Annotated in this window: 58 protein-coding genes and 3 pseudogenes (1 of these 61 only partly in view); 28 read left to right on the top strand and 33 right to left on the bottom strand. The window is 73.3% G+C overall.

Annotated features, from left to right (window positions below; all coding sequences use genetic code 11):
- Both ACFXDE_RS03835 and ACFXDE_RS03830 read right to left on the bottom strand, forming a co-directional pair.
- A protein-coding gene (locus ACFXDE_RS03835; RefSeq protein ID WP_380490561.1) for an NB-ARC domain-containing protein crosses the window boundary here: on the bottom strand, positions 1–568 show its 5' end (the start). Its footprint begins 788 nt before the window's first position; 568 of the gene's 1356 nt are visible here — the first part of the coding sequence; it begins with the start codon at positions 566–568; its stop codon lies beyond the left edge, outside the window.
- 178 nt (positions 569–746) lie between these two features.
- The gene (locus tag ACFXDE_RS03830; protein WP_380490559.1) at positions 747–1346 is read right to left on the bottom strand and encodes a TetR/AcrR family transcriptional regulator; all 600 of its coding nucleotides are present in this window, start codon (positions 1344–1346) and stop codon (positions 747–749) included.
- Positions 1347–1480: 134 nt separating this feature from the next.
- Between ACFXDE_RS03830 and ACFXDE_RS03825 the strand changes: the two genes are divergently transcribed.
- On the top strand, positions 1481–1627 hold the full coding sequence (locus ACFXDE_RS03825) for a hypothetical protein (protein WP_380490557.1): 147 nt from the start codon (positions 1481–1483) through the stop codon (positions 1625–1627).
- On the opposite strand, the pseudogene ACFXDE_RS03820 reads toward ACFXDE_RS03825, so the two are convergent.
- A pseudogene (locus ACFXDE_RS03820) lies at positions 1614–2231 on the bottom strand (phosphotransferase); the annotation flags it as partial. The gene ACFXDE_RS03825 and the pseudogene ACFXDE_RS03820 overlap by 14 nt on opposite strands.
- A 74-nt stretch (positions 2232–2305) precedes the next feature.
- On the bottom strand, positions 2306–2596 hold the full coding sequence (locus ACFXDE_RS03815) for a hypothetical protein (protein WP_380490554.1): 291 nt from the start codon (positions 2594–2596) through the stop codon (positions 2306–2308).
- 58 nt (positions 2597–2654) lie between these two features.
- Here ACFXDE_RS03815 and ACFXDE_RS03810 point away from each other — a divergent pair, with 58 nt between their 5' ends.
- The gene (locus tag ACFXDE_RS03810; RefSeq protein ID WP_380490553.1) at positions 2655–2996 is read left to right on the top strand and encodes a hypothetical protein; all 342 of its coding nucleotides are present in this window, start codon (positions 2655–2657) and stop codon (positions 2994–2996) included.
- Between the two features lie 19 nt (positions 2997–3015).
- Here the strand turns inward: ACFXDE_RS03810 and ACFXDE_RS03805 are convergent, their stop codons facing one another.
- Positions 3016–4413: a HEAT repeat domain-containing protein gene (locus ACFXDE_RS03805; RefSeq protein WP_380490551.1), complete on the bottom strand. Its 1398-nt coding sequence runs from the start codon at positions 4411–4413 to the stop codon at positions 3016–3018.
- A gap of 163 nt (positions 4414–4576) precedes the next feature.
- Between ACFXDE_RS03805 and ACFXDE_RS03800 the strand changes: the two genes are divergently transcribed.
- The 4 genes from ACFXDE_RS03800 to ACFXDE_RS03785 all read left to right on the top strand — a co-directional run bounded on the left by ACFXDE_RS03800 (position 4577) and on the right by ACFXDE_RS03785 (position 7495).
- Positions 4577–5467 (top strand): SDR family NAD(P)-dependent oxidoreductase, encoded by an 891-nt coding sequence (locus ACFXDE_RS03800; protein WP_380490548.1) that lies wholly within the window; start codon positions 4577–4579, stop codon positions 5465–5467.
- Positions 5468–5511: 44 nt separating this feature from the next.
- Positions 5512–6132 (top strand): TetR/AcrR family transcriptional regulator, encoded by a 621-nt coding sequence (locus ACFXDE_RS03795; RefSeq protein WP_380490545.1) that lies wholly within the window; start codon positions 5512–5514, stop codon positions 6130–6132.
- A 135-nt stretch (positions 6133–6267) separates the two neighbouring features.
- Positions 6268–6735, top strand: a complete 468-nt coding sequence (locus tag ACFXDE_RS03790; RefSeq protein WP_380490543.1) for a GreA/GreB family elongation factor — start codon at positions 6268–6270, stop codon at positions 6733–6735.
- Between the two features lie 34 nt (positions 6736–6769).
- Positions 6770–7495: a class I SAM-dependent methyltransferase gene (locus tag ACFXDE_RS03785; RefSeq protein ID WP_380490540.1), complete on the top strand. Its 726-nt coding sequence runs from the start codon at positions 6770–6772 to the stop codon at positions 7493–7495.
- 36 nt (positions 7496–7531) lie between these two features.
- Here the strand turns inward: ACFXDE_RS03785 and ACFXDE_RS03780 are convergent, their stop codons facing one another.
- Positions 7532–8407, bottom strand: coding sequence for an SGNH/GDSL hydrolase family protein (locus ACFXDE_RS03780; protein ID WP_380435350.1), 876 nt, complete (start codon positions 8405–8407; stop codon positions 7532–7534).
- Between the two features lie 247 nt (positions 8408–8654).
- Positions 8655–9500 (bottom strand): polysaccharide deacetylase family protein, encoded by an 846-nt coding sequence (locus ACFXDE_RS03775; protein WP_380490537.1) that lies wholly within the window; start codon positions 9498–9500, stop codon positions 8655–8657.
- Positions 9501–9716: 216 nt separating this feature from the next.
- Between ACFXDE_RS03775 and ACFXDE_RS03770 the strand changes: the two genes are divergently transcribed.
- A complete protein-coding gene (locus tag ACFXDE_RS03770) occupies positions 9717–10103 on the top strand; it encodes a hypothetical protein (protein WP_380490535.1) in 387 nt (128 codons plus the stop codon).
- Positions 10104–10453: 350 nt separating this feature from the next.
- Positions 10454–10606, top strand: a complete 153-nt coding sequence (locus ACFXDE_RS03765; RefSeq protein WP_380490860.1) for a PCC domain-containing protein — start codon at positions 10454–10456, stop codon at positions 10604–10606.
- Positions 10607–10615: 9 nt separating this feature from the next.
- Here the strand turns inward: ACFXDE_RS03765 and ACFXDE_RS03760 are convergent, their stop codons facing one another.
- From ACFXDE_RS03760 to ACFXDE_RS03730, 7 genes are all read right to left on the bottom strand, one after another.
- Positions 10616–11818 carry a phosphodiester glycosidase family protein gene (locus ACFXDE_RS03760; RefSeq protein WP_380490533.1) on the bottom strand — a complete coding sequence of 401 codons (1203 nt, stop codon included), beginning with the start codon at positions 11816–11818 and terminating at the stop codon, positions 10616–10618.
- Positions 11819–11891: 73 nt separating this feature from the next.
- The gene (locus tag ACFXDE_RS03755) at positions 11892–12617 is read right to left on the bottom strand and encodes a hypothetical protein (protein ID WP_380490531.1); all 726 of its coding nucleotides are present in this window, start codon (positions 12615–12617) and stop codon (positions 11892–11894) included.
- A gap of 49 nt (positions 12618–12666) precedes the next feature.
- A complete protein-coding gene (locus ACFXDE_RS03750; protein ID WP_380490529.1) occupies positions 12667–13764 on the bottom strand; it encodes a hypothetical protein in 1098 nt (365 codons plus the stop codon).
- Positions 13765–13897: 133 nt separating this feature from the next.
- The gene (locus ACFXDE_RS03745; protein WP_380490527.1) at positions 13898–14350 is read right to left on the bottom strand and encodes a hypothetical protein; all 453 of its coding nucleotides are present in this window, start codon (positions 14348–14350) and stop codon (positions 13898–13900) included.
- A 126-nt stretch (positions 14351–14476) separates the two neighbouring features.
- The gene (locus ACFXDE_RS03740) at positions 14477–15862 is read right to left on the bottom strand and encodes an ATP-binding protein (RefSeq protein ID WP_380490525.1); all 1386 of its coding nucleotides are present in this window, start codon (positions 15860–15862) and stop codon (positions 14477–14479) included.
- Entirely contained in the window at positions 15862–16560 is a 699-nt protein-coding gene (locus tag ACFXDE_RS03735) for a response regulator transcription factor (protein WP_380435342.1), read from the bottom strand. The genes ACFXDE_RS03740 and ACFXDE_RS03735 overlap by 1 nt, the downstream gene beginning before the upstream one ends.
- Positions 16561–16687: 127 nt before the next feature.
- Entirely contained in the window at positions 16688–17395 is a 708-nt protein-coding gene (locus ACFXDE_RS03730; RefSeq protein WP_380490858.1) for a ribonuclease H, read from the bottom strand.
- Between the two features lie 122 nt (positions 17396–17517).
- Between ACFXDE_RS03730 and ACFXDE_RS03725 the strand changes: the two genes are divergently transcribed.
- Positions 17518–18420: a hypothetical protein gene (locus tag ACFXDE_RS03725; protein WP_380490523.1), complete on the top strand. Its 903-nt coding sequence runs from the start codon at positions 17518–17520 to the stop codon at positions 18418–18420.
- Positions 18421–18472: 52 nt separating this feature from the next.
- Positions 18473–18829, top strand: coding sequence for a hypothetical protein (locus ACFXDE_RS03720; RefSeq protein ID WP_380435340.1), 357 nt, complete (start codon positions 18473–18475; stop codon positions 18827–18829).
- Positions 18830–18843: 14 nt separating this feature from the next.
- Here ACFXDE_RS03720 and ACFXDE_RS03715 read toward each other — a convergent pair whose 3' ends face one another.
- Positions 18844–19959, bottom strand: coding sequence for an FAD-dependent oxidoreductase (locus tag ACFXDE_RS03715; protein WP_380490521.1), 1116 nt, complete (start codon positions 19957–19959; stop codon positions 18844–18846).
- A gap of 61 nt (positions 19960–20020) precedes the next feature.
- Between ACFXDE_RS03715 and ACFXDE_RS03710 the strand changes: the two genes are divergently transcribed.
- The gene (locus ACFXDE_RS03710) at positions 20021–20473 is read left to right on the top strand and encodes a MarR family winged helix-turn-helix transcriptional regulator (protein ID WP_380490519.1); all 453 of its coding nucleotides are present in this window, start codon (positions 20021–20023) and stop codon (positions 20471–20473) included.
- 163 nt (positions 20474–20636) lie between these two features.
- Positions 20637–21308 (top strand): VC0807 family protein, encoded by a 672-nt coding sequence (locus ACFXDE_RS03705; protein WP_380490517.1) that lies wholly within the window; start codon positions 20637–20639, stop codon positions 21306–21308.
- A gap of 161 nt (positions 21309–21469) precedes the next feature.
- Here ACFXDE_RS03705 and ACFXDE_RS03700 read toward each other — a convergent pair whose 3' ends face one another.
- On the bottom strand, positions 21470–24712 hold the full coding sequence (locus ACFXDE_RS03700) for a cytochrome P450 (RefSeq protein ID WP_380490515.1): 3243 nt from the start codon (positions 24710–24712) through the stop codon (positions 21470–21472).
- A 190-nt stretch (positions 24713–24902) separates the two neighbouring features.
- Between ACFXDE_RS03700 and ACFXDE_RS03695 the strand changes: the two genes are divergently transcribed.
- Positions 24903–25556: a helix-turn-helix transcriptional regulator gene (locus tag ACFXDE_RS03695; protein ID WP_380490513.1), complete on the top strand. Its 654-nt coding sequence runs from the start codon at positions 24903–24905 to the stop codon at positions 25554–25556.
- 81 nt (positions 25557–25637) lie between these two features.
- Here ACFXDE_RS03695 and ACFXDE_RS03690 read toward each other — a convergent pair whose 3' ends face one another.
- Positions 25638–26543, bottom strand: coding sequence for an alpha/beta hydrolase (locus ACFXDE_RS03690; protein WP_380490511.1), 906 nt, complete (start codon positions 26541–26543; stop codon positions 25638–25640).
- A gap of 118 nt (positions 26544–26661) precedes the next feature.
- On the opposite strand from ACFXDE_RS03690, the gene ACFXDE_RS03685 reads away from it, so the two are divergent.
- Positions 26662–27696, top strand: a complete 1035-nt coding sequence (locus tag ACFXDE_RS03685) for a PucR family transcriptional regulator (protein ID WP_380490509.1) — start codon at positions 26662–26664, stop codon at positions 27694–27696.
- A 41-nt stretch (positions 27697–27737) separates the two neighbouring features.
- On the opposite strand, the gene ACFXDE_RS03680 is transcribed toward ACFXDE_RS03685, so the two are convergent.
- Positions 27738–28691 (bottom strand): helix-turn-helix domain-containing protein, encoded by a 954-nt coding sequence (locus ACFXDE_RS03680; RefSeq protein ID WP_380490508.1) that lies wholly within the window; start codon positions 28689–28691, stop codon positions 27738–27740.
- A 103-nt stretch (positions 28692–28794) separates the two neighbouring features.
- Between ACFXDE_RS03680 and ACFXDE_RS03675 the strand changes: the two genes are divergently transcribed.
- Both ACFXDE_RS03675 and ACFXDE_RS03670 read left to right on the top strand, forming a co-directional pair.
- The gene (locus ACFXDE_RS03675) at positions 28795–29823 is read left to right on the top strand and encodes a saccharopine dehydrogenase family protein (protein WP_380490506.1); all 1029 of its coding nucleotides are present in this window, start codon (positions 28795–28797) and stop codon (positions 29821–29823) included.
- Positions 29824–29884: 61 nt separating this feature from the next.
- Positions 29885–30466, top strand: coding sequence for a TetR/AcrR family transcriptional regulator (locus ACFXDE_RS03670; protein ID WP_380490504.1), 582 nt, complete (start codon positions 29885–29887; stop codon positions 30464–30466).
- An 11-nt stretch (positions 30467–30477) separates the two neighbouring features.
- Here the strand turns inward: ACFXDE_RS03670 and ACFXDE_RS03665 are convergent, their stop codons facing one another.
- The gene (locus tag ACFXDE_RS03665) at positions 30478–31257 is read right to left on the bottom strand and encodes a class I SAM-dependent methyltransferase (protein ID WP_380490502.1); all 780 of its coding nucleotides are present in this window, start codon (positions 31255–31257) and stop codon (positions 30478–30480) included.
- 241 nt (positions 31258–31498) lie between these two features.
- On the opposite strand from ACFXDE_RS03665, the gene ACFXDE_RS03660 reads away from it, so the two are divergent.
- A complete protein-coding gene (locus tag ACFXDE_RS03660) occupies positions 31499–31984 on the top strand; it encodes a hypothetical protein (protein ID WP_380490500.1) in 486 nt (161 codons plus the stop codon).
- Between the two features lie 186 nt (positions 31985–32170).
- Here the strand turns inward: ACFXDE_RS03660 and ACFXDE_RS03655 are convergent.
- A pseudogene (locus ACFXDE_RS03655) lies at positions 32171–32305 on the bottom strand (AAA family ATPase); the annotation flags it as partial.
- A gap of 491 nt (positions 32306–32796) precedes the next feature.
- On the opposite strand from ACFXDE_RS03655, the gene ACFXDE_RS03650 reads away from it, so the two are divergent.
- The gene (locus ACFXDE_RS03650) at positions 32797–34329 is read left to right on the top strand and encodes a hypothetical protein (protein WP_380490498.1); all 1533 of its coding nucleotides are present in this window, start codon (positions 32797–32799) and stop codon (positions 34327–34329) included.
- A 275-nt stretch (positions 34330–34604) separates the two neighbouring features.
- On the opposite strand, the gene ACFXDE_RS03645 is transcribed toward ACFXDE_RS03650, so the two are convergent.
- A complete protein-coding gene (locus tag ACFXDE_RS03645; RefSeq protein WP_380490496.1) occupies positions 34605–35903 on the bottom strand; it encodes an Ig-like domain repeat protein in 1299 nt (432 codons plus the stop codon).
- Between the two features lie 694 nt (positions 35904–36597).
- On the opposite strand from ACFXDE_RS03645, the gene ACFXDE_RS03640 reads away from it, so the two are divergent.
- From ACFXDE_RS03640 to ACFXDE_RS03630, 3 genes and pseudogenes are all read left to right on the top strand, one after another.
- On the top strand, positions 36598–37113 hold the full coding sequence (locus tag ACFXDE_RS03640) for an NUDIX domain-containing protein (protein WP_380490494.1): 516 nt from the start codon (positions 36598–36600) through the stop codon (positions 37111–37113).
- Between the two features lie 642 nt (positions 37114–37755).
- Positions 37756–38091 carry an aminoglycoside adenylyltransferase domain-containing protein gene (locus ACFXDE_RS03635; protein WP_380490492.1) on the top strand — a complete coding sequence of 112 codons (336 nt, stop codon included), beginning with the start codon at positions 37756–37758 and terminating at the stop codon, positions 38089–38091.
- Positions 38088–38255: pseudogene (locus ACFXDE_RS03630) on the top strand (IS5/IS1182 family transposase); the annotation flags it as partial. The gene ACFXDE_RS03635 and the pseudogene ACFXDE_RS03630, both read left to right, overlap by 4 nt.
- Before the next feature lie 19 nt (positions 38256–38274).
- On the opposite strand, the gene ACFXDE_RS03625 reads toward ACFXDE_RS03630, so the two are convergent.
- The 3 genes from ACFXDE_RS03625 to ACFXDE_RS03615 form a co-directional block, all read right to left on the bottom strand.
- Positions 38275–38568 carry a hypothetical protein gene (locus tag ACFXDE_RS03625; protein ID WP_380490490.1) on the bottom strand — a complete coding sequence of 98 codons (294 nt, stop codon included), beginning with the start codon at positions 38566–38568 and terminating at the stop codon, positions 38275–38277.
- A 178-nt stretch (positions 38569–38746) separates the two neighbouring features.
- Entirely contained in the window at positions 38747–39391 is a 645-nt protein-coding gene (locus tag ACFXDE_RS03620; RefSeq protein WP_380490489.1) for an NADPH-dependent F420 reductase, read from the bottom strand.
- A 48-nt stretch (positions 39392–39439) separates the two neighbouring features.
- On the bottom strand, positions 39440–40252 hold the full coding sequence (locus ACFXDE_RS03615) for an inositol monophosphatase family protein (protein WP_380490487.1): 813 nt from the start codon (positions 40250–40252) through the stop codon (positions 39440–39442).
- Between the two features lie 115 nt (positions 40253–40367).
- On the opposite strand from ACFXDE_RS03615, the gene ACFXDE_RS03610 reads away from it, so the two are divergent.
- Together ACFXDE_RS03610 and ACFXDE_RS03605 are read left to right on the top strand one after the other, a co-directional pair.
- Positions 40368–41312, top strand: coding sequence for a LysR family transcriptional regulator (locus tag ACFXDE_RS03610; protein WP_380490485.1), 945 nt, complete (start codon positions 40368–40370; stop codon positions 41310–41312).
- A 350-nt stretch (positions 41313–41662) separates the two neighbouring features.
- Positions 41663–42199 carry a hypothetical protein gene (locus ACFXDE_RS03605; RefSeq protein ID WP_380435314.1) on the top strand — a complete coding sequence of 179 codons (537 nt, stop codon included), beginning with the start codon at positions 41663–41665 and terminating at the stop codon, positions 42197–42199.
- 127 nt (positions 42200–42326) lie between these two features.
- Here ACFXDE_RS03605 and ACFXDE_RS03600 read toward each other — a convergent pair whose 3' ends face one another.
- The 3 genes from ACFXDE_RS03600 to ACFXDE_RS03590 form a co-directional block, all read right to left on the bottom strand.
- Positions 42327–43001, bottom strand: coding sequence for a response regulator (locus tag ACFXDE_RS03600; RefSeq protein ID WP_380490483.1), 675 nt, complete (start codon positions 42999–43001; stop codon positions 42327–42329).
- A 15-nt stretch (positions 43002–43016) separates the two neighbouring features.
- On the bottom strand, positions 43017–44276 hold the full coding sequence (locus ACFXDE_RS03595; RefSeq protein WP_380490481.1) for a sensor histidine kinase: 1260 nt from the start codon (positions 44274–44276) through the stop codon (positions 43017–43019).
- 147 nt (positions 44277–44423) lie between these two features.
- Positions 44424–45131, bottom strand: coding sequence for an SDR family NAD(P)-dependent oxidoreductase (locus ACFXDE_RS03590; RefSeq protein ID WP_380490479.1), 708 nt, complete (start codon positions 45129–45131; stop codon positions 44424–44426).
- 101 nt (positions 45132–45232) lie between these two features.
- On the opposite strand from ACFXDE_RS03590, the gene ACFXDE_RS03585 reads away from it, so the two are divergent.
- Positions 45233–46084 carry a helix-turn-helix transcriptional regulator gene (locus ACFXDE_RS03585; protein ID WP_380490477.1) on the top strand — a complete coding sequence of 284 codons (852 nt, stop codon included), beginning with the start codon at positions 45233–45235 and terminating at the stop codon, positions 46082–46084.
- 205 nt (positions 46085–46289) lie between these two features.
- Here ACFXDE_RS03585 and ACFXDE_RS03580 read toward each other — a convergent pair whose 3' ends face one another.
- On the bottom strand, positions 46290–46502 hold the full coding sequence (locus ACFXDE_RS03580; RefSeq protein WP_380435309.1) for a cold-shock protein: 213 nt from the start codon (positions 46500–46502) through the stop codon (positions 46290–46292).
- Positions 46503–46916: 414 nt separating this feature from the next.
- Here ACFXDE_RS03580 and ACFXDE_RS03575 point away from each other — a divergent pair, with 414 nt between their 5' ends.
- Complete coding sequence (locus ACFXDE_RS03575) at positions 46917–47102, top strand: hypothetical protein (RefSeq protein WP_380490475.1); 186 nt, start codon at positions 46917–46919, stop codon at positions 47100–47102.
- Positions 47103–47451: 349 nt separating this feature from the next.
- Positions 47452–48384, top strand: coding sequence for a hypothetical protein (locus ACFXDE_RS03570; RefSeq protein ID WP_380490473.1), 933 nt, complete (start codon positions 47452–47454; stop codon positions 48382–48384).
- Positions 48385–48388: 4 nt separating this feature from the next.
- On the opposite strand, the gene ACFXDE_RS03565 is transcribed toward ACFXDE_RS03570, so the two are convergent.
- The 3 genes from ACFXDE_RS03565 to ACFXDE_RS03555 form a co-directional block, all read right to left on the bottom strand.
- The gene (locus ACFXDE_RS03565) at positions 48389–48994 is read right to left on the bottom strand and encodes a cytochrome b/b6 domain-containing protein (RefSeq protein WP_380490471.1); all 606 of its coding nucleotides are present in this window, start codon (positions 48992–48994) and stop codon (positions 48389–48391) included.
- A complete protein-coding gene (locus ACFXDE_RS03560) occupies positions 48978–49700 on the bottom strand; it encodes a molybdopterin-dependent oxidoreductase (RefSeq protein ID WP_380435447.1) in 723 nt (240 codons plus the stop codon). The genes ACFXDE_RS03565 and ACFXDE_RS03560 overlap by 17 nt, the downstream gene beginning before the upstream one ends.
- A 67-nt stretch (positions 49701–49767) precedes the next feature.
- Complete coding sequence (locus ACFXDE_RS03555; RefSeq protein WP_380490469.1) at positions 49768–50646, bottom strand: endo alpha-1,4 polygalactosaminidase; 879 nt, start codon at positions 50644–50646, stop codon at positions 49768–49770.
- A 236-nt stretch (positions 50647–50882) separates the two neighbouring features.
- Here ACFXDE_RS03555 and ACFXDE_RS03550 point away from each other — a divergent pair, with 236 nt between their 5' ends.
- Positions 50883–51128: a hypothetical protein gene (locus tag ACFXDE_RS03550; protein ID WP_380490467.1), complete on the top strand. Its 246-nt coding sequence runs from the start codon at positions 50883–50885 to the stop codon at positions 51126–51128.
- Between the two features lie 190 nt (positions 51129–51318).
- On the top strand, positions 51319–51567 hold the full coding sequence (locus ACFXDE_RS03545) for a hypothetical protein (RefSeq protein ID WP_380490465.1): 249 nt from the start codon (positions 51319–51321) through the stop codon (positions 51565–51567).
- A gap of 48 nt (positions 51568–51615) precedes the next feature.
- On the opposite strand, the gene ACFXDE_RS03540 is transcribed toward ACFXDE_RS03545, so the two are convergent.
- Together ACFXDE_RS03540 and ACFXDE_RS03535 are read right to left on the bottom strand one after the other, a co-directional pair.
- A complete protein-coding gene (locus tag ACFXDE_RS03540) occupies positions 51616–51975 on the bottom strand; it encodes a nuclear transport factor 2 family protein (protein ID WP_380490463.1) in 360 nt (119 codons plus the stop codon).
- A 54-nt stretch (positions 51976–52029) separates the two neighbouring features.
- Positions 52030–53235: a cytochrome P450 gene (locus ACFXDE_RS03535; RefSeq protein WP_380490856.1), complete on the bottom strand. Its 1206-nt coding sequence runs from the start codon at positions 53233–53235 to the stop codon at positions 52030–52032.
- Positions 53236–53343: the final 108 nt, after the last annotated feature.

Genomic DNA, 53343 nt, shown 5'->3' with positions numbered 1-53343 from the left:
CCGCCCGGGGATCGGCGGGCGGCGCGCCGCCGACGGCGGATCCCCTCAGGTCGGCGAAGAGCACCGGTCCGGCCGTCCGGATGTGGCGGGCAAGGTCGACGGCGAGGCTGGTCTTGCCGATGCCGGCCTGCCCTTCCAGGACGAGCGCACCGTCGTCGAGCACGTGTGACGCCCGCTCCACGAGTCCCTCCCGGACGACGTGCCCGGCGGGCAGGTCCGGAAGGCGGCCCGCCGCGGCGACCCGGCCGGCCGCCTCGGCCTCGCCGAGGACCGTGCGCAGGGCCTGGCGCCAGGCGGAGACCGCGGCGGCGTCGCCGTCGACCAGGGCGTGCACGACGGCGAGCAGCAGGTCCGCGTTGGGGCGGCGGCGGCCGAACCGGAAGCAGTTGCCGACGGTCGACCGCGCCGGCCACTCGCCGCAGGGCCGGCCGGCCCGCTGCCAGGCGAGATGCACGCGCCGGGTGATCTGCGTGATGGACGGGTTCCCGGCCCGGGCCTTCAACTTTCTGAGCTCGGCGACGAAGTCGTCCATCGTGCGGACCTCGCCCGGCTCCCATTCCCGCAGCACCGACGCCCTCCCCCGCTGACACCCGCCGACCGTTCCAGGAACGTACGTTCCAAGTTAGCGGCGGCCGGTGTCGCCCTGTCAAGCCGACCCTGTCGGAGCGTGCGGGCAACTGCACTTCTCGGAAGGGGACATGAGCAGGCATCAAGACCCGCGTCGGCACGTTCACCCGCCGGACGTGCTACCCCCCGGCACGGCCCCCGAGCGTCGCGAGGGTCGCGGCCACCGTCACCCCGAGCGACTCCGCGTCCGCGCCGGCCCGGGACCGCAGGTTCACCCCGTACGCGAGCAGCACCAGCAGATCCGCGGAGGCCGCCGGATCGACGCCCGGTGCGAGCTCACCCGCCTCCCGCGCGTCCAGCAGCGCCCCGTACAGCGCCTCCCGCAGCTGCCCGTGGTGCAGGTCCAGGATCTCCCGGACGTCCGGATCGCCGTTCTCCGTCCCGGCGTGCGCGTTCACGACCATGCAGCCCCGCCGGGCGTGCTCGCCCGAACACCGCGTGGCGATCAGCCGGGCGAAGTAGTCGGCGACCGCCGCCAGCCCGCGCCCGTCCTCGGCCAGCCGGTCGATCATCGGCAGGGAGCGCCGCACCCGGTAGCGCCGCAGGGCCGCCAGGTAGAGCTCGCGCTTGCCCCCGAACGTGGCGTACAGGCTCGACCGGCTGAGCCCGGTCGCGGTCACGATGTCCTGGATCCCGGTCGCGGCCAGGCCCCGCTCCCAGAACAGCCGCTCGACGGTCGCCAGCGCGGCGTCCGGATCGAAGTGCTTGATGTCCGGCACGTCGCCACCTCGCTCACCTGGAATGCGGGTTCCAAGATAACCGCCGCCGGCATCCGCGCGAAGAGCCCGTGCTCCCGCATCCAGGATCGTCCACGATCCCCTACGGCCCGGCCCGCCGAACCCATCCTGGGCGCATGCAGCGAATCCCCTCCCTCTGGCCGGCCGCCTACGGCACCGGCCGTCCGCCCCTGCGGCGCCTGCCCGCGAGGCTCCTCGTCCGCGCCGCCGCGTTCATCCGCCGACTGGCGCTGGCCGACCACCGGCCGTTCACCACTCTGTGAGCGTCCGCACCAGGTTGTGCTCGGCGATCGCCGCCATGGCCTCCCGCGCGGGGAAGTCCCCGTCGAGCAGGCGCAACGGCCCGGCCGTCAGGGAGAGGCGCTGCGCCAAGGCGTAGAGGGCCAGCCGGTCTTCGTCCAGCCCCGGTGCCGCCAGCGGGCCGTAGGCGTCGTGCAGGCGGATCCGCAGGAAGACGTGCTCCCACTCGACGTCGAAGTACACCGCGCCCTCGATGTCGATCAGCACGGGCTGCCCGGCCGCGTCCACCAGCACGTGGTCGGGCCCCAGTTCACCGTGCACGACCGCGTACTCCGCACGCGGGCGCACCGCCGCGGCCAGGCTCAGCAAGCGCTCGTCCAGCCGGCCGGCGGCCTCCGCGATCCGGGGATCCCGCGACGCCGCCTCGGCGAGGTCCCGCCGCGCCCGCTCCAGCACGACGGCCTCGCACGACGAACCGCGCGACGTCCCTCCGCCGTCGACGACGGCCACCTTGCCGTACGCGGGCGCGCGGTGACGTCCCATCTCCTCCAGCGCCTCCCCGAGCCGGGCCATGACCGGTGCGGCGGCGCGCGGATCGCGCGCGAGCAGCGCCTCCAGGCTCTCGCCGCCCAGCGCGGCCCGCGCCGCACCGGCCAACCGCTCGCGCGCCCCTGCCTTGGGTGTCACGTCGCCTCTCCCGGTCAGTCGCCGAGGAACCACAGGTACAGGTGCGTCCCCCGCTCGACGACCCGGCACAGCTCACGGGCCTGGTCCACCCAGTCGCCGCCGCAGACAGCGGGCAACCGGTCGAACTCCGCCAGCAGCAACGGCACCTGCCGCTGGTTGAACACCGCGTCCCCGTAGGGGGTCAGGGCCCAGAGCATGGGGAATTCGGCCGGGTCCAGTTCCGCGAAGGCGGGGGTCCACTCCACGCCGCCCGCCGCCCGCGCCACGGCCTTGCGGCTGTCGCCAAACACCGCCATATTGATCATTCGCCGACCATAGCGACGCCGGTCCACGGCGGGCGAAGGGTTTTCCGGAGGAGGAACGTTGACGGAGCCGGGTGCCGGGGCCGGCCTTCCGGCTGCCCTGGTGGAGCTGTGGCGCGTGGCCGACGGCCTCATGACGGACAGCGGGGTGACCGTGTACTCGGCCGGGTGCATCGGCGAGCGCAACGCCACGTACGAAGTCGCCCGGTACGCGCCGGGGTTCGTCCTGGTCGGCGACGACAGCGGCGGCCGCGGCTTCCTCGTGCGCGCCGGCGATCCGGCCTCCGCCGTGTTCTCGTCGGACCTCGGCGATCTCGGTCCCGAGGACTTCGAGGTCGAGTCCCCGGACTTCACGTCCTGGATCGAGTCGCTCCGCCCGGACGGGTCCGGTCCTTCCCGCTGACGGCCCTTCCCACTGACGGTCAGCCCTCCTCGCTCCGGTTGCGCATCCGGTAGCGCCAGAGGGCGTCCGGCCTGTGGTCGTGCTCGACGTACGGGCCGGGGCCGACGCGTTCGTACGCCTCCTCCGTGCGCGGGTGGTCGCGGACGGCGAGGCCGTAGGCAGCCTCCAGACGCAGGTCGCGATCCTCCTCGTCCAGCAGCGCGAGAAGGGCGTCCATGACGGCGGGTGCACAGTCCTCGGATCCGGCGAGGGACGCGGCGGCGCGGTGGCGGACGACGTCGTCGGTGTCCTGGAGGAGGGCGAGCAGGACGTCGCGGAAGGCGGGGGCGAGTTCACGCCCGTGGGAGTCGAGCTTCCAGGCGACGCCGGCCCGGACTGTGACGACGGGGTCGCGCGACAGGGCCACCAGGGCGGCGGTGGCGGCCTCGCCGAGCGGCCCCTCCCACGGGAGCAGGCAGCTCACCACCTCGTACCGCACGCCCGGGTGCGGGTGCGCGACGTAGCGGAGCCCCACGGACCGCACGTCGGGGTGGTCCTTCTCCGCGAGGACCTCCAGGATCCGGCCGAGCACGTCGCCGTCCGGCTCGTCGAGTGCCCAGGCGACCAGGAAGTCGGCGTCCGGGGTGACGTCCGGGCGCTCCCCGAAGACCAGCGAGGTCTCCCGGCTCCCCAACACGTCGGCGAGGAAGCGGCGGTGGACGGGATCGGGGTGGTGGCGCAGGGCCGCGAGCTCGGACCACGCCCGTGGGCTCCTCCGCCGGCCGAGGGTGAAGCTCGCGGCCGACCAGTTCGCGTGCAGTTCGGCCGGGTACGCGACGGCGCGCGCGACCAGCTCGGCCGCCGGCGTCAGGATGCCCAACGCCCGCTCCAGTCCGGTGAGTACGCCGCTGTGGCCCTCGCGGACGGTGAGCCCGCCGAGCGAGACCTCGTCGAGGTCGACGAACTGCTCCGTGACCGTCCGCCGGACGGCCGGGCCCCGGGCACCCGTGCGGCGGCGCAGCGTCTCGACCGCTCCCACCGTGCACCAGTTGCGCGCGAGGCCGAGGAGCCGCTCCTGCTCTGCCGGGGCGATCCGGATCGCCGGGTCCTTGCCGGTCAGGGTGCCGACCATCGCCGGGGAGCCGGAGTCGACGGCGCGGAGGAGCGGGGTCGTGCCGTCGGGAAGGACGCGGTCGGGGTCGGCGCCGTAGTCGACCAGCCACCTGGCGCTCTCGCTGTCGTGGCCGGCGACGGCGGCGCAGAGCAGCGGGAGGCCGTCGGGGCCGGGCGCATCCGGTTCGGCGCCGGCCCGCACGCAGGACCACACCTCTTCGGCGTCCTCGGCCAGGACCGCTGCCACGAGCCGGTCGTTCAGGTCGGCGATCCCCACCACCTCGGCGATCGGCCGGAGTTGCCGAGCACTGCGCTCCTCGTCCACAACCGCGCAGACTACGCGGCCGCCCCGGCGGCGGCAGCCCGATTTCCCGCCGGTTGCGCACTGAAGCCGACAAGCGGATAGGCCATCCACTTATGCTACCGTCGGGCCCACGAAACGGATGGACTATCCACATGGCCATCCGAACGGCTCGCGGAGGGGCACCATGAGGAAGACGGCGGTCGTCACGGCCGGAACGGGCGGGATCGGCCTGGAGACGGCACTCGGCCTGGCCTCGGCCGGCTACGCCGTCACCGTGGTCGGGCGCAGCGCCGACCGCGGGGTCCGGGCGGTCGAGCGGATCGACGCGACGGGCCCGGCGCACCCCGCCCGCTTCATCGCCGCCGACCTCGCCTCGCTCGCCCAGGTGCGGGCGCTCGCCGAGCGGATCGCCGCCGAGCACGCCGCCTCGGGCGAGCCGCTCGCCGTGCTGGTCAACAACATCGGGGCGATGTTCCCCGAACGCCGCCTCCTGGACGGCGTCGAGGCGTCCTTCGTCGTCAACCACCTCTCGCCGTACCTGCTGACGGAGCTCCTCCTGCCCACGCTCACGGCCGGCGCGCCGAGCCGGATCGTCAACGTGACGTCGGCCGCGGTCGGGGTCGCCAAGCGCACGTTCGAGGCCGCCGAACCGCCGGGCGGGTACTACGGGTTCCACTGGTACGGCCGGGCCAAGCTCGCCAACCTCGCGTACACGCTCGACCTGGCCGCGCGGCTGGACGGCACGGGCGTGTCCGTCCTCGCCGCCGACCCCGGGGGCGCGGCGACGGACATGACGGACGGCACGCTCACCGATCCGCGGATCGTCTCGCCCGCGCTCCGGCTGCTCTGGCCGCTGGTGCGGCGGAAGTTCGAGCGCTCGACGTCCGGGCCCGCGTCCGTCGCCGCGCGACCGTCGGTCGTCGCCGCCACGGATGAAGGACCGGCCGGCCGGACCGGGGTCGTCATCGGTGCCGACGCCCGTCCGGCGACAGCCTTCCGCGCCGCGACCGACCCGCGCGTCGCGGCCGCCGTGCGCCGGCTCAGTGAGCTGCACGCCCCGCTCGAGTCGCCCTGACCACCCGGGGCATTCCGGATCACCCATCCGGTTAGGATGGCCGGATGCCGACCCCGCGCCCAACTCCGACGACGCCGCCGCCGCTGCTGCGCAAGGACGCCGCCCGCAACTGGGAGCAGATCGTCGCCGTCGCCCGCGGCCTCGTCGACCGGGGCGAGCCGCTCCACCTCAACGACATCGCGCGCAGGGCCGGGCTCGGCGTCGGCACCGTCTACCGACACTTCGCCACCCCCGAGGCGCTGCTGGAGACCGTCGCCGCGCCGTGCTTGGAGGGCCTGGTCGCCCACGGCGAGCAGGCCCTTGCGGATGTGGACACCGACGCGGACGCCTGGTCGGCGCTGGAGGGCTTCCTGTACCGCACCGTCGAAGCCCAGGTCACCGACGCCTCCCTCACCCCGGTCACCGCCGCCGCCACGGACGCCCTGCCGCGCACGACCGAGCTCAAGGCGGCGCTGTTCGCGGCCGGCACCGCGCTCCTGCACCGCGCCCACGAGGCCGGGGTCGTCCGCCGCGACGTGACCGCCGCCGACCTCGTTCCGCTCATGTGCGGCGTCGCCCACGCGGTCGACGTCCACCACGCGACCGCCCCCGCCTCCGCACGCTCCAACCGCCTCGGCACCGCCCACCGTTACCTCGCCGCGCTCCTCGGCGGCCTGCACGCGTAACCACAGCGCCAACCACACCGCGCGGCGGAACGCAAGCGGAGTTGCCCCCGTCGGTGCCCGATGAGCTAATGGAAGCGTGCGCGTACGTCCCGTCCCGTCCGACCAGCACCCACCCAGCACCCACGGGAGCACGTCATGACCGACGGACCCGAGCCCATCAGCGCCGACGCCCTCCGCGCCCTCCACCGCGAACTCACCGAGCTGCGCGTCACCCGGGACGCCGTCGCCGGGACCCTCCGCGAGGGCGAGCCGACCGGGGACCGCGCCGACGAGGCCGACGAACTGCAGCGGGCCGACGACGTCGCCCGCATCGACCGCCGGATCGCCGAGATCGAGGCCCGCATCCGCGAGGCCGCCGTGGCCGGCCCGCCGTCCACCGACGCCGTCGGGGTCGGCAGCACGGTGACCGTGCGGTTCTCGGACGGCGAGGAGGCGACCTTCCACCTCGGCGAACTGGCCGAGGACCTGGACGAGGCCCTGATCACCGCCGACAGCCCGCTCGGCCGCGCCCTCCTCGGCTGCCACGCCGGCGAGACCGTCACCTACGACACCCCCGACGGCACGACCCGCACGAAGCTCCTCTCCCTCGGCCCCCGCGCCTGAACGCCCCGCCGTCCGCAACGGAAGGTTCCCCTGCATGAGCGTCACGACCCGGTACCGGAACGCCTGGGAGGGCTTCTGGCAGGAGGCACCCGACGAGCCGGGCGGCGTCATCTGGGACGCGGACGCGTCCCGCACGGCCGCCCGCCACGTCGCACTGTTCGAACCGCACGTCGAGGACCGGCAGTTGCCGGTCCTCGACCTCGGCTGCGGCAACGGCACCCAGACCCGCTACCTCGCCGGGCACTTCCCGCGCGCCCTCGGGCTCGACCTCTCCCCCGCCGCCGTCGGCCTCGCCCGGCGCCAGGACCCGGACGGGCGCGCCGAGTACGCCCAGCTGGACGCGACGGACGGCGCTGCGGTCCAGGACCTGCACGAGCGCCTCGGCGATGCCAACGTCTACGTGCGCGGCGTGATCCACCAGAGCGAGCCGGCCGACCGCCGACCGGTCGCCGAGGCCGTCGCGACGCTGACCGGGCGGCGCGGCCGGGCCTTCGTCGTCGAGCTGTCCGAGGCGGCGAAGCCCGTCCTCATGAGCCTCGCCCAGCGCCCGGAGGGGCCGCCGCCGAAGCTGCGGCCCGTCTTCGCGCACGGGCTCGCGCCCGCCGAGGTCGCCGACGGGACCTTCGCCGAACTCTTCCGCGCCGCCGGGCTCGCCGTCCTCGCGTCCGGCGACATGCCGCTGTCCCTCACGGAGTCCGCCGCGGACGGCAGCCCGATCGAGCTGCCGGCGCGGTGGCTGGTGGTGGGCGCTCACTCGTAGGCGCCCGGCGGTGGAGGCGCCCGGCCCCAGGGACGCTCAGCCCAGGTGGAGGGCGGCCATCGCCTGGTCCGCCATCTTCGACTCGCCCAGCGGGTTGGGGTGGACGAGCGCGAGGCTCGTGCTGAAGAACAGCGGCTCGATCCACCGCGTGCCGACCGGCGCGCAGGCGTCGTGGCCGTTCGACACGGCGCTCATGTCGACGTAGGTGGCCCCGGTCGCGGCGGCCGCCTTCTTGACGGCCTGGTTCAGGTGGGTCTGGAGGTCGCGCAGGTACGGGACGTCGCCCGAGGCGAGCGGCATCTTCGGGTAGCAGGACGGGTCCGCCGTCGCCGGGACGATCCACGGGTAGCCGAGGATCGCGACGCGCGCGTGCGGCGCCTTGTTCTTCACGGCGCGCAGCGCGGCCTCGACGGCCGGGCCCGTCTTGGTGTCGATCGTCCGGTTGAAGCTGTCGCCGTACGCGTCCTTGCACGGGCTGCCGAAGCCGGCGGTGAGCACGCCGAGGCTGCCGCAGGCGAGGATCGAGCTGATGAAGGTGCTGTTGTCGTTGCCGCCGATCGTCAGCGTGACGACGTCGGTGTTCGCGCCGACGGCGGCGAGCTGGGGCGCGACGCCCGGGTACTGGCCCCCGGCGAAGTCCTTCGTCTGGGCGCCGCCGCAGCTGACGTCCGTGAGGCGGGCGCCCGTGCGCGCGGCGATGAGGTGCGCGTAGTTCTTCGTCGAACGGGCGCACAGCAGCGGTGCGGTGGGGTCGAGCGGGAAGTTGCCGGAGGCGGCGCTGTAACTGTCGCCGAGGGCTATGTAGCTCACCGGGCCCTCGGCGGCCGCCGGACTGGCCGCGACGAGGGCGAACCCTGCGGCGGCGGCAACGGCGACGGCGGACACGCGGGACGCGGCAGCACGGAGCGGCATGGGGGTGCTCCTTCGGTGGGGGGTGTCGTGCCGCACCCCGGGGGCTGGCGTGGGGACGGCACGAACTGCGGCTCGCTCAACTCCCCCGGTGGGACGGGGTTTCGTTGGCATGTCCTCGAAGTTACCGACGGGTTAGACGGGACGTCAATAAGGAGGACGCACCCCTTTCGTCCCGTCGCCCCCGCCCGGTGATCCCCTCCGCCCGCTCCCCCCGGTGGCCGTCAGCCGTTCGCCGCCGGACGGCGCGTCACGGGGTCGTCCGGACCGGGAAGCCGGTCGCGCGGCCCTGGGCCTTCAGCCAGGTGAGCACCTGGTCGAGGGCCTCGACGGTCTGCTGGCGGTCGCCGCCGCCGTCGTGGAACAGGAGGGTCGGACCGTTGCCGATCTCCTTCTTGACCGTGCCGACGATGGCGGCGGTGCCGGGCTTGTCGAAGTCCTTGGAGTCGATGTTCCAGCCGAGCGGACGCATCCCGTTCGCGGCGGCGATGCGCCGGCTGTCGGGCGTGAACGCACCGCCGGGGGCCCGGTAGTACAGCACCTGGGCACCGCCGCCGGCGGCGTCCTCGATCATCTTCTTCGCGTCCAGGATCTCCTTCTGCTGGTACGCGACGGGCTTCTTGTCCATGGAGGTGTCGTGGTCCACGGTGTGGTCGCACAGCCGGTGGCCTGCCGCGACCACCTCCTTGACCAGGTCGGGGTGGGCCTTGGCCTGCGGTCCGATCATGCAGAACGTCGCCTTCACGCCGTGCCGCTTGAGCACGTCGAGGACCTTCGGGGTCCACACGGGGTCGGGGCCGTCGTCGATGGTGATGTTGACGGCGTTGCCGCCCGCCTCGGAGGCGTGGGCTATGCCGTCGGATATCCCGCTCTGCTGCTGCGTACCGCCGTCGCCGCCCTGGGCGCTGCCGTCACTGTTGTGGCCGTCGGCGGTGGTGCCGCCGCCCTGCTCCCGGGCGACGTTCTGCTGAGGAGAGTGGAGCGACCCGGTCACCGTCGGAACCGCCCAGGCCGCCGCCACCACGGCGACGGCCCCTGCCGCGAGGGTCACCCGCGACCGGTTGCCCATACTCCCCACGCGCGCCTTGATGTCCATCAACGACCACTCCCCCCGACTGCCGGTTGCAAGCTCTCCGATGACCATGACGTGAACCGGACCGGAAGAGGTTCCCGCAGTTCGACGCGCGTAGTGGGAATACGGACGGACAGGACGCGCAGGTCGCGGGCACCGGCAATCCGTTGGCCCCCGGCCGACCGGCCCGACTAGCCTGACCGGAACGGTGGGCGGACGGCGGACGAACGGGGGCCGGTCATGGAGCGCAAGTCGCCTCAGCAGAAGAAGCTGCTGAGCTACCTCAAGGACGGACGCAACAACTACGGCGAGAACGACAAGAGTTCACGCAAGAACATCCGCAGGAACAAGCGGGCGGTCAACAGTGCCAACCGACGCCGTGAGCACCTGGCCCTGGCCGCGTCCACCGGGGCCGACGCGACCGGCGAAGCGGGTACGGACACGATCGATCGCGACCTGCACCGCCACCGCCCCAAGAGGTGGAGGAAGTCGCCCGACCTCCCCCTCGGCAAGGACGTGATCGGCGTACTGGAGCGGCGCGTCCACAAGGGCACCGACGCCGAGGAGCGCGCCCGGGCCCGCATCCGTCGAGTACGCGAACGCCTCGGCGAGACCGAGCCCTCCTGAACGGACGCCGGCCCGGTCGACGGTCACGTCGGGCCCGGCGGTCCGTTGCTTGTGTGGGGGGACGCGAACGGACCGCCGGGGCGTGCGGGTCGGAAGGGGAGAACCGTCCGCACGGTGGGACCGGACGCGTTCGGGGCAGCCCCATCTTGCAAATCCCCGCACCCTCGCCGCAGACCCTCCAGCCGCGGCGCGGGCCGCGTTCGGTCCCACGCCTCGGAGACCTTGTACGGCCCGGCGGATAACACTTTTTTCTTCTACGACCTTTCTCGCCGCCGCCTACGCCCGGCGGCGGGCGAGGAAGAGGTCGATGCCCCCGCCCCGGGTGTCGAGGACCTTCGCGGTCTCGCGAGATCGTCAGTGCCGTGGGCGAGGTCCGCAACGGGCAGGTGCGCCTGCACGCTTCCCTCGCGGTGGACGACGGGCGGGTGGTCGGCGGTCACGTCCGGCGTGCCACCGTCAGACGGCACTTCGCCCGTGTGTACCTCCTGCCCACGGCGGAGTGACCGGCCGGGTCACCGCACGAAGACGCCGATGCCGTTCGCAATCGGGCGCTCGCCGCCGTCCAACTGGTTGCGCACCGCGGGGCGGCCGGTGGACGGGTCGCGGGTGACCATCGTGGCGGAGCTGCCGCCGTCCAGCTGGACCGCCGTAGTGGCGCCCAGGTCCTGGAGGGTGTCGGCCAGTTCGCGCATCGTCAGGCCCGGGGCGTCGTCGCTGCGGCCGTCCGTGGCGACCAGCAGCAGGGTGTGGCCGCCCCCGGTCAGGGCGGCTGCGGCGCGTGGTTCGCGCCGGCTCGCGTCCTGTCCGGTGAGCGGTCGGCCGTCGAGCAGGATCGGCGAGGCGCCGAGGGCCCAGCGCGGCGGGAGGCCGTCCCGGTCGGCCAGGCGGTAGTCGACCCGGACCCGGTCGCCCTCCCGCAGGCCGCGCAGGTGGCGGGCGCCGGCCTCGCGGCCGAGCAGGACCACCGCGTCGTCGGGCACCCGGCCGCTGCCCGGCTCCGGCTGCTCGGAGACCACCCGGCCGTGCCGCACGGTCACCTCGTACGTCTCGCTGCTGCACGGCGCGGCGCGGTGGAGGTCCGTGCCGCAGACGGCGCGGGCGCGGGAGGTGTCTCCCCACTCGGGGGTGAAGGCGCCGATGCCGTCCTCCGCGATGGCGTACTGGTTCAGGCCGCGCAGCGGGACCGTCCCCCGCGGGCTGTCCACCGTGCCGCGCAGGTGGAGATGCCCGAGCCGGAGGCGGCCGTCGAAGCCGCCCGCCAGGACGTCCTCGACCGTCCCGCCCGGCGGCAGCGTCCAGCCGAAGCGCTGCGCGGTGGGTACGGCCCCCTTCAGCGGCCGGCCCTGTGCGACCTCCGGGCCGACCGGCGCGCCGGTGGCCGGGACGCCAGGGTGCTGTTCCTCGCTGATGTTGAAGAAGTCGCCGTTCACGGCCGCCACCGCGCCGCGCTCCCCGGCCAGCCGGGTGAGCGGCTCCCGCGCGGCCACCGCGCCAGGGTGCAGCAGGCCGACCGACACCCCCGGCCGGTCGAGGCCGACGGTCACCACGTGCAGCCGGGCGGGCCCACGGCCCGTCGGCACCTCCAGCAGGCGGTACGTCACGCCGCGCGCCACCCGGGACCCGTCGGGCGTCGCGGTGGCCGGACCGGCCGGCCCGATCACCAGCAGCGCGGCCAAGGCGAACGCCGCGGACCGCCCTCTCGTGCTTCGCTCCATGCCGGGCATGTCTACCTGCCCGACGTTCGGATGCAGACCGGCGCCCGCGGACTTTCGCCCGAAACGCGGAAGATCAACAACCCAGCGCGGCCGCCAGGGCCTTGGCCTGCTCGGCCGTGATGCCGAGGGCCAGCGGGACCCGGCGCGGGCTGTGGTCGGACGAGCAGACCGGGATCGGGCTGCCCTCGCGGACGCTCCACGTCGGCTGGTGGGCGCTGCCCGGGTCGCCCAGCAGGTGGCCGGCCAGTTCGTCCACCGCGTCGGCCGGGAACCCCACGTCGGCGAGTGCCTTCGCCACGACGCCCCGCGCCCCGGCCGGAGTGTCCGCGTCGCCGAGGGCCGGGAGCAGGAGCAGGAGGCGGCGGGCCGGGTCGGCCAGGCCGTCGGCGCCGTCCTGCGCGCTGCCGGCCAGCTTCACCAGCTCCGGCCAGGACAGGCCGGGGCCGGAGCCGTGCGGGCCGTCCTGGGCGAGGAAGCCGAGGCGGCCCCACGCGGGGTGGTGGACGAGGTAGTCGACAGTGCTCTCGTCCTCCCAGTTCTGCCAGACGACGTACGCCGAGTGCCCGCCGTCGAAGGGCACGCGCAGCGCGGTGCCCGGCGCTGCGGCGTCGCCGAGGCGCTCGATCATCGCCTCGTGGGCGTCCGCGTCGACGCCGTACTCCTCGGCCGTCTCGTCCTCCACGCCGAAGGAGATCACGAAGTGGGCGAACCAGAAGGCGAGGTCGCCGGCGAGGTGCTCCCCCGCGACGACCTCGTCCCCGTCGAGGAACTCGGCGATGGGCATGTGAGCGGCTGTCATGCGACGCAACATAGCGCGACCGGCCGACAGCCCCACACCTGGGCGGGCCCTACTGCAGCGCGACGATCTGCAGGCTCGCCGTCGAGGCGACCGTCCCGCCGGCGTACAGCGTGTGCCCGTCCGGGCCGACCGCGAAGCCGTTGACGCGTTCCTCGTTGAGCGCCTGGGCCTCGCCCTGGGCGACCGTGTCGGTCGTCGTGTCGAGGACGTACACCGACGGGCCGGCGCCCTCGATGGTGTCGTCGACGACGTAGAGCCGTGTGCCGTCCGGACTCACCTGCGGGTAGCGGAAGTCGACGCTGGTGGTGGTGAGCGTGAAGCGGGCGGTGACGGTGTCCGTGACCGGGTCGATCTCGTCGCCCGCGCCGCCGTTGGCACCGTTGACGGCGAACAGGCGGGTGCCGTCCGGGCTGAAGGCCAGCTGCGAGTCGTGGCCCGCGGCGGTGCCCGGCACGACGCGCGTCACGGCGGGCGAGGCCCCGGTGAGGTCGAGGTGGACGACGCCCGCCTCGCTGCCGACGTACAGGTCGTGTCCGCCGGGGCGGACGACCACGTTGCCGGGGATCGAGGCGGGGTACTCGACGGCCGACGTGAACGCCCGCTGCGCGGTGGCGAAGGACAGCACGCGGCCGTTCCCGAGGTGGCCGACCGTCTGCGCGCCGGACTGCGACACGTACAGGGTGGCCCCGTCCGGGCTCAGCGCGATCCCGGCGGGCCAGCCGACGCTCCCGCCGGACGGGCGCGGCTGGTCGGGGAGCACGGTCGTGCCGAGCAGGGACATCGACCGGACGTCGATCACGCTCAGGGTGAGGTAGTCGAGCACGTACAGCCTGGAGCCGTCCGCGCTGAGCGCGGTGAACACCATCCAGCGGTTGGGCCCGAGCGCGAGCCCGCCGGCGGTGACGCCGGTCCGGGTGTCGACGGTCTTCAGGACGAGGCCGCCCTGCGCGGTCGCGGTCACGACGTACGCGGTCGCGCCGTCCGGACTCACCACCGGGGCGGCCACCTCGTTGCCGACCGCGATCACCGCCTCCGCTCCGGACACCGGCCCGGCCGCCTCCGCGGCGCCGCTCGTCAGCGCCAGGACCGCTCCGGCGGCGGCCAGTGCGACGCTGGTGCGCGCCGCGGCCAAGGCCTTGATGGACATGGGTCCCCCCTCCTCGGCACCGCACGGTGCGGTGCGGTGGGCAGACTAACGGGGGCGACTGACCAGGGCATGACCGCACGCGCCTGCGGCCCGGGGTGCCGACGACTTTCGGACAGACGGAAGGGCTCGACGATCAGCCCCTGCACCGGTGGCACTGGTCCGAACGGTCGTGCGCCGCAGCCCACATGACGACCAGACAGAACGCACCGCCGGTGCCGAGGAGCCCGGGTACGAGCAGTTCCGCCCAGCCGAGGGTGTCGGTGCCCATCACCTGGCCGGGGTCGGCCGGGTCGTAGACCACGGCGACCGTGCCGCCGACCCCGCCGCTGACGTTCCTCGTCCAGATGTCGGCCGGGGCCCGCGGGGCCGGGGCGAAGTGGATCAGGTAGCCGGTGGAGCGCTTCTCCGTGCGCATCTCGGCGATGGTGGCGGTGGTGTGCACGCCGTGCCGTTCGAGGGAGACGTACTGCCGTTCCATCCGCACGACGGAGGCCAGCATGCCGACGCCCAGCACGGCCGTGAGGCCGATCGTCCACCACGTGCCGTGGCTCCGCCGCTGCCACCACCGCAGGCGTCGCCGGTGCACCCGCTGCCTCGGTGTCCTCCCCCGCATACCGGTGATCATCCCACGTGGGCGCGGGGCGGCGGGAGGCCTCGGAGTGGGAAGTCGGCGTGATCGACTTCCCACTCCGGGGCCGTTCCGGAACCCGTATCAGCGGCCCCGGGAGCACCCTTCCCGCGAGGGCCGCGGCACCTTCGCTCCGTACGGCTTCGCTCCGTACGGCTTCGCTCCGCACGGCGGCAGCTCGAAGCCGACCTCCGCCCCGCCCTCGGCGGACGTCCCCGCGAAGACCGTGCCCCCGTCGGCGGCGACGAGGTCGTGCACGATCGCGAGGCCCAGCCCCGATCCGGGCGCGGACTGCTTGCCCGCTCCCCGGTAGAAGCGGTCGAACACGGCGTCCCGCTCCTCCGGGTCGATCCCCGGCCCCCGGTCGCGCACGGCGAGCCGCCGCCCGTCGATCCGTACCTCGATCGGGCTGCCGTCCGGACTGAACTTGACGGCGTTGCCGATCAGGTTGTCGATGCAGCGCTGGACGGCCCGCGGCCGGGCCAGCACCGGCGCGGGCTCCGGGCCGGCGGTGGTCACGGTGATCGCGCGCCCCGTCCGCTGTCGGTGGCGCTGGGCGCTCTCCTCCGCCGCCTCGGCCAGGTCGACGGCCGCCGGCTCCTCCTCGGTGTGCGCGTCGGTGGCGAGTTCGACGAGCTCGCGGACGAGGTCGTCGAGGGCGACGGTCTCGGTCACCAGCGTGCCGAGGATCTGCTCCTCGTCCTTCGGGTCGAGCCGGCCCCGCGCCCGCTGCAGCAGCTCGGCGCAGCCCCGGACGGAGGTGAGCGGGGTGCGCAGTTCGTGGCTGGCGTCCTGGACGAGGCGCTGCTGCTGCTCGCGCGAGCGGCGCAGGGCGCCGACCATCGCCTCGAACGCGCGGGTCAGCCGGCCGACCTCGTCGCGCCCGGCGGGCGGGAGCGCGGTGGTGAGGTCACGGGTGGTGGTGATGTGTTCGGCGGCGCGCGCCAGGCGGCGGACGGGGCCGAGGATGCGGCTGAGGATGAGCCAGCTGAGCAGCGCCGACAGGGCGGTGGCTGCGGCGGTGGTCCAGGTGATCCGGGCCAGGAACTCGTGGTCGACGCGCTCGACGTCCGCGTAGGCCTGCCCGACCATCAGCGCTCCGCCGCCCGGCCGGGCCTTGGTGAGGAGGCCGTACGACGTCCCGTCGACGGTGACGTCCTCCTCGTGGGTGCCCTGCCCGCTCCTGGCCACGTCCAGCGCGCCCGGCGGGACGGGCAGCGGCGCGCGGCCGGCCGTCAGCAACTCGACCGTCCCGTCGGCGAGGACGAGCTGTTCGGTGGTGTCGGGCCGCGGGTCCGGGCGGCGCGAGGCGTCGAGGATGACGGCGACGGCGTCGGCCCGGTCGTTGAGGCTGCGGTCGAACTGGTCGGCGACGAGGTCCCGGACGCCCCGGTAGGAAGCGGTGACGGACACCCCGATCGCGAACAGGGCGGCGGCGATGACGACGGCGGTGATCCGCGCGCGCAGCATCAGGCGGACCGCAGGGTGTAGCCGACGTTGCGGACGGTGTGGATCACCCGGGGCTCGCCGCCCTCCTCCGTCTTGCGGCGCAGGTAGCCGATGTAGACGTCCAGGGAGCGCGAGTCGGTGTCGAAGTCGTAGCCCCAGATGCGCTCGTAGATCTGCGGGCGGGTGAGCACCGACCCCTGGTTGCGCAGCAGGAGTTCGAGCAGGTCGAACTCGGTCTTGGTGAGGTCGAGCGGACGGTCCCCGCGCTGTGCCCGGCGGGCGGCGGCGTCGAGGGCGATCCCGTCGAAGAGCAGCGGGCCGGTCTCGTCGAGGGGTGCGGCGCGGCGCAGCAGCGCGCGTATGCGGGCGAGGAGTTCCTCGACGGCGAAGGGCTTGGCGAGGTAGTCGTCGGCGCCCGCGTCCAGCCCGGCGACGCGGTCGCCGAGCTGGTGGCGGGCGGTGAGGACGAGGACGGGCAGCCGGTCGCCGCGGCGGCGCAGCATGCGGCACAGGGCGAGGCCGTCGAGGCGGGGCATGACGACGTCCACCACCGCGAGGTCCGGGCGCCGCCGGTCGAGGAGTTCGAGGGCCTCCTGGCCGTCCGCGGTCGTCAGGACCTCGTAGCCCTCGAAGCGGAGCAGCTGGTCGAGGGTGTTGCGCACGCCCGGGTCGTCCTCGACGACGAGGACGGTGCGGCGGGCCGCGGTGGTGTCTGTCATGGTGTCATCTTCGCTGGTGGCGGGGGTGGTCCCGGGGTCCGGGTGGCCTGCCGCCAGCGTGCCCGTGGCACGTCGGCCGTTCGTAAGGGAAACGGCAGAGGCGTGTAAGAACTCGACGTCGATCAGGTCAGGCGTGGGCCGCCACGCACTCCGGGTGGCCCCAGCTGCTGCCGACCTTGGTGATCTTGTCGCCCTTGGCGTACGGGCGGGTGCAGGGGCAGGTGCCGGGGTAGCGGGCGGCGAGGGTCCGGGCGGTGCCCGAGGAGGAGGTCTTCTTGGCGGCGGTCTTCGTGGCCTTGGAGGCGGCCTTCGCCGGGCGCGCGGACGCCGTGACCGGGTCCGGCACCGGGAGGTCGGCGGCCGTGCCGGCGGCGCCCTGCTGGGTGCGGGCCGCGTCGCTGGCGGCCTTGTCGGCGATGGCGTTCAGCGGGTCGCCGTCCACCTGGTGGGCGGGGACGTACACGAAGGCGACGTCCCGGCCCGCGAGCAGCGCGTCGATCTCCTGGATCAGCTCGCGGTTGGCGACCGGCTTCCCGGCGGCCGTCTTCCAGCCGTTGCGCTTCCAGCCGACGAGCCACTTGGTGACCGCGTCCCGGGTGTAGGTGCTGTCGAGGCGCACCTCCAGCGGCGCGGCGGCGTCGGTCGAGGCGAGGAGCTCGCGCAGGGCCGTCAGCTCGCCGATGTTGTTGGTGCTGTGCCCGAGCGCGCCGGACTGCCAGCGCTGCGGCGCCCCGGCGGCGTCCGCGACGACGTACGCCCAGCCCGCCGGGCCGGGGTTCCCCTTGGCAGCTCCGTCACAGGCTGCGATGACTCGTTCGTGCATGCCTCCGATCATGCCAGGGTCGGGCGGGCCTCCCGACCACGCGTTCAGGTCGCGCATTTTGTGTGATCCCGGGCCCCGCCGGGGGTCTCCTGTTCGAGAAGACCGAAAACGCCTGCGCCCCGAAGGACCCGCCGATGACCGCTGCCGCCGCCCGTCCGTTCTCCCGAGGCTGGCTGCTCGCGTCCTGCGTGCCGACGTTGCTGGTGCTCGGCATGGCCTTCTCCGTCCCGCGGAGCCCGCAGCCCGCCGCGGCAGCGCCCGCGCCCGCGATGGCCGACGGAATGGCCGGGATGCCGGGGATGACCGGCACGGCACCGGCTCCGGCGGTCGCGCAGGCCGCCGCGCCCGCCCGCGGCCTCGCCTCGGAGCAGGACGGGTACCGGCTCGCCCTGGAGACCACCACGGCGCCCGTCCGCTTCACGATCACCGGGCCCGACGGCGCGCCGGTCACCGACCTCACCGTCCACCAGACGAAGCGGCTGCACTTCTACGCGATCCGCACCGACCTCACCGGCTTCCAGCACCTCCACCCGGAGCAGGCCCCGGACGGCAGTTGGACCGCCGACCTCGCACCCCTCGCCCCGGGCACCTGGCGCCTGTACGCCGACTTCATCCCGAACACCGGCCCCCACAGCCCGGAGTACGTCCTCAGCCGCACCGTGACCGTCCCCGGCGAGGCCGCCCCCGTCCCGCTGCCCGCCCCCGCCGAGCGCACGACGGTGGACGGCTACACCGTCACGCTCCACGCCCAGCCCATGGCCGGGGCCTACCAGTTGACCGCGGCCTTCGAGAAGGACGGCCGCCCGGTCACCGACCTCCAGCCCTACCTGGACAGCTACGCCCACCTCAGCGCCTTCCACGAGGGCGACCAGGCCCTCGCCCACCTCCACCCCGCGAACGCCGTGACCGGCGACAACGGCGGCCCGGCGCTGACCTTCCAGGCCATGCTCCCCGAGCCGGGCGACTGGCGCGTCTTTCTCCAGTTCCAGACCGCGGGCCAGGTCCACACCGCCGAGCTCACCCTGCGGGTCGCTTAGCCGCGCCCGAATTCGGTCGAGCCGGGCCCCGTCGTCCGAGTAGTCTCGCCCCGTGGTGGATGACGAGCAGTACGTCCGGTACCGGGAAGACGCGAAGCTGCTGGCAGCGATCGGGGAGCGCGTCGGCGCCCAGGTCGGCCGGGTCACGGTGCGGCTGCCCGGGGCCGTGGCCAGGGCCGCGGTGGAGGCCTGGGAGCGCGACGAGACGGGTGACGTCGGCGAGGAGACCCGCGAGCAGTACGAGTTGCGGGCCCAGGCCGGTGACCTGGCACTGATCGGCCTTGAGATCTCCGAGCGCGGCCGCCGGGAGGGCGAGGAGGTCGTCGTCGACCTGCTGGTCTCCTTGGCGGGAGCGTCCGTCCTGAGCCACATCGAGGCCGCGGGGCCGGCCTACCGGCCGCCGGAGTAACCGGGGGCGGCCTGCTACGAGAAGTCGCCGGCCTGGCGCCGGGTCGACCTCTCGACGGCCGCGAACCCGTGGTCGAGCATCTCCGCCTCGTACGCCCGCACGGCGTCGAGCAGCCGCGCACCGGAGACGAGCCGCGACGCGAGCAGTCCGGCCTCGTGGATCGCGACTCCCGCACTGACCCCCGCCGGGGCCATCGGGTGGGCCGCGTCGCCGACCAGCGTCACCGGCACCGTCGGCCACGGCGCCGGACGCTCGGCGACCAGGATGCTCGCGGGCACGACGTACCGGACGTCGCCGAGCCCGACCAGCGCGCCCAGGGACGGGTGCCAGTCGGCGATGGTCCGCTCGGCGAGTGCCAGCAACTCGGCCGCGCCGAGCCCGTCGACGTCCGGCCCGTAGCGGGCGGCGGGCGCGACCATGCCCCACATGACGTAGTCCTCGCCCGCCGGGAGCCCGAAGTCGGCCGGGTCGCGCCGGAACTGCTGGGCGGCCAGGGCGAGGCGGCGGCCGTCCGCGCCGACCACCCCGAGGAAGCCGTCGAGGGCCTGCCGCGGCGTCAGCGCCCGCACCTCGTCCGTCATCGGCGTGCGCCCGTAGATGAGCCGGCTGTCCTGCACGGCCACCGAGAAGTCCGGCAACAGCTGCCGCCGGACAGCGGAGTTGGCGCCGTCCGTGGCCACCAGCAGGTCGCCCTCGGCGGTGGAGCCGTCGGTCAGGTGCATGCGGACGGTGCCGTCGTCGAGCAGTTCGTAGCGGGAGAATCCGGCGCCGAAGCGGGTCGAGTCCGCGAGGTCCCGCAGCATGATCCGCCGCAGGGTGAGCCGGTCGACGGTGAGGCCCGCGGAGTCCGGCGGGATCGGGACCTCGGCGAAGTCCCGCAGGTCGGGTCCGGCCATGCTGACGCCACCCGTCGCCGCGCAGGCCGTGGCGACGGCCTGCGCATAGGCCTCGGCGGGCAGCCACGTGCGCAGCGCGGCGTCCCCGTCGCCACCGATGTGGATCCGGTAGCCCTGCGAGCGGGCGTCGATGGCGGCGTCCCGCTCGAAGAGCCGCACCTCGTGACCGTGCCGGCGGAGACCGTGGGCGAGGCACGGGCCCGCCAGGCCCGCACCGATGATCAGAACACGCATGATGCGCCTCCGAGTTGAGATCGTCTCAGATGAGACCGTCTCGGACGCTAGCATCACCCCCATGGAACCTCAACCCTCCGCCCCGGCCGCCCTCGGACTGCTGATGTACCGCGCCCACCAGCTCGCCCGCGCCAGGGCCAACCAGGCGGCCGGGCCCAGCGGCATCGAGCTGCAGCACGCCGGCGTCCTCACCGCCGTCCGCGAGGGCCGGGCCCGCAGCCAGCGCGAGCTGGGCACGGCGCTCGGCATCGACAAGTCGACCCTGGTGCGGATCGTCGACGACCTGGAGAACCGCGGCCTGCTGCTCCGCCGGCGCACCCCGAACGACCGCCGCACCTACGAGATCCTGATCACCGAGGAGGGCGAGCGCCGCCTGGCGGAAGCGTCGGCGCTGTTCAGCGACGCGATGGCCGGCCTCCTGGAGGTCTTCACCCCCGAGCAGCAGCGGCAACTGCACGAGCTGCTGGACCGGTTCGTCACCCAGAGCGACCGGCCGACGCCCAGCGCTCCTTGAGCACCCGGACGCGGCCCCGGGTTTGGCCGTCACCCGGCACGGAAGTAGTTGGCTGTGCAGGTGACAGGCGGCAGTCGAGCCGGGCAGCGATCGCCGCACGGAGGACGTCATGACCGGACGCCCGCCACACGGAGGACGTCATGACCACACGCAACGAGCCGCGGTGACGACCCCCGGGGCGCCGCCGCGGCCGAGCGGCCGGCGCGTGCTGCTCGGTGTCGTCCGGGACATCGCGGTCCCGATCGCGCTGTACTACGGCCTGCGCGCCGCCGGCGTGAGCGTCTTCGTCGCGCTGCTGGCCGGCGCCTTCCTGCCGGCGCTCACCACGGCGGTGCAGTGGCTGCGCACCCGCAGCCTGGAGGGCATGGCGGGCTTCGTCGCCGGGACCATGCTGCTCGGCGTCGCGGCCGCGCTGGTGAGTGGCAGCCCGCGGTTCCTGCTGGCCAAGGACGGCTGGCTGACCGGCGTGGCCGGGTTCTGGTTCCTGCTCTCGATCAGGGCCAGGCGCCCGCTGCTCTTCCACGGCGGCCGCCCGCTGCTGGAGGGAAGGTTCCGCTCCGACGGCACCTCCTGGGACGTGCTGTGGGAGCGCGAGCCGGCCTTCCGGCGGATCTGGCGGGTCTCGACGGCGATCTGGGGCGTGGCGATGCTGCTCGACGCCGCCGTGCGGGTCGTGATGGCCTACACCCTGCCGGTGGACCTGGTGCCCGGCCTCGGCGCGCTGCTCTGGCCGGTCACGCTGCTGCTGTTGCAGGTGGTGAACGGCGTCTACTACGAGGTGGCCGGGCTCTGGCGGCTGACCTCCGGTACGGCCGCGCGGTCGGCGGACGGCTGAGCACCGTCCCGCAGGAGGAGCCTCGGCCACTGACTCGCGTATGAAGCTTCGGGAGTGGGAAGTCGACTCGGCCGACTTCCCACTCCCGAACTCCGCGGCGCTCCGGGCTCCGCGGCGCTCCCGGACTCCGCGGCGCTCCCGAACTCCGGGGCGCTCCGGGCTCAGCGTGCCGCGTACACGTCCTGGACGTAGCGGCCGGCGTCGATCAGGGACTGCAGCCAGGCCTCCGCCTGCTGCTCGTCGGCGCCGCCCGGCGTGTGGCTCCGGTAGAGGGCGCGGAAGGCTTCCCGGACGCCGGGGGCCATGCGGGCTCCGTCGCCGCACACGTAGACCTCGGCGCCGGCCGCGAGGAGCTGCCACACCTCGTCGGCCTCCGCCGCGATGCGGTCCTGGACGAAGCGCCGGCCGTCCTCGGGGGCCTCGCTGAAGGCCGGGCGCAGGCTGACGGCGCCGGCCCGTTCGGCGGTTTCCAGTTCGGTGCGGTGGAGGTAGTCGGCGTCGGGCAGGTCGCAGCCGAAGTAGAGCAGCGCCGGGGCGAGTCCGGCCCCGGCGGCCACGTCTCGGTGGCGGTCGGCGACCGCGCCGCGGAACGGGGCGAGGCCCGTCCCGGCGGCGATCATGATGACCGGGGTGGCGCCGTGGCCGATCCGGAACGCCTCCCGGCAGGGCTGGACGCGGGCCAGGACGGTGTCCCCGACGGCGACGCGGGCGAGGTGGCCGGAGCCGGTGCCCCGGAAGGTGCCGCGGCCGGAGCGGGCCGGGGCGCTCAGCACGGAGACCATGAGGTCGACGTGGGCCGGGTCCTGGCCCGGGGACGAGGAGATCGAGTAGTGGCGCGGCCGGATCGACGGGAGCAGCTCCAGCAGCACCGGCCAGGTGAGGGCCTCGCGCAGGGCCGGGTTGTCCTCGACGAGGTCGACGAGCGTGCGCGGGTCGTCGTCGGGCAGGGCGCGCAGCGCGGCGGCCTCGGGCGGGCAGGGGTTGAGGCCGGCCAGCACCAGGCGCTGCTCGGCGGTCGGCCGGTCCTGCAACTCGACGTGGTGGGTGAGCAGTTCGCGCACGGTCAGCGGGCGGTCGACGGCGAGGCCGGTGCGCCGGTGGGCGACGATGGACAGCACGGTGTCGAGGTCCGCGCCGAGCACCTTGGCCGCGCGCTCGACCAGCGCCGGGTCGTTCTGCGGCAGCACGGTGAGGTGGTCGGCCGTGCGGTACTCGACGCCGTCCGGCAGGGCGAGCCGCACGAGGCGCTTGACCCGGGGGTAGGCGGGGTCGGTCAGCCCGGCGACCCCGGTGACGGTGAGCTCCGTCATCCCGTGTCGCGCGGCGAGGGCGTCCAGCGGGCCGCCGACGACCTCGGTCACGGTGAACGCGGCCTCCGGCAGCCCGGCGGCGGGGGCGTCCGCGTCGCCGTACTTCTCCAGCAGCAGGCCGCGCAGCGCCGTCGCGAAGGCCCGCACGCCGCCGGCGAGGTCGCCCGAGGCGTCGGCCTCGCCGGCGGGCAGCAGCCGGGTGCCGCCGAGGGCGGCGAGGCGCTCGTCGATGAGGGTGGGGATGCGCTGGTAGGTGGCGGCGTACGTCCGGTCGCCGATGCCGAGCACCGCGTACTCGACGCCGTCGGCGACCGCGCCCTCGGCCTCCTGGAGCCCGCGGACGAAGCGCGCCGCGTCGTCCGTCGGCTGCCCGTTGTACGAGGCGGCGGTGATCACCACGGGACGGCCGGCGGGCAGCCCGTCCGCGTAGGCGTCCAGCGGGGCGACCTCGGTCTCGCAGCCGAGCTCCCCCGTGGCCTCGGCCAGCTGCCGGGTGAAGTCGCGCGAGGCGCCGTAGTTGGAACCGTGCAGGAACAGCACCGCCGTGCCCTGGCGGACGCGGCCGGGCAGTTCGGCGGTGCGCACCGGGGCCTGCGCCGCCGCCGGGGGCCTGGGCGTGCGCGGGGCGAGGGCGAGCGTGAACCCGTCCGGCTTGATGGTGAGCATCTGCTTGATCGTCAGCCGGTAGTCGGCGTGGTCGATCAGCCGGTAGCGGTGCACCAGCATGCCGAGCAGCATCGTGGCCTCGTGCAGCGCGAACTGCCGTCCGATGCAGGCGCGTTCGCCGGTGCCGAAGGGCTTGAAGGCGTGCGGGGAGCGGGCCTCCTCCAGCTCGGGGTCGAAGCGGGAGGGGTCGAACAGCTCGGGGTTGTCGCCCCAGGCCGGGTCGCGGTGCAGCATCGGCGTCGCCACCGTGACCGTCTCCCCGGCGCGCAGCGGGATCCGGCCCCCGATGACGGTGTCCTCGCGGGCCTCGCGGCTGAACGCGGGGGCCGTCGGCCACAGCCGCAGGGCCTCGTTGAGCACCTGGCGGGTGTAGCGCAGGCGCCCGACGTCCTCGTAGGACGGCTCGGGGTCGGCCTGGTCGCCCCACAGGGCGTCCACCTCGCGCTGGACCTCCCGCAGCACCGCCGGGTGCTTGGCGAGGTAGTACATCGCGAAGGACAGCGCGCCCGAGGTGGTCTCGTGGCCGGCGATCAGGAAGGTGATCACCTGGTTGCGGATGTTCTCGGCGTCCAGTCTGCTGCCGTCACCGGGGTGGACGGCGCCGAGCATCAGACCGAGCAGGTCCTCGGCCTCGGCCGCCTGAGTGCCCCCGGCGGCACCGGCGGCCTCCACGCGAGCGGCTATCACCTCGTCCACCACCCGGGCGAGGTACGCGGCGTCCTCCCGAAACGCCGCGTCGCGCTCGGTGTGGTCGAGCTCGGGGTCGCGCGACAGCGCGGCCATCGCCCACTCCAGGCACTGCACCATCGCCTCGACGAACGGGTGCGGCTCGTCGCGCTCGAAGGAGCCGAAGTCGAAGCCGAAGCCGGCCAGGCCGATGGTGTCCAGGGTCATCCTGGTCATGTCGCCGGGCACGTCCACCGGCTGCCCGGCGGCCGTCGCACCGTCCCACGCCTCGATCAGGCGGCGCGCGACCCGGAGCATCACGGGGTGGTAGGTGCGCATCGAGCCGAGCGCGAAGGCGGGCATCAGGATGTCGTGCGCGCGGGCCCAGTTGGGCTCGTCGTTGTAGGCGGTGAACAGGCCGTCGCCGGTGAACTCGCGGACGTTCACCAGGCCCGGGCCCACGGACTTCGTGAAGCGCTCCTCGTCGGCCAGCTCCTCGACCAGGTCCAGGCCGCTGACCATCAGCAGGTCCCGCCCGTGCACGCGCTGGACGTAGGCCGGGCCGTGCTCCCGGATCAGCTCCATCACGCGCAGGGTCGGCGCGGCGACCGGCGGCAGCGCCGAGATGTCGACGAGCGGGACGGCCCCCGCGGCGGCCGAGGGGAGGTGCGCCACCGCGGCCTTCGGGGTCTCCGAGGGCCGGGCGGGCTCCGGGCGCTCGGCCCGGGGTGCGGGCAGGCTCTCGGGCAGGGTGTCGGTCATTGCGTGATTCACCTTCCGTTTTCCGTGACACGGGTTTCGTGACGGGAGTCGGGCCGACGATCGGGGCGACGTCTTCCACTCTGCGCCCGGCACCCGCCGTACCGGGCGCCGCCGACTACATGATTGTGTAGTACCCGGTGGCACCCGACTCTTGCCCACGTGACGTCAGATCTGCTGAAGGAGGCAGCTCGTGTACCCCAGCGACAGCGCGATCGTCTGGCGCAACCGCACGCTGCGCCTGCTCGACCACGTGCCGGTGCCGATCGCCGTGTGCGAGTACGCGGGCCGGATCCTCATCGTCAACCGCGCGATGGCCGCCGAGTTCGGCCTGCTCACCGGGCAGCTGCACCACCGCAAGATCCTGGAGTTCTTCACCCTCCAGGGCAGCGCCGCCGAAACCCTCCCGGCACTCGCCGAGGCCGTCCACAAGCACCGGCGCTCCCAGTACAGCGTCGAGGTGTCGTGGACGGCCGGCGACGGCTCGGAGCGGCACGGCGTCATGGACGTCGCCCTCGTGAGCGACACCCCCGACCAGACGCCGAACCTGCTGCTCTCGCTGCGCGTCCTCGCCGACCTGCCCGCCGAGCCGCCGCCCGAGGTGTCCGAGACCGCCGTGCCGCGCACCGAGGTGAGCCCCACGGAGGCCCGGATCCTGGCGGCCGCCGCGAGGGGTGCGACGACCGCCCAGATCGCCCGGGAAATCGGCCTCACGAGGGACGGCGTCAACTACCACCTGACCCGCCTCTCCCGCCGCTGGCACGTCCCCAACCGCACGGCGCTCGTCGCCCGCGCCTACGCGTACGGCGTCCTGGCGCCGGACGCGTGGCCGCCGGAGCCGGCCTGAACCCGCCGGAGCCCGCCCGAGCCCGCCCGAGCCGGCCTGAACCCGCCCGAGCCCGCCCGAGCCCGCGCTCGGAAACGGCTTCTACGCCAGCGCCCGCCGCAGCACCGCGCCGAGCTCGGCGATCTGCCGCTGCGACACCTCCGCCGACAGCAGCGCCTGCGAGCCGTGGAACGTCCCGGCCCACTGGTGCAGCTCGACCGGCACGCCCGCCCGGAGGAGGCGCAGCGCGTACTCGATGCCCTCGTCGCGGTTCGGGCAGAACTCCGCGGTGGCGAGGTGGACGGGCGGCAGGCCGGTCAGGTCCTCGGCGCGGGCCGGGGCCGCGTACGCGGTGGCGGGTGCGCCGCCCAGGTAGTGCCGCCAGGCCGCGGAGATCTTCTCGCGGGTCATCCACGGCGTGTCCGTGAACGTGCGGGCCGACCAGCTCTCCTGCCGGTCGTCGACACCGGGCTGGTTGAGCAGCTGGAAACGGATCGCCGGCCCCTTCCGGTCGCGCGCCAGCAGGGAGACGGCGGCCGCGAGGGTGGCGCCGGCGCTGTGGCCGCCGATCGCGATGCGCGCGGGGTCGATGCCGAGTTCGGCCGCGTTCCCGGCGGCCCAGAGGAGGACGGCGTAGACGTCGTCCAGCGCCGCGGGGTACGGGTGCTCGGGCGCCAGGCGGTAGCCCACCGAGATGACCACGGCGCCGGAGTCGGCGGCGATCCGGGCGGCCCACGGGTGCTCGGTGTCCAGGCCCCCCATGACGAACCCGCCGCCGTGCAGCCAGATGACGGCACCGCGCGCCTCCCGGGGCCGGTACACGCGCACCGGGACGCCGGGGCCCGTCTTCGGGTCGGCGGGCACCGTGCGGTCCTCGATCACCATGCCGGGGACGTCGGCGGCGGGGACGCCGCCGGCCAGCGCGGCCAGGCTCTCCCGGGCGGATGCCGGGTCGTTCAGGTCGAGGTCGGGGAAGAAGGGGACGAATGCTTCGAGTTCGGGATCCATGCCGACCATCGTCCCGGCCGCCGCCCGCCCGGTCCGCCGCCGACCGTCGTGCGTTCCGCCGGGATCACGCACCGATCGGCGCGCCCGCGCTCCCCCACGTCCGCCTATCCTCGGGTCCATGGAGGCACTGGCGGTACGGATGTCGCAACTGGGCTCGGACGTCGAGGCCGCCGTGCGCGTCGTCATGTTCTACGACACCCTGATGCGCCGCCGCGTGGACCTGCCCGCCCTCGCCCGCGCCTCCGCGAACCTCGCCGAGTGCCCGGCCGGGATCCGCCTCACCGGCACCGGCCGGACGATCCGCATGACCCCCGACGGCCGCGAGGCGCCCGGGCCGCCCGCCGTCACCACGTCCGCGCCGATCACCCTCGACGAGGAGGAGATCGGCACCGTCTGGCTCGAACGCCCCACCCCCGCGGGCCTCCTGGACGAGCTCCTCCTCGACCGCCTGGCCATCGCCGTCGCCACCGCCGTCGAACGCTACGGCCCCGCCCGCACCACCATGGCCGACCCCGCGCTCGTCGAACTCGTCATCGGCGCCGACACCGACGAGGCCGCCCGCGCCCGGGCGCTGCGCCTGCTCGGCTTCGCCGCCGACCTGCCGGTGCGCGCCGTCGCCGTGCGCACGCCGCACCCCCTCGACCGGATCGGCACCCTCCTGTGCCCCGACCGGCCGGTGAAGGCGGCCCAACTCGCCGACGCGGGGGTCGTCCTGGCCACCACCGTCGACGCGTCCCGCCTCCCGCCCGACGTCCGCGCGGGCATCGGCGCCGCCGGGACACCAGCCCGGTCCTGGCGCGAGGCCCGCACCGCGCTGCGCTTCACCACCGCGCGTCAACCCGTCGTCCACCACGCCGATCTGGGCGCCGTGGCCCTCCTCGCCCACCTGCCGGAGGACGCCGTCCGGGCCGATCCCGACGTGGCCGCGATCGCCCGCATCGCGGCGTGCGACCCGGACGCCCTGGACACGCTGGACGCCTACTGCACCACCGGCTCCCTGCGCCGCGCCGCCGCCGTCCTCCACCTGCACCACACCAGCGTGGCGCGCCGCCTGGACCAGCTCGGCAAGGCGCTCGGCCTCGAACTCACCGAACCCGCGGGCCTGTTGCGCGCCGGCCTCGCGCTCACCGCGTGGCGGCTGCTCAGCGGCTGACCGTGCGGCGGCTGCTCAGCGACTGACCGCACGGCGGCGGCTCAGCGGCTGACCGCGGCGCGCAGTCGGAACGTCCGGCGGTAGGCGTCCGGCGGCACGCCCACCGTGCGGTTGAAGTGGCGGCGCAGCGTGGTGCCGGTGCCCATGCCGGTGGCGGCGGCGATGGCGTCGACGCTGTCCTCGGTGGTCTCCAGCAACTCCTGGGCGTGGCGGATCCGTTGGGTCAGCAGCCACTGGAGCGGACTGGTGCCGGTGACGGACCGGAAGTGCCGTCCCAGGTGGCGCGAGCTCATGTTGGCCCGGCGGGCCAGGTCCTCGACGGTCAGCGGCTGGTCCAGCCGCTCGATCACCCACGGGAGGAGGTCGGCGAGCGGGTGGTTCCCGGGCGCGGGCACCGGGGTGGGCACGAACTGCGCCTGGCCGCCGTCCCGGTGGGGCGGCACGACGAGCAGACGGGCGAGGGCGTTGGCGACGGACGAGCCGTGGTCGAGCCGGACGAGGTGCAGGCACAGGTCCATCGCGGCGGCCTTGCCGGCGGAGGTGAGCACGCTCCCGTTGTCGACGTAGAGGACGTCCGGGTCGACCTGCACCTCGGGGTAGCGTGCGGCCAGGACGCGGGTGTGTGCCCAGTGCGTCGTCGCCCGCAGCCCGTCCAGCAGCCCGGCGGCGGCGAGGACGAACGCGCCCGTGCAGAGGGAGACCACGCGCGCGCCGTTGTCGTGGGCCGCGCGCACGGCGTCGACGAGCTCCCGGGGCGGCTCCTCGTCGACGTCCGCCCAGCCCGGGACGACCACGGTGTCCGCGTACGGGAGCCGGTCGAGCCCGTGGTCGGGCTGGACGCGGAACCGCCCGACCTGCACGGCCCCCGGCCCGCAGAGTTCCAGGCGGTACCAGGACTCGGCCCGCCCGCTCATGTCGGCCCCGAAGACTTCGCAGGCCAGCCCCAGTTCGAAGTGCAGCATGCCGTCCGTGACGGCCAGCGCGACGGTCCCCATGTCCGGAAGTGTACGGGTCCTGTCGTTCCGGACACTGTCGGGGGGTGCCCGCCCCCGGCAGGATGAACGCGTCGGATCAAGGAACGAGCGCGGGGGAACCCCAATGTCGAACACCACCGTCACCGTCTACGGCGCCTACGGACACACCGGCCGCTTCGTCGTCGCCCACCTGCGCGAGCGTGGCTTCACCCCCGTCCTCTCCGGCCGCGACGCCGCCAAGCTGCACGCCCTGGCCGACGGGACCGGCCTCGACGTCCGCCCGGCCTCCGTCGACGACCCGACCGCCCTCGACGCCGCCCTGGCCGGCGCCGCCGCCGTCATCAACTGCGCCGGCCCGTTCGCCTCGACCACCGCCCCCGTCATCGAGGCCGCCCTGCGCGCCGGGATCCCGTACGTCGACGTGGCCGCCGAACTGGAGGCCAACCTCGACACGTTCGCCGACTTCGCCGACCGCGCCCGCACCGCCGGCGCCACCGTCCTGCCCGCGATGGCCTTCTACGGCGGCCTCGGCGACCTCCTCGCCACCGCCGCGATGGCCGACTGGACCGAGGCCGACGAGGCCCACGTCGCCTACGCCCTCAGCAGCTGGCACCCCACCGCCGGCACCCGCCTCTCCAGCGCCGTCTCCCGCGAGCGGCGCGGCAGCGGCGGCCGGCTCGTCTACACGAAGGGCGCCGTCGAGCGCCGCCACGACGCCCCGGCGACCACCGACTGGACCTTCCCCGACCCGACCGGCACGCGCGCCGTCGTCGCCGAGTTCACGATGGCCGACGTCATCACGATCCCGAGCCACCTGCGGATCCCCGAGGTCCGCACCTACATGACGGTCGAGGCCGCGACGCAGGTCGTCGCCCCCGACACCCCGGCCCCGGCCCCCGTCGACGCGGACGGCCGCTCGGCGCAGACCTTCGTCGTCGACGTCGTGGTCCGCAAGGGCACCGCCGAGCGCCGCGCCGTCGCCACCGGCCGGGACATCTACGCCGTGACGGCCCCGCTCGCGGTGGAGGCGGTCGCCCGGCTCCTGAACGGCGCGGCCCGCACCACCGGCGTGGCCTCGGCCGGCGAGCTCTTCGACGCCCCGGCGTTCCTGCGCGCCCTGGCCCCGCACATCACGGTCGACCTGGCGGTCTGAGGGCTCGGGAGCGGCTGCGATCTGCCCGCGACAGAATGTCTAGCGTTGCTACAATGGCGGCATGTCCGCCATCAGCGAGCGCCGCGAGCGCGAGCGCGCCCAGCGCCACCAACTGATCATCACGGCCGCGCGCGAGCTCGCCGAGACCGAGGGCTGGGAGGCCGTGACGACACGGCGGCTGGCCGAACGCGTCGAGTACAGCCAGCCGGTGCTGTACAGCCACTTCAACGGCAAGGACGCGATCGTCGGCGCCGTCGCCCTGGACGCGTTCGCCGAACTCGCCGCCCACCTGCACCGCGCCCGGCAGGACGCCGCCGCCGGGCCCGGGCAGGCCCTGCGGGCCGTCGGCGGCGCCTACCTGGACTTCTCGGTCCAGCGGCCCGCCCTCTACCAGGCGATGTTCATCCTGCCCACCGACCTGAAGTTCGCGAGCGCCGAGACGCCGGCCCCGATGCGGGCCTGCTTCGAGGAGTTCGTCGCCTGCTTCCCGCCGGAGAACGAGCGCCGCGAGCTGTTCGCCGAGGTCGCCTGGAGCGCGCTGCACGGCATGGCCGTCCTCTCGGAGAGCGGCCGCATCCCCTCCGGCTGGCAGGACGAGCGCCTCGACCTCCTCGTCACCCGGTTCGCCGGGACGGCACCGTAGAGGCCTCGGGGTCACAGCCGCCGGAGGCGCAGCACCCCGGTCAGCATGGGCAGAATGAACTCGCCGTCGGCGGTCTCCGGCCGACCGGCGAGGAAGGCACGGATCCGGCCCAGCGCCGCCTCCCGCTCCCCCTCCGGCATGACGAGCACCCCGGCGCGCGTCGCGAGGGTCTCGACCAGCGAGCCGGCGGTCCGGCGCTGCCCGTGCGCGAACTCGGCCTGCTCCGGCGCGCCGAAGCAGGCGGCCCCGCCGTTCTTCGGAAGGTGCAGCCCGGCCGTCACGGCGCGCCAACTGTCGGGGGTGTCCCGGGGGCCGACCGCCGCACTCCCGGCCACCTTAGCGAGCCCGGCCACCCACGCGACCCGGTCGTCCAGGAGGTTCCACAGGCCGGCCAGAACGCCGCCCGGCGCGAGGACCCGGGAGATCTCAGGACCCGCGACGGCCATGTCGAACCAGTGCATCGCGTTGCCCGCGACCACGGCGTCCACGGCACCGTCCGACAACGGGATCGCCTCGGCGCTGCCCGCCAGGCCCCGAACGTCCGGCAGCGCGCGACGCAGCTCGGCCAGCATCCCCGGGTCGGGCTCGACCGCCGTGACGTCGGCCCCCAGCGCCACCAGCGCGCCCGTCAGCTTGCCCGTCCCGGCCCCGAGGTCCAGCACGCGCAGGCCGGGCGCGAGCTCCAGCGCCCAACGCACCGCGGCCTGCGCGTAGTCCGGACGGTGCTCGGCGTACGCGACCGCGGCGGCGCCGAACGACGAGGCGTGACGTGACCGTTCGTCAGGATCCATGCGGTCACGCTAGCCTCGCGACCGACGGAAGGACACCCCTGCACACCACGGTGGAGCGGCCCGCGGCAGCCCCCTGAACGACGCGCATGCAGATGATTAATGCGAGAACAGCCACTACTGAGGATGTCGCCCTGTCGTCGGTAGTGACGGATAGTGATCCCTGCGGAATGCCGGTGGTATGCGGTATGCGCAGGGTGGGGGGCCTGACCGCCGAGCGCCGGGTGGGTGCTACCAATTCCAGGTGACTGTGTTCGTGTGTGCGGCCTGCGATCGTCCGATCGCGGGGCCATTGACCAAGCTGCCTGAGGTGCCCGCGCGTCCGATGGATCAAGGGTTTCCCAAGGCAGACGGATCACGTCGAGCTACTCCCACCCTGCGGCTCGGCTTCTTCGCTCTGGAACCCGAGCCGTGGGGCGCCCCGCTCGTGCCCTCCGACGAGTGTCGAGAGGTCTTCGGCGGCGGGCCCTGCCTCGGCGACCCGGACGGCGACGGGTTCCTGGTGTCCGCAGGCCCCCGGAACACCGTGGTCCTGCACCCGGAGGACGCACCGGGGCTCCAGCCGCATCCTGACTGGAAGCATTCCGGGGGGTGCTGCGGCCTCAACGGCCAGAGCGGTATGAACCAACTGTGCCCCTGCGGTGTGGAGGTGGGCACGCTGATCAGCGAGTGCAACACTGCCTATGAGCTGCACCTGGACCCTGGCCGGGTGCGCTCGATCACAGACTGAGCCGACGAGCTGCTGCCCGGTGACTGCCGCCCTGGCCTTGGTGCTCGGGCAGTCGGCGTGCCTTCGTCAGCCGGTCACCTGGGCCACCGGAGGCTTGTTGTCGGATCCGCTTGCGTGTTCTCCCCGCGTGCCGACCCGGAGACGGGCCGGTCCCGTTGATCCATGCGGGTTGTCGGGAGCTTGTCTTCAGGTGGCAGCCACGGCGGCCTGGCGCTTGGCGGTGGTGCCGGCCAGGCGGAACGACTGGGTTCCGGTCTCGATGATGTGGGCCTCGAAGGTGAGCCGGTCGACGATCGCCCGGCAGAGCCGCTCGTCGGTGAAGATGACCAGCCCCGCCGGCTGCGTGTCGCTCGCACCGGAATCGCACTTCACCGACGCTGCTCCCCGCACCCGCAGGGCTGATCCCACGGTCCGGTCGACGCCGGGGCACTTACTGCCCGATGGCGCCGGCGCGGCCTGGTTCGTCCGCCAGCCGACCAAGCGCCGCGGCCACCAGACCGGGCGCAGCGGTGGCGAGGGCGTTGTGGCGCACGGCCAATGCCTCGCGCCGTGTGAGTGCACCAAGTGCTTTTCGTGCGACCAACACTCCATCGTTCTATAGGCATCGGCCTGTCAGTGGCCTGCTTCCCGGTGCATTCTGTGTCGTCCGGGGCATTGGGGGCGAGAGCATCTCGCGTGGAGAGAGGCTGGGGTGGTCCATGCGTCACGCGTTGGTCGAGTGGGGCATCGAGCAGACACGGAAGCGGTGCGTCAGCGACCTGGGTGGATCGCGGCCAAGGACGGGCAGTGGAGTTGGGGCCAGCGCGCCGTTGTTGCGCACGATGGGAGTGCTGTGCCCGTCGGACGCCGCGGAGTACTGGAATGTCGATACCGACTATCCGGCGCTCCCGACTTCCCGCACAAGAAGTCGCCCTGTCTCAACCGTGGCGGCACTTGTCTCGGGGCACACCGGACAAGGTTTCGACCATGTGCGCGAGCCGGGTCAGAACGTGGGGTTCTTCATGGAGAACCAGGCCGTCTGGTCGCGGAAACGGGGCTTGTTGACGGAACTACCACCCCCGGATGCTTTCAGCGAGGCGTTCCACACGTCCGCAGCTGGGGCGCTGTCGGTCGGGAGACCACTGTTGCAACCGGCCATGCTGTTCGGCTGGGTTCTGCCGGCTCTCGTCATGGCCGACTCCGGGGCGCTGACCGATGCGGAGGCCCGCGACTGGTGCGCGGCCGACATCCTGACCATCATGGACTACCGGTCCATGGGGGCGGATTCCGGGACGCGCCGTGCCCTGCTGGATGCCGCGAGGGCGATGAGCAGCGACGGTCGGTTGCGTCTGAACCAGCAGTGGCTCGACTACGCGGATGTCGTCGTGTGCCGGGCCGGGCAGCGAGGTCTCGCGGGTCGTCGCGAGGCGTTGAGGCAGGGAACAGTCCCGCTCTTCGACACCGGCACGCTCAGCGATGTGGAGCTGGAGCGATGGGCCATGATCGACATGGGTCTGCCGAACTGGCTCCGGCGCCGATTCGTGTCCCGCGAAGGCATGGGGCTCGTCGCCCTTCCCCGCATCACCAATGACATGAGCGACCTCATGACGGACGTGTTGCGGGGCGAGCCGGGGAATGTCTTCCGGCTCCGGCGTGAACTGCGGAGCTGGTTCGCGCACTACAGCGCTTGGCTGTGCGGGCGTTGGCGGGCCATCCGGGAAGGAGACTGCGAACCTGCCGAACTGGCTGCGGCCGTGACCCTGCCGTACACCTTCCTGGGCAGACGCTCCCGAACCTGGTCCAAGGTGGCCGCGGCGGCTGCCCTGAACTCCCGGGATACGTCCTCGGATTGCCCCTGGTGCCACACCTTCGAAGCATGCGTGTCCGGCCTTCACACGCCGCACTCGGTCCGACGCGCAGAGCGCGGCGTCCGTGGGGGCGCCGAGCACATGGCGGCGCATGCGGTGTCGTGTGCGCAAGAGCTGGTTGCCGACTGCGGCGGCACAGTGCCGGGGCCCGTTTGGTCCGCGATTCACAGACGGGTTGAGCACCACCTTGCCGACGCTCCGATGGCCAGGGGCCAAACCGCCGAGTTCTACCTCTCCTTCAGCAGGTTGTACGGGTTGTTGGCCGTGCCGTTCCTGCTGATCGAGGGCGGCCATCTCGGGCCGGACACCATCAATCTCATGGAGCTCGTGGGTCATGAGTACCTGCGGTACGAGACGGCCAGCCCGACCGAACTGGCAACCGCGGTGTACTACGCGATGGTCGCCTGCCACCCTCATCCGACGCTGAGCCTCGGAACCACCGAAGTAGGGCTGCTCTACGGTGAGCCACTGACCGTAGGTCACGTCCCGTGCTGGTAGACGCCTACCTCCCTGCCCTTGAAAGTGGAGCCGGACAGGTCGAGCTCGACCGCCGGGTCGGCGAGCCGCACTCCGGGGCGTCCATCGCGATCCGCGGCCGAACCGCCGGCTTCTCGAATTCCACGTACCGCCGCGGCCGGCCTCGGGCGCGATGGTGGCGGAGCCCGCGATTCGTCCTCGCGAGCCCCGCCGGGTATCACGCTGTTACCTCGGCCGGCAGCAGCGCTTGTTGCGGTTGATGAGGGCGTGCCCTCGGTGCCGCTGCGGCCTTCTGATCAGGGGTTCACCGTCACGGTGATGGTCTCGGGGCTGGCACCGTTGTCCTGGTACACCGAGTCGCCGCTGTAGACGGCGGTGATGGTGTGGGTGCCCGCGGTGCGGAAGGCGGTAACCGTCCCGGCGGCGGCGCACCGGCCGAGGGGGAGGAACAGTTGTCCCGTGCCGAGGGTCGTCCCGGTGGTGGTGTCGGTGAACGTGACGGTTCCGGTGGGCCTGGTCGTGGAGCCCCCGCCGGGGCAGACGATGTCGCTCAGCACGACCGGCGAGCCGATCCGGGTGAGCCCGGGCATCGCGGTCATGGTCGTGGTGACCGGCTTGCCCACGGTGTAGCTGATGATCACCTGGCCGTTGTGGTTCGCCGTCCCGACCGTCGAGGCCGCATAGGACGTCCCGGTGCCCGACGGGGTCGCGAAGCTGCTCCCGCCACCGCCACCGCCGCCGCTTGCCTCGGTGCCGGTTCTGTTGACGGCGCCGCTGCCGCCGCCCCCACCGGCGAAGTACCCGCCGCCCCCGCCCCCGCCCGCACCGGTGGCAGTGGCGGCGCAGCCGCCGTCGATCGCTCCGCCGGTGCCGCCGCTGCCGACCGTGGTACCGGCGAACCCGCTGCCCGATGTACCCGGCGTGGCGCTACAGAACGCGACCGCGCCGGCCGCACCGCCCACACCACCCGTAGACGTGCTGGTCCTGCCGCCGCCCCCACCCTGCCCTGCCGCGGCCCCAGGGCCGGTGGCGCTTCCCCCGGTACCGGCGGTGGCATCGGGCGTCGTCCCGCCGTTGCCCCCGTTGCCGCCCGTCAGGTCGCCTCCGGTACCCCCGGCGGCACCGCCGCCCCCGGCGACCACCAGGAAGGAGCCCGCGCTGACGCTGGAGGCCCCGCCCCCACCCGGCCCTTCCGCCCGGAAACCCGTGGCCAAAATGCCCCCACCCGGAGCGCCGCCGTTGAACCCGCCGGCACCCCCCGTACCCGTGCCGTTGCAGCCCTTGCCGCCCGTGCCGCCGACGTTGACGGTGACCGTCGTCGGGGCGGTGGTCTGCGGGAGAGTGGTGACGACCCGCGCTCCCGTCCCGCCCGTGCCCGTGACGGAACAGGAGGTGCCGGTGCTGTCGGCGCCGCCCGCGCCGTCGGCGGTGATCGTGACCACCGCCTGGGCCGGGATGGTGAGGCTCTGCGCGGCGCCGGTGAAGCCGAAGGTGAACACCGGGTCGGCGCCTCGGGTCCGCACCGGGGTGGTGGCCGGCCCGGACCCCGGTGCCGCGGCGGCCACGGGGATCACCCCGGTACCGGCCAGCACCACGCACACCCCTCCCACGACCCCGGCCCGCCACCACCGCGCACGAGCGTGGACGCCTGCCTCTCCTCCGGCGACGGGATGTCCTGGGGCGTGGTGTCTGATCACTGGCGTCTCCCGATGTGATGGGCTGGAGGTGAGACTTCGGGGTACTGGATCACGCGACCCGGGCAGCGGTGCTGTCCCTGGTCCGGAGCGCGGTCAACAGACACAGCGTGACGACCGGACGGCCCTCGTGCCCCGATTGCTCCGACAGCGGCATGCCACACACCATCACACCGGGCGGCATGCGAACTCACTGGTGCGGGCCGGCGCCAGGACGGCGACCGCGCCACCGATGACCGCGGCCGGCCGTGCGGCGGGCGTACTTCATCTGTTGCGCTCCACGGGGGCACAGGTCACGATGGCCGCCCCGCGCGCCCGGCGAGGGGGAGAGAACGCGGACGCACGGAGCGACGAGCCCGGCCGGCCATCGGGGCGTGGCGGCCTTCGTCCGGCATCAGCGTGAGCTGTGCCGACGTTGACGGTCTCGCCGATGTTGCGCGGGTTTTGACTCATCTTCCTCGCGCTCTCCTCGGTGCCGGGGTGGTGGCCGCTACCGAGCGGGCAGATCGTGGGCGGCGGCCTCCTGGTCGGCCCTGGCCTACTGAACCCTTGTCCTCTCACGGATCTGTCAGTGCCCTCTGGCATCGTGTGCGCCATGGCCGAACTGGTGGAACGCGTCGACGAGGAAGACCACGTACTGGCAGTCGTCGAGCGGGGCGAGGCGATCCGCCAGCAGTGGCTGCATCGCGTCGCGACGACCGTCTGCCGCGACCCCGAGGGCCGGATCCTGGTCCACCGACGTCCCGACGACGACTCCCGCTTTCCCGGCCGGTACAACTGGCTGCTGGGCGGCGCCGTCAACGTGGGTGAGACGTACGAGGCCGCAGCGGCCCGGGAGCTCGCCGAGGAGATCGGTGTCCGCACCTCCACACGGCTCGTCTTCAAGTACCTCTGCCGCGGAGCGATCAGCCCCTACTGGCTGGCCGTGCACGAGGCCACCATCACCCGGCCGATCACGCCGGACGCCTCGGAGATCGCCTGGCACACCTGGCTCACCGAAGCCGAACTCCGGGACGCGATCCGCAGCCCGACCTTCGTCCCCGACGCCCAGGACGCCTTCACCCGGTACCAGGCTCTGACCGATCCGCCGGCACTCCCCCGAGGCGAGTGACCTTCCGCCCAGAAAACCGCCACGCGATCCGCCCGCTGGAATCTCGATTGCTCAGCGAAGGGGGCGACGGCTACCGTCCATCACATGACGTCGTACTGCTTCGCCGCAGGGCAGATCCGCCGCGCCTGAACGCGGCGGCACATCCCGTTCATCTCCGCCGCGCCCGTGAGCCCCTTCCACTTCAACGGGTATGGAGATCCCCCATGTTCACCCCGTACCGGGAGCTGGACGCGCTCCTGGACGAGTTCGTCCACACGGTCCGCACCATCCTCGGCGACACGTTCGTCGGCGCCTACCTGCAGGGCTCCTTCGCACTGGGCGCCGGAGACCTGCACAGCGACTGCGACTTCATCGTCGCCACCACCGTCCTGCCCACCGGGGCCGCAGAGGCGGAGCTCCGCCGGCTCCACGACGAGATTCCCACCCGTCCGGGCTTCTGGACCAAGCACCTGGAGGGCTCCTACGCGGACACCACGTCCCTGCGCACCGTCGCCGGGCTCGGAACACCGTGGCTGTTCTGCGACCACGGCCACCGCGAGCTGATCCGGGACGCCCACTGCAACAGCCCGCACACCCGCTGGATCCTCAGGAACCACGGAATCACCCTCGCCGGCCCCCCCGGTCACCGACCTCGTCGACCCAGTGCCACCCCAGGCCCTGCGCCAATCGATGCGCGAGATGCTGCCGGGCCTCATGGAAGACCTGCGGACCTGGGCCGACTTCGACCTGGCCTGGAGCCAGCGCTACGCCGTCACCACCTACTGCCGGGCGCTGTTCACCCTGCACACCGGCGAGGTCGCCTCCAAGCGCGGGGCACTGGAATGGGCGCGCGAAACCCTTGACCCGCGCTGGTGCCCCCTGCTCACCCAGGTGATCCAGGACCGCGAGCTGGGCTGGGACCCGACCGACCCACCACGACCGGGCAGCCTCGAAGCGATGTACGCCTTCGGTGCCTACGCGGAGTCTTTCACCGGCTGAACCGAGCCCACGCCCGCTTCCGGTACCCCGTCGAACGAGGCGTGGCCACCTTCAAGCGCCGGCGAGTTTTCCGTCACCCCCGCTGCAGCCCGAGCCGGCTTACGTCAGCGGCCAAAGCCGTCCTCACCCTGGAGCAGCAAGGACGAAAAGACTCAGTGAACTGATGATCCGTCAATTACAGTGTCAGGAAGGATAGGTGAGCGAACCAAGCGGCGGACAGGGAATGGTCAGTGTGCTGACGCCAGGGCGCTCGACGAAGGCGCGGGCGGCGATGGCCTGGCGGCCCTGGGACTCCAGGTCGTCCGCCCGCCAGGCGTCCCGCCGCGCGCGGGCGTCGTCCCGGTTGTAGGAGACGGCGCTGACGGAGGCGTTGCCGGCAGCGCGGCTGATGTCCGCCTTCAGGATGGCGCGTTGGAGCACGGTCTGGGTGGCGGCGAGGTCGATCCGGGTGATCAGGACCCCGTGCGTATTCGGCACCCGGGTCGGTATGGGGGCCATGGGGAGCGAGGCAGGATCTCGGCCGCCGCGCCCGAGGGACGGCTCTGCACTCGGGAACGGGCGTCCCCTTGCAGCTCAGCGAGCGTCGTCCGCGCCGGCGCCCGGCCGGCTCGCACGAGCCCGCTGCTGGTTTTGGTCCGGACCCGGTCTTGATGGATCAGCGGGCGAGGGAGACGGCGAAGGGCTTGAAACCGTGTCGGCGCAGGATGTGGGGAACCACGAGGATCATGGCCTCGGTGGCGCGGGCTGTGGTGATGCCGCCGAGGTCCTCGATCCATGCGGGCTGCCAGCCCAGGTCGCCGAGCAGGCCGGTGACGGTCTTCTTCGCGTTCTGGTCGTCGCCCGAGAGATAGGCGGTCGGTGGGACGGCCAGGGTTTCGGGAGCGGTCATGACCATGAACAACATGGTGTTGAGGGTCTTGACCACATGGGTGCCGGGGAGCGCGGCCTGGAGCTTCTCGGCGAGGCTGCTGCCGGGATAGCACAGGTCACCGGGCAGGCCGTCGTCGGTGTCGCGGGTGGCGTTGGAGACGTCGACGAGGAGTTTTCCGGAGAGCTCGGTGCGCAGGCCGGCCAGGCGGTCCAGGGAGGTGTCGCCGGGCGTCGCGTTGATCACGATGTCCGCGGTGCGGGCGGCGGTGCGCTGGTCGGCGAAGGCGATCTGCGGGGCGATGCCTGTAGCAAGGGCTGCGGTCTCATCCGGGTTCCGGACACCGAGGGTGACACGGTGTCCGGCCGCGGAGAGCTTGCCGGCGAGGTTGGCGCCGACGCGGCCGGCGCCCAGGATGCCGATGCTGGTCATGAGGTGATGCTCCTTGCGGTATCGGGTGGGTGGGGCGGAGGTGTCCGGTCAGGCGATGGTCGACAGGACCTTGAGGGCGGCGGTCTGGATGCCGGGGGCGGCGGCCAGGAAGTCGCGGCTGCCGGTGTGCCAGGGTTCGCCTGCCAGGTCGGTGACGGTGCCTCCGGCCTCGGAGACCAGCAGGGCGCCGGCGACCAGGCCGGAGCGGACGTCGGAGAACTGCCAGAAGGCGTCCGTGCGTCCGGCGGCGACGTGGATGAGCTGCATCGTGGCGGGCACGGACACGCGCACGACCAGGCCGTTGATGAGCATGGCGGTGACCGAGTCGCCGATCCGCCGGAAGGTGCGCACGTCCTCGCCGGGCCTGGCCTGGCCGGTGCCGATGAGCGCGGCGCCCAGATCGGTCTTGGCGGACACGTTCAGGGGCCGGCCGTTGAGGCGGGCACCGCCGCCGGCGACGGCGGTGTAGGTGTCGCCGGTCAGCGGCAGGTGGACGACGGTGAGGACCGGCTGGTTGTCGCGGACCAGGGTGGCGGTGACGGCCCAGTCCTCCATGCCGTGGACGTGGTTGATGTTGCCCTCGGCGGGGTCGACGACCCACCACTCCCCGGACGGGAGCGCACCGCCGGCCAGCTCGTCCTCGGCCCACCGCGATCCGGGCCGGGCCCGCAGCAGCGGCTCCCGCAGCACGCCCAGCACCGCGTCGTCGTTGGCGTGGATCTCGGCGACGACCTCGTCCAGACTCACGCCCCGGGCGTGCGAGGTGTGGCGGTCGCGCAGCGTGAGGCCTGCGGTCTCCACCGCGGCGGTCACCTCGGACAGCAGCGTCGTGTCGGCGGCGAAAGGCATGGCTGTGCTCATGGCGGGCTCCCTGCGTTCGATGTGTGCGGGCGGCTTGTCTCGCGCCTGCACTTCGAAGGTAGGACCCCCGGTCATTAACAACAAGTGCATGCTATTCACTTATAGAGTTACTGGCATGCAACTGGATCTGAACCTGCTCACGGCCCTGGACGCACTGCTGGAAGAGGGCAGCGTCGCCGGCGCCGCAGCACGCCTCCACGTCACCGCACCGGCGATGAGCCGCTCCCTGGGCCGCATCCGCAAGGCCACCGGCGACCAGATCCTGGTCCGCACCGGCCGCAGCATGGTCCCCACCACCCGCGCACTGGCCATGCGCGCCCAGGTCCACGCCCTCGTACAGCAGGCCCACCAACTCCTGTCCGCGCAGCAGGAACTCGACCTGGCAGCTCTGGACCGGGTGTTCACCGTGCGCTGGCACGACGCCCTGACCGCCGCCTGCGGCACCGCCCTGATCACCGCCGTCCACCGCCAGGCCCCCGGCGTCCGGCTGCGCCTGTCGGCCGAACCCGGGACGGACGACGCCGAGCTGCGCCGGGGTGAGGTCGACCTCGAATCGAGCGCCGGCGCCCCGACGCTCCCGGACATCCGCCACCGCCTGGTCGGCAGCGACCGGTTGGTCGTCGCCGTCCGACCAGGCCACCCCCTCACCGAAGGTCCGCCGAGCATCGAGCGCTACGCAGCCGCCGAACACCTCACCGTTTCGCGACGCGGAAGCCTGCGCGACCCGATCGACGACGCCCTGGCCACCTGCGGCCTCGAACGACGCGTCATCGCCGCCGGGCCCACCACCGCCTTCGCCCTGCAACTCGCCCTCGACACCGACCTGGTCGTCACCCTCCCCGACGCGGTCACCCGCGCAGCCCGGGAACACCTCGGCCTGGCCACACTGCCGCCGCCACTCCCGCTGCCCGAGGTCCCCCTGTACCTGCTGTGGCACCAGCGCTACGACGACGACCGCGCCCACACCTGGCTGCGAGACCTGGCCACCGAAACCGTCCAGGCACTATTCGCGCCACCGACCACCCCTCAACAGCCCCTCACCAACCGGACCGGGCAGTGACGGATACGCCCGGGGAAAGGCCTCCGGCAGCCGACCCCCGCTCTTGTGAACACACAACCGGAGTGCGGCGACCGACACTCGGCGGGGTGTGGCCGTCCGCGGGGGATGCAGGCCCACTGCGCGCATACCGCGAGGGTTGACGGACCGCTGCCCCACTGGGCTGACGACCGCACCTCCCGCTGCCCGGCAGTATGTCCATGCACTCGCCGGAAGGCGGCCGAGTGAACAACTCATCGGCCCGGGGCGGCCGTCGGCGGCATCTCGTGAGCCGGCCGGCCGTTCGTGCCGCCCAGCCTTGCCGGATCGAGTGAACAGCCGTACCGCAACCCAGAGACGGAAGGAACCGCTCCATGGATCTGCGCAAGCGCATGACGACGCTCGCAGTCACCACCACCCTCGCAGGACTCGCCACCCTGGGCCTGACCGTTCCCGCTCAGGCGGCCGACGCCGGTCCCGTCGCCGACGTGTCCTCGGAGTGGGTCGCCGTGCCCACGAGCGACGCCGACGGGACCGTGAGCGCCGGCGCCGCCACGCCGTTCGCTCAGACCGTCGGGACGCCGAACCTCCCCAAGGGCTGCGCATCGCCCGACCTGTGGAAGCCGTACCCGCGCAAGATCGGCCGGGACTGGTACGTGGAGGCCGGCGGTCGGCTCTACGACTGCGGCCTCACCCACCTGTCGCTGGAGCTGCAGAAGAACGGCCACCAGGTCGACAAGAAGACCGCCACGCGCAAGGGTGACATCAACCCCAGGTACAAGTGCCGCAACTTCAGCAGGAACAACTACACGATCGTGGCCACCTGGACGAAGCCGAAGCCGCAGTACCCCGGATTCGAGATCATCCAGAAGTGGGTCAGCCGGAGCCCGGAGCGTCTGAACTGCGGCTGACGAAAGCGCCGGACGCCCTGCGGCAACGAGCACGGAGGTCGTTGCCGCAGGGACCGGTCCGAACGTCGAACGCGCGCAGGCCGAGCTGCGCGTCCTGGGCGTCCGAGACTCCGTACGGCGGGCGGGCCTATCCCGGGAGGGCGCGCCGCGGGGTGATCAGGCCGCTCTCGTAGGCGAGGACGACGGCCTGGGCGCGGCTGGAGATGCCCACCTTGGTCATGATGCGGTTGAGGTGGGTCTTCACCGTGCCGACGGTCACCGCCAGTTCGTCGGCGATCTCGGAGTTGCCGAGGCCCGCGCCGACGAGTTGCAGCACGTCGAGTTCGCGCGCGGTGAGCGGATCCAACTCCGTTGGCGCGTCGGCCTCCTGGCCGATCCGGTGGGCGTACGCCTCGATCAGGCGGCAGGTGACGCTGGGGGCGAAGAGCATGTCGCCGCCGGCGACGACCTCGATCGCGGTGAGCAGCCGCTCCGGCGGGGTCTCCTTGAGCAGGAAGCCGCTGGCGCCGACCCGCAGGGCCCCGTAGACGTACTCGTCGAGGTCGAACGTGGTCAGGACGAGGACTCTGGGCAACGGATCCGCGGCCTGCGCGAGGATCCGTTCGGTGGCGGTGATGCCGTCGACGTCCGGCATCCGGATGTCCATCAGGACCACGTCGGGCCGTAATCGGGCCGCGAGCGCGATGGCCTGTTCCCCGTCGGCGGCCTGTCCGCACACGTCGAGGCCGGGCGCCGCGTGGATCAGGGCGGCCAGCCCGGCCCGCACGAGGATCTGGTCGTCCACCACGAGCACGGTGGTCATGCGCCGGTTCTCCCCCTACCCGCGATCGGGGCCGCCCCCCGCGGACCCGGCGCCCGGTCCCGGCAGGGTGAACACCACCTCGAACCCCCCGTCGGGCAGCGAGCCCGCACGCAACATACCACCGTGCGCCTCGACCCGTTCGCGCATGCCGATGAGCCCGTGACCGCCGCTGACGCCGGGCGGGACGGGCGCGCCGCCGCGGGCCGTCGGGCCGCCGTCGCGGACGCCGACCGACAGCCGGCCGGGCCGGTAGTCCAGGGACAGTCGCACGTCGGCCGGGCCGGCGTGCTTGAGCACGTTGGTGAGCGCCTCCTGCACGACCCGGTAGGCGCCGAGGTCCGGGCCGGGCGCGAGCGGGTACGGCTCGCCGGCCACCGTCAGCTCGACGGTCAGCCCGGCCGCCTCGACCCGCTCGATCAGCGCCGGCAACCGGGCCAGCCCCGGCGCGGGCTCCTCCGGCCGCCCGCTCCCGCCGTCCGGTTCCTCGGGCGGCACCCGCAGGACGTGGAGGAGTCCGCGCATCTCCTCCAGGGCCTCCCGGCTGCTGCCCGCGATCGTGTCGAGGGCCGAGCGTGCCGTGGTGGGATCGCTCTCGAACACGTAGCCCGCCAGACCGGCCTGCACCGCGACGACCGAGATGTGATGGGCAATCACATCGTGCAGCTCGCGCGCGATCCGCAGCCGCTCCTCGGTCAGCGCGTGCCGCATCCTGGCGGCCTGCTCGTGCTGCAACCGCAAGGTCAGTGCCGCGAGTTGGAGGTTCCGCTCGCCCAGGATCCGCAGCGTCAGGCCGAACGCCCAGGCCGTCCCGACCCCGAGCACCACCTGGGCGAGCGCCACGTCCGGGGAGACCACCTTCGTGGCCATCGCGCTGCACAGCCAGACGGGCGCGGCGAAACAGGCGCCGGCCACCGAGGTACGGGTCGGACGCCGGGCGGCGAGGGTGAAGACGGCGAACAGCGGCGCCCAGATGTTGGCCGACGGCTGGTACCCGCCGACGGTGTAGGCCAGGAGCGCCGCGCACGAGACCAGCAGGACACCCACCGGCGCGAGGCGGCGGACGGCCAGCGGCAGGTTGACCACCAGGCAGAGGGCGGCGGCGGTCCGGTCGAACGGCGGCCAGCCCGGCGGGTGGTACTGGTAGGCGAAGGACAGCGTGGCGGCGGCCAGGATCAGGGCCAGCAGCGCGTCGATGACGCACCGGTGCGTCTCGGTCAGCCACGCCGGCCGCCCCGGGGGCCCCTTGACCGGGGACGGGGGCACGTCTGTCTGCATCCGGGCAGCCTAACGACACTGCCATGGGCGGGGGTTGACGGCATGGGCTCGGCCCGGAGGCGGAGTCCCAAGGTGCGGGCTGGAGCACGTGCTCCTGCAGGGCGAAGACGTGATCGTCGGCCGGGGCCGCCGTCGGGGGCGGGGCGGTTACCAGGGCAGCGGGCCTTCGGCGTCGGTGTAGGTGCCGGTGGGGCCGTCCGGGGTGAGGCCGGCCATGCGGACGATGATCTCGGCACCCTGTTCGACGGTCTGGATACCGGTGTTGCCGTTGAGGTCGGTCTTGGTGAAGCCGGGCTCGACGGCGTTGATGCGCATGTTCGGGAACGCCTTGGCGTACTGCACGGTGATCATGTTGACGGCGGCCTTGGAGGCCGGGTAGGCGACGCCGGGGTACGCGTAGGTGGGGGTGCCGGCGGTGGTGACGCGGGTGAGCGAGGCCAGGCCGCTGCTGAGGTTCACGATCACGGGGGCGGCGGAGCGCTGCAGCAGCGGGAGGAACGCATGGGTGACGCGTACCGTGCCGAAGACGTTGGTCTCGAACGTGCTCCGCATCAGGTCGGCGGTGACGTCCGCCGCACCGATGATGCCGTTGTCCTCGGCCCGCTCCTCCACGCCGGCGTTGTTGACCAGCACGTCCAGGCCGCCGTCGGCCTCGACGGTCCTCGCCGCTGCGGCGACCGAGGCGTCGTCGGTGATGTCGATGACGACCGGCCGCGCGCCCAACCGCTCGGCGGCGCGACGTCCGCGCTCGGGGTCCCGGCTGCCGATGTACACGGTGTGGCCTGCGGCGATGAGTCGACGGGCGGTCTCGAAGCCGAGCCCCTTGTTCGCTCCGGTGATCAGTGTCGTGGTCATGCCTCCACGATGCTGCGCGGCGATGCCGTCAGCCAGGCGTCCGGTCTTCCTGGGACTGCCGGTACCAGGCACCCGCGGGCGGGACGGTGCACAGTGGTGGCATGGCGACCACGGAGTTCGGGCGGACGGTGCGGCGCTGGCGTGACCGGGTCCCGCCGGAGGCGGCCGGCCTGCCGGCGGGCGGCCATAGGCGCGCGGCCGGACTGCGCCGGGAGGAGCTGGCGCTGCTGGCCGGGATCTCGGTCGACTATGTCACCCGCCTCGAACAGGGCCGGGCGGCCAACCCGTCGGAGCAGGTCGTCGAGGCGCTGGGGCGGGCGCTGCGACTGAACGCGGAGGAACGTGAGCATCTGTTCCGGGTCGCCGGGCTGGTAGCGCCGGGACGCGGCACAGTGCCCGCCTACATCACGGCCAGCGTGCAACGGATGCTGGACCGGCTGACCGGCACACCCGTCGCGGTCCACGACGCGGCGTGGACGCTGCTGCTGGCCAATCCGCTCTACACCGCGCTGATGGGTGAACGGCACGGCAAGGAGCGCAACGGGGCGTGGCGGAACTTCCTCGGCTCGGGCAGCCGGGTCCGCCACACGCCGGAATCCCGGCGGACATTGGAGACGGCGGTCGTCTCCGACCTGCGGGCGACGGCGAGCCGCTACCCGGCGGATCTGCGGCTGCGGCGTCTGATCGCCGATCTGCGCGGCAACAGCGAGCGGTTCGCCGAGCTGTGGGACTCCGGCACGGTGGGACACCAGGAGGCCTCGCGCAAGACCATCGACCACCCGCAGGTGGGATCGCTGACGCTGGACTGCGACGTGCTCAGCGTCGCGGGCAGCGATCTGCGGATCATGGTCTACACGGCCGAACCCGGCACCGAGGACGCCGAACGGCTGGCGCTGCTGGCGGTGATCGGCACGCAGGCACTGGTCAAGGTCGCCGGCGAGGGCGTCGGGTGAAACCTGACACCGGCGCCGGGCCCGACCGCCGTGGCATCGGCGCTCAGCAGCGCCGGCTTGCCCGCCCCGGCCCCGAGGGCACCGACGTCCAGCACGCGCAGGCCGGGCGCGGGCTCCAGCACCCACCGCGCCGCGACCTGCGCGTCGTCCGGACGGTGCTCGGCGTACGCGGCCGGGTACCCCCGTCCGTACCGCCGGCCCCCGGCTACTGCTCGACGCGGACCTTGTCGGCCTGCATGCCCTTCTGGCCCTGAACGGCTTCGAAGGAGACCTTCTGGCCCTCCATCAAGGACTTGAAGCCCTGTCCTTCGATGGCCCTGAAGTGCACGAAGAGGTCCGGTCCGGACTCAGGGCTGATGAAGCCGTAGCCCTTCTCCTCGTTGAACCACTTCACGGTGCCGTTCTGACGGTCGGCCATGTCTTCTCCTTGTCGCACGCGGATCGCCTTGCCCCGCGATCCTCTCACGCAGAGCGCGTCCGCAAACACGAACGGTAGTTGGGCCATCCGGGTCGCGCCGTGACGGCACCGGCCGCGGCAGTAGCATGCCCGGTCATGACGGATGATCAGCGGGAAGTGGAACTGGCGGGCGGGGGCGTCAACCGGGTCTTCCGGGCGGGGGCCACCGTTCGGCGCCCGTCGGGGCCGTGGACGGCGACGGTGCACGCCCTCCTCGATCACGTCCACCGGCGCGGCTTCGCCGGTGCTCCGCGCGCCCACGCCCCCTACAACTGCGTCTTCCGGGTCGGCCGTAGGCGGCCGGCGTTGACCGAACGTCTACGCGCGACTGGTCCCGTAGGGGCACCAACCCCTTCGAGGTCCTGGAGGACCACCATGATCACGCGTGTACTGGTCGGCATGGCCGCGGCCGCCCTGGTCGCCCTCGGCACCGGCGCGGCGACGTCGGCAACCGCTTCCGGCGGGTCCCCGGCCAACTGGCACTGGGTCAACGGCGTCGGCCACGACACCCACGTGACCGCGGGCGGCTGGCTCGACAAGCCGCGCGAGCACGACATGTAGGCCATCGGGCCCGCCCCACCGGCTCCCTGTCACCGGTGGGGCGCTTTCTTGTCACCGCCCCCGCACGAATCGCCGAAATCCACCGGCCAGAGGGGGGCATTCCGGCAGCCCCTCCGATCGGCGGGCGCAGTCCCAGGCAGCGCACAGACGATGTCAAACCGTTACGAAGAGGCCTCCCGAGTGTCCGTTTTGCCCGTTGCTTCGGTGCTGTAATGGCCATGCATCCTTCAAGGATTGGCAAAGTCAGCACGGCAAGAATGCACATCCCCGACGTCTCGACGGCAATTCCCCGCACTCCCGGAAACCCGCGAACGAAGGCGATCGCGAAAGAACGCACAGGAGTTCAGGAATGATGGTCACGAGACTTTCCGCTCTCGGCCGGTGGTCCGCCGGCGCCGTGGCCGCCGCCGTGGTGGCGGGGACGGCCGCCGGGTGTTCCGGCGTCGTCGACCGCGGACTCGCCGGCCCCGCCCCGTCCGCGGCCGGGACCACCAGTCCCACCCCGTCGGCGGCCGGGACCACAAGTCCCGTCACGACCGCCGCCGCCGACCCCGCGAACCCCGCGACCTGGCGCCTGCCGATGGAGGCCCACCTGCCGACCGACGAGGAGTCCCGGCGGTTCGGCCGGGCGATGACCACCCTCGTCGGCGACTGCATGCGCAAGGCCGGCCACGCCTACTCGGCGCCGCCGGAACTGCCGAGGCTCGGCCCCAAGACCCTCACCGACTGGCGCTACGGCATCCACGACGCCGCCCTGTCGGCCGAGCGCGGCTACCACCCGGACGCGGCGGAGCAGGCCGCCTACGACGCGGCGATCGCGAAGGGCCTCGCGGCCGGCACCACGGGCGCCGCCGCCGAGGCGGAGCAGGCGTGCGGCGTGCAGAGCAAGCAGCGTCTGGGCGGCGGCGACCGCACCTGGGGCGCGCTCGCCCAGACCCTCGGCAACGACGCCTTCGTGCGTTCCAAGCGCGAGCCGGAGGTCGTGGCCGCGTTCGGGGCCTGGTCCTCGTGCATGAAGGGGCGCGGCTTCGTCTACAAGGAGCCCCTCGACGCGAGCGACGACCGCCGCTTCAAGGGCACGGACGTGTCGCGGACCGAGATCGACACCGCGCTCGCCGACCTCGCCTGCCGCGCCCGCGGCAACGTCGCGAAGGTCTGGTTCGACGCCGAGGTCCGGCTCCAGGAGCAGGCGCTCGGGCAGCGGGTGCCGGCGCTCCAGGCGGAGCGCCGCGAACTGGACGCGGCGCTGCGCAAGAGCGCGGACGTCCTCGCCGGCCGCTGACGCCCTACGTGCGCTCCGGGTCCCACTCCGGGTGTTCGCGGGCGGCCCACCTCCGGTCGACCAGGCCGGTGCGCATGCCGAGGCGGGCCTCGGGGTCGCGGACGGCCATGCGGATGTGGCCGATCGTGACGACGGCGATCGCGGCGGCCAGCCAGTCGTGGACGAAGGTCGCGCCGGTGCGCCAGGACGGCGGGGCGAGGTGGGTCAGCCACATCAGCAGGCCGGTGCCGACGATGACGAGGATCGCGCCGAGGGTCCACTGGGCGTAGAGCTTCTGGCCCGCGTTGAACTTGCCGGCCGGGCGGTCGGCCGCGCGGGAGCACAGGGCGCGCAGCCAGGCCCAGTCCGTCGGGGTGAAGCGGCTCAGGCGGGAGAGGTCGGCGCGCAGGGCGCGGGAGGCGAGGCCGAGGAGCAGCGGGACGGGCAGGGCGAGGCCGCACCACACGTGGATCGTCACCACCAGCCGTCGCCTGCCGACGAGTTCGGCCAGGGGCGGCACGTACAGGAACGCGGCCGTGGTGAGGCAGACCAGCATCAGGGCGGCCGTGAGGCGGTGGACCCAGCGTTCGGCGCGGGTGAAGCGGCGCAGGAGGTCAGGAGGTCGGTGCATCGTCACGTCCGTTCGAGCGGCCGACCCAGGCGTCGACGTCGTAGCCGTTCTCTTCCCAGTAGCCGGGTTGCACCGCGTCGGTGACGGTGATGCCGGAGAGCCACTTCGCGGACTTGTAGAAGTACATCGGCGCGACGTAGAGCCGGGCCGGGCCGCCGTGGGAGTGGGAGATCGGGGCGTCCTGCATGCGCAGGGCGACGAGGACGTCGTCGCGACGGGCCTGGTCGAGGGTGAGGCTCTCGGTGTAGGCGCCGTCGAAACAGCTGAACCGCACGGCCCGCGCGCCGGGCCGCACGCCGGCCGCGTCGAGCAGGTGCGACAGCGGGACCCCCTCGAAGGGGGTGTCCGGCACGCGCCAGCCGGTCACGCACTGCACGTCGTGGACGATCCGGCGCTGGGGCATCGCCTGGAGTTCGGCGAGGCGGAAGGTGCCGGGGCGGTCGACGAGGCCGTCGACGCTCAGGGTGTACGTCTCGGCGGTCCGCTCGGGGACGGAGGCGGTGATCGAGTAGTACCGGAAGCCGCCGCCCCCGGGGAGGAGCCCGGTCAGGCCGGTCGGGTCCTTGCCGGCCACGGTGTCCTGGGCCTTCTGCAGGTACGGCCCGGCGGCGACGCCGACCGCGCCGAGGCCGAGCAGCCCGAGCACGACCCGGCGGCCGACCGGGGTGCCCTTCCCGTTGTGCGCTGTGCTGTCCACACCGCCGATTCGACCAGTTCCGCCCCGTCTTGACCAGGGGCGCAGCCCGGTCGTCAGGGTTTCGTCACATCCGGGCTCAGCAGGTCTTGCGGACGTTGCCCGCCTTGCCCTGCGGCAGCACGTTCTTGTCCCGGCGGACGATGCTCAGCTTGTCGCCCCAGCCCTTGCAGGCCTTCGACAGGCCCTTGTCGGTGTACTCGATGACGTAGACGCGGTCGCCGAAGGCGTCGACGTAGCCGTTGCACTCGTCCTGCTCGCCGCACTCCTCGGCGACGGCGAAGTCCAGCCCGACCTTCTGGCGGTCGCCGGCCAGCTCGACGGTGTTCTTCTGGCCGATCGCGAGCTTCTTCTCGTGCGCGTGGGCGGCGATCACCGTCTGGAACGCCTCGACGTCGGCCGCGGTGAGCAGGTTGTCGGAGCGGGTGTAGCTGTCGTAGTTGTCCGGCTCGACGGCGTTGAAGCCCTTGGCCGCGCACTCGTCGATCCAGCCGTTCACCTTCGCCGCGATGCGCTGACGCTTGGCGTCGGTGCGGACGTCGAGGAGGGCCTCGTTCCAGTTCGTGTCGTAGACGACCTTGCCGCCGCCGTCGCGGAGCAGCAGGTCCGGCTCCCAGTCCTTCTCGGCGCCGGACTGGGCCTGGAAGGCGTTGACGTAGCAGATGTTGTACAGCCCGGCGGCCGGCGCCGCGCCGTGGTCGCGGCTGACCACCTGCACCCCGGCCGGGGGCTGGTAGGGCGAGGAGATCTGGTAGTCGAAGCCCGTGTGCTCGGGCGGCAGGGTGACGCTGGTGGGCGGCGGCAGGGACGGGCCGGTGGCGGGGGCCGTGGTCGCGCTGTCCGAGCCGGAATCGTCCCCGCCGTCGGACGAGGAGCTGCACGACGACAGCACGAGCGCGGCCGCGGCCGAGACGGCCAGCGCCGCGGCGACCCGGCGACGGACAGGGCTGATGGACATCGTCGGTCTCCAAGGGGGTGGTGGCACTGAGGCTCACCTTACCGGGCAATGGATCACCCCCGGCCCCGCACGGGGGCCCGGGACCGAATCCCAATGAACGCTTCATGCTCCGTTCACGCCCGATCAATCGGCGCGGCAGGCCCGGAATCCGTCCCACAAGTCTGGGATAGGAACGGCCACGGCCGCCGCCGCAGAATGACGGTGCACGTCAAACCCGTTGAGAAGGAGCCCAGTTGATGAAGCGCTTGCACCGTTCCCTGGTCATCGGCGGCCTCGCCGCGGCCGTCGTGCTCTCGGGCGTCGGCGCCGCCCAGGCGGCGGAGGCCGCACCGGCGGGCACGCACGCGGCGGCCCTCGCCGGCGCCGCCGACTGCGACGTCGAGTTCACCGTCACCTACTACCACTACCGAGAGAACGGCTACTCCCACGGCGGGGCGCTGCGCCGCGCCAACAAGGCGTACGCCAAGTGCATGGCGAGCTGATCCGCTGATCCGCCGGCCCGTCGGTGCCCGGACCATCGGGGGCGGGCACCGACGGGAGGCGGGGCCGGGGGCCGGGGGGCACCCGATTGGTGCGCCCTCTGATAGCGCTCCGGAGATGGCCGGGGACCTCCGCCGGCCCACGACCGGGTGACGCGGCGTGACCTGCGAGGCGGGGCGGCGTTGGCCGGGCATGACCATTTCCAAGCGCATCACCGCCGCCGCCTTCCTCGCCGCGGTCGCCGTCTCCATGGGCGGCCCGGCCTTCGCCGCCGAGCACGCCGGGGCCGCCGGGCACGCCGCACACGTCCGGCACATCGAGCCGCCCGTCACCGCCCTGCAGTGCGAGGAGGGTGGCGGCTGGGTGGCCACCGACATCCGCGAGCGCCGAGAGTTCTGCGTCGGCGGGGAGTTCGAGGACCGCTACGTCATCTTGATCTGACCCACGGTGAGGGCGGAGCGGCCCGGGTGTCCGGGACGCTCCGCCGTGTCACGCCGCCGGGCCGTAGGCGCCGAAGCCGCGGCGGACCAGGCCGTCGCGGAAGGTCAGGACCTCGGCGACGGCCTGGCCGCGCTCGTTGCGGTAGTTGATGACGAGGGTGTCGACGGAGGCGCGGACGTCCTCGACGGTGAAGTGCAGGTCGGGCAGGTGGTCGAGGCCCTTGGCCCAGTAGGCGCGCAGGGCGTCCTTGCCGCGCACCTCGCCGGACGGGTCGCCGATGATCTCCAGGATCCTGGGAGAGGCGAAGACGACGTCCTCGGTGTAGTGGGCGAGGATGCGCTCCAGGTCGCGGGAGTTCCAGGCGGCGGCCCAGTCCTGGGCGAAGCGGGTGGCGAATTCGAGGTCCATGGTCCCGGACGGTACGACAACCACGCTGCGGTCGCGCGCAATTCCACGATCCGGTCACCACACCACGGGCAGGTGCGACGGGCTGCGCGTCGTGCCGCCGAGCTGCCAGTCGATCGGTGCGCCGGGGTCGGCGAGGCGCAGGCCCGGAAGCGCCGTGGCGAGGCGGTGGAGGGCCTCGCACATCTCCTGGCGGATCCGCCAGGCGCCCAGGCAGTAGTGCGGGCCGGCGCTGAACGCGAGGGTGGGGGCGGCGAGCGGGGCGGCGAGGTCGGCGTCGAGGCCCCCGTCCGGGAAGACGGCGCCGTCGCGGTTGGCACTGTTGAGGCTGACGGCGACCACCGCGCCGGCCGGGATCGGCACCCCGCCGAGCTCGACCGCCTCGACGGCGCGCCGGGTCGTGGCGTCGTCGTCGCCGAGGGGGATGTGGTGCAGGAGCCGCTCCGTGGCGCGTTCGGCGACGGCGGGGTCGGCGAGGCGGGGCCAGCAGGCGGGGCGGTCACCGAGGAGGTGGACGAAGGCGTTGCCGAGGGCGCCGGTGATGCTCTCGTTGCCGCTGCCCGCCAGGCCGCAGACCAGGTAGACGAGCCAGGTCTCGGGGATGCCACCGTCCTCATCGGCGGCGCGGACCAGGCTGCTGACCAGGTCGTCGCCGGGTGCGCGGCGCCGCCGGGCGATCAACTCGGCAGCGTAGGAGGTGAATTCGTCCATTGCGGAGTCGTTCCGCCGATCGCCCTCGGCCAGGAGGGCCAGGGACCAGCGGTGCAGCCCGGTCTCGTCGACGCCCTCCAGGGCCATCAGCCGGCTGGTGACGGCGAACGGCACGGGCCGGGTGAAGGCGGCGACCAGGTCGGCCGGCGACCCGCCCGCCGCCAGGTCGTCCACCGCGCGTTGGACGGCCTCGGCGACCCACGGACGCCAGGATTCGACGGCGCGCGGGGTGAAGGCGCGCTGGACGGTGAGGCGCAGCCGGCGGTGGTCGGCGCCGTTCAGGTTGAAGATCGACGCCGGGTTGCCGGTCGCCTCGGCGGTGCGGCCGTCGCTGCCGACGGCGTTCAGGTCGTCGCGGGTGAAGCGCGGGTCGCTCAGCACCTTGCGGACGTCGTGGTAGCGGGTGACCAGCCAGGCGGGGGTGCCGTCGGCGAGGGTGGTCGGCCGGGGCGGCAGGGCGGGGGCGAAGGTGAGCCGGTGGAGCGGGGGGAGGGCGGGGCCAGTGGCGGTGGAAGTGATGGGAGCCTCCAGGTCCGGGTTTCTCCCAAATATGACGTACACGGAGATTCGGGGCCATGGACGCGTGGCGACGGCGCGCCCGCTCCGCACCGGGCCGTGCCGCCGCGCCCGAGCCGCACCACCCACCGGCGCCCACCCGGG

It is taken from the genome of Kitasatospora sp. NPDC059408, from assembly GCF_042751525.1.
Lineage (GTDB): Bacteria > Actinomycetota > Actinomycetes > Streptomycetales > Streptomycetaceae > Kitasatospora.
The sequence above is the reverse complement of the archived record's forward strand: the minus strand, read 5'-3'. Positions and strand labels throughout refer to the sequence as shown.

Bases quoted from the DNA above. Each gene is read 5' to 3' on its own strand.
- ACFXDE_RS03825 (WP_380490557.1), top strand. From the start codon at position 1,481: ATGCAGCGAATCCCCTCCCTCTGGCCGGCCGCCTACGGCACCGGCCGT.
- ACFXDE_RS03815 (WP_380490554.1), bottom strand. From the start codon at position 2,596: ATGATCAATATGGCGGTGTTTGGCGACAGCCGCAAGGCCGTGGCGCGG.
- ACFXDE_RS03800 (WP_380490548.1), top strand. From the start codon at position 4,577: ATGAGGAAGACGGCGGTCGTCACGGCCGGAACGGGCGGGATCGGCCTG.
- ACFXDE_RS03795 (WP_380490545.1), top strand. From the start codon at position 5,512: ATGCCGACCCCGCGCCCAACTCCGACGACGCCGCCGCCGCTGCTGCGC.
- ACFXDE_RS03790 (WP_380490543.1), top strand. From the start codon at position 6,268: ATGACCGACGGACCCGAGCCCATCAGCGCCGACGCCCTCCGCGCCCTC.
- ACFXDE_RS03785 (WP_380490540.1), top strand. From the start codon at position 6,770: ATGAGCGTCACGACCCGGTACCGGAACGCCTGGGAGGGCTTCTGGCAG.
- ACFXDE_RS03780 (WP_380435350.1), bottom strand. From the start codon at position 8,407: ATGCCGCTCCGTGCTGCCGCGTCCCGCGTGTCCGCCGTCGCCGTTGCC.
- ACFXDE_RS03775 (WP_380490537.1), bottom strand. From the start codon at position 9,500: ATGGACATCAAGGCGCGCGTGGGGAGTATGGGCAACCGGTCGCGGGTG.
- ACFXDE_RS03770 (WP_380490535.1), top strand. From the start codon at position 9,717: ATGGAGCGCAAGTCGCCTCAGCAGAAGAAGCTGCTGAGCTACCTCAAG.
- ACFXDE_RS03760 (WP_380490533.1), bottom strand. From the start codon at position 11,818: ATGGAGCGAAGCACGAGAGGGCGGTCCGCGGCGTTCGCCTTGGCCGCG.
- ACFXDE_RS03755 (WP_380490531.1), bottom strand. From the start codon at position 12,617: ATGACAGCCGCTCACATGCCCATCGCCGAGTTCCTCGACGGGGACGAG.
- ACFXDE_RS03750 (WP_380490529.1), bottom strand. From the start codon at position 13,764: ATGTCCATCAAGGCCTTGGCCGCGGCGCGCACCAGCGTCGCACTGGCC.
- ACFXDE_RS03740 (WP_380490525.1), bottom strand. From the start codon at position 15,862: ATGCTGCGCGCGCGGATCACCGCCGTCGTCATCGCCGCCGCCCTGTTC.
- ACFXDE_RS03735 (WP_380435342.1), bottom strand. From the start codon at position 16,560: ATGACAGACACCACCGCGGCCCGCCGCACCGTCCTCGTCGTCGAGGAC.
- ACFXDE_RS03730 (WP_380490858.1), bottom strand. From the start codon at position 17,395: ATGATCGGAGGCATGCACGAACGAGTCATCGCAGCCTGTGACGGAGCT.
- ACFXDE_RS03725 (WP_380490523.1), top strand. From the start codon at position 17,518: ATGACCGCTGCCGCCGCCCGTCCGTTCTCCCGAGGCTGGCTGCTCGCG.
- ACFXDE_RS03715 (WP_380490521.1), bottom strand. From the start codon at position 19,959: ATGCGTGTTCTGATCATCGGTGCGGGCCTGGCGGGCCCGTGCCTCGCC.
- ACFXDE_RS03710 (WP_380490519.1), top strand. From the start codon at position 20,021: ATGGAACCTCAACCCTCCGCCCCGGCCGCCCTCGGACTGCTGATGTAC.
- ACFXDE_RS03700 (WP_380490515.1), bottom strand. From the start codon at position 24,712: ATGACCGACACCCTGCCCGAGAGCCTGCCCGCACCCCGGGCCGAGCGC.
- ACFXDE_RS03690 (WP_380490511.1), bottom strand. From the start codon at position 26,543: ATGGATCCCGAACTCGAAGCATTCGTCCCCTTCTTCCCCGACCTCGAC.
- ACFXDE_RS03685 (WP_380490509.1), top strand. From the start codon at position 26,662: ATGGAGGCACTGGCGGTACGGATGTCGCAACTGGGCTCGGACGTCGAG.
- ACFXDE_RS03680 (WP_380490508.1), bottom strand. From the start codon at position 28,691: ATGGGGACCGTCGCGCTGGCCGTCACGGACGGCATGCTGCACTTCGAA.
- ACFXDE_RS03675 (WP_380490506.1), top strand. From the start codon at position 28,795: ATGTCGAACACCACCGTCACCGTCTACGGCGCCTACGGACACACCGGC.
- ACFXDE_RS03670 (WP_380490504.1), top strand. From the start codon at position 29,885: ATGTCCGCCATCAGCGAGCGCCGCGAGCGCGAGCGCGCCCAGCGCCAC.
- ACFXDE_RS03665 (WP_380490502.1), bottom strand. From the start codon at position 31,257: ATGGATCCTGACGAACGGTCACGTCACGCCTCGTCGTTCGGCGCCGCC.
- ACFXDE_RS03640 (WP_380490494.1), top strand. From the start codon at position 36,598: ATGGCCGAACTGGTGGAACGCGTCGACGAGGAAGACCACGTACTGGCA.
- ACFXDE_RS03620 (WP_380490489.1), bottom strand. From the start codon at position 39,391: ATGACCAGCATCGGCATCCTGGGCGCCGGCCGCGTCGGCGCCAACCTC.
- ACFXDE_RS03615 (WP_380490487.1), bottom strand. From the start codon at position 40,252: ATGAGCACAGCCATGCCTTTCGCCGCCGACACGACGCTGCTGTCCGAG.
- ACFXDE_RS03610 (WP_380490485.1), top strand. From the start codon at position 40,368: ATGCAACTGGATCTGAACCTGCTCACGGCCCTGGACGCACTGCTGGAA.
- ACFXDE_RS03605 (WP_380435314.1), top strand. From the start codon at position 41,663: ATGGATCTGCGCAAGCGCATGACGACGCTCGCAGTCACCACCACCCTC.
- ACFXDE_RS03600 (WP_380490483.1), bottom strand. From the start codon at position 43,001: ATGACCACCGTGCTCGTGGTGGACGACCAGATCCTCGTGCGGGCCGGG.
- ACFXDE_RS03595 (WP_380490481.1), bottom strand. From the start codon at position 44,276: ATGCAGACAGACGTGCCCCCGTCCCCGGTCAAGGGGCCCCCGGGGCGG.
- ACFXDE_RS03590 (WP_380490479.1), bottom strand. From the start codon at position 45,131: ATGACCACGACACTGATCACCGGAGCGAACAAGGGGCTCGGCTTCGAG.
- ACFXDE_RS03585 (WP_380490477.1), top strand. From the start codon at position 45,233: ATGGCGACCACGGAGTTCGGGCGGACGGTGCGGCGCTGGCGTGACCGG.
- ACFXDE_RS03580 (WP_380435309.1), bottom strand. From the start codon at position 46,502: ATGGCCGACCGTCAGAACGGCACCGTGAAGTGGTTCAACGAGGAGAAG.
- ACFXDE_RS03575 (WP_380490475.1), top strand. From the start codon at position 46,917: ATGATCACGCGTGTACTGGTCGGCATGGCCGCGGCCGCCCTGGTCGCC.
- ACFXDE_RS03570 (WP_380490473.1), top strand. From the start codon at position 47,452: ATGATGGTCACGAGACTTTCCGCTCTCGGCCGGTGGTCCGCCGGCGCC.
- ACFXDE_RS03565 (WP_380490471.1), bottom strand. From the start codon at position 48,994: ATGCACCGACCTCCTGACCTCCTGCGCCGCTTCACCCGCGCCGAACGC.
- ACFXDE_RS03555 (WP_380490469.1), bottom strand. From the start codon at position 50,646: ATGTCCATCAGCCCTGTCCGTCGCCGGGTCGCCGCGGCGCTGGCCGTC.
- ACFXDE_RS03550 (WP_380490467.1), top strand. From the start codon at position 50,883: ATGAAGCGCTTGCACCGTTCCCTGGTCATCGGCGGCCTCGCCGCGGCC.
- ACFXDE_RS03545 (WP_380490465.1), top strand. From the start codon at position 51,319: ATGACCATTTCCAAGCGCATCACCGCCGCCGCCTTCCTCGCCGCGGTC.
- ACFXDE_RS03540 (WP_380490463.1), bottom strand. From the start codon at position 51,975: ATGGACCTCGAATTCGCCACCCGCTTCGCCCAGGACTGGGCCGCCGCC.